The sequence below is a fragment of the Mesorhizobium dulcispinae genome (assembly GCF_033977345.1).
GTDB classification, from domain to species: domain Bacteria; phylum Pseudomonadota; class Alphaproteobacteria; order Rhizobiales; family Rhizobiaceae; genus Mesorhizobium; species Mesorhizobium dulcispinae.
Window position 1 is genome coordinate 1 of sequence record NZ_JAVIIY010000003.1, and the last position, 57133, is coordinate 57133.

Sequence of the window (57133 nt, forward strand, 5' to 3'; positions counted from 1 at the left end):
ATCCCAAGCCCCCTCGAACGGAGTATGCGGAGCTGAGGAAAACTCTTGAAACGAGCTGGCCTGCTGGGCGCCTGCGAAGGCCGAGGACGAGCTAGGCTGCGCAAGGTCTTTTTGAATGAGGTCTCGCAGCTGGTTCCAAGACGGGTCGGCTGGAGGCAGGGGGAAAGGCGACAAGGAAGCGGTTTGCGCCGCCGCTTTGTGTGCGCGGCCTTCATCCTGGCGCCAACCCGCCTGCCCGTTGGCGGCCAAGCGCAGGACCTCGTTTGCTGCGGACATCTGTCGAAATCTCTGAAAGAAGCTCCACGCGCTGCGGAACCCACGTGATTCGTTCTTCTTGTACTCTTCAACCGCACGGTTCAGCACCGCAGGTTCAATCCGGGCAACACCCTTACCAAAGTTCTCAGTGAGCCAATCATTGAAACGCAGCAAAACAGGTCGATAATTCCTAATCGTTCTCCCGTAATATCCTTTACTGGCGGCTTCGTTACAGGCAGCCTCAATCACTCTGGTGTCTTCGGTGACAGGACGATGGTCTTTGGTGACAGGACGATGGTCTTTAACTGTCACCCGCTGTTCGGCCTTGGTCTGCCGGAGCCTTCTCAACGCTGGTGTTATACGCCAGGCCTCGCGGCCCGCATAGGCTTTCGCCAGCGCGTCCAACTCCGGACTTTCAAGCCGGTCGGCGATTTGCGTCCGGTGGTTCTGCGCAAGCCATTTGCTGAACTTACGCAGCGCCACGATGTCGGTCTTCACCGTGTGTGAGTTTATTTTGTCGGCGGTAGCTTTTGCCTCGTAGGTGGCAAAGAGTTCCTCATCGTCCCTGCTACTAGGTTTCCGAGCGACGGTCATCCGCTCTCCGGCAGATGCTTGCCGGATTCTAATCAACGCAAGGTTGATGTGACGGAGTAGTATGGGATCGCTGCCCGCGAAGTCCCTAGCCAGGCTGTCCAATTGCCGATCCTGAATCCTGCCACTGATTTGGCTCTGGTGGTTCTTTGCAAGCCATGCGCTGAACTTACGCAGCGCCGCTAAGTCGGTCTTCACCGCGGTTACGTTGCCGGCTGTGGCCTTTGTGTGGTAGTCGGCGAAGACCTCGTCATCCTGCGTGACCGGTCGAGCGCCCCGAGCAACGGTCACCCGCTTTCCGGCAGATGCTTGCCGGAGTCTGGTCAACGCAAAGTTGATTTGACGCAGTAGTAGGGGATCGTTGCCCGCGTAGTCCCTAGCCAGGCTGTCCAATTGCTGATCCTGAATCCTGCCGCGGATTTGGCTCTGGTGGTTCTTTGCAAGCCATGCGCTGAACTTACGCAGCGTCGCCAAGTCGGTCTTCACCGTGGTTTCGCTCACTTTGTCGGTTGTGGCTTTTGTGTGGTAGTCAGCGAAGACCTCGTCATCCTCCGTGCTAGGTCGATTCCGGCCAACTATCACCTGCCCTTCGGCCTGGGCCTGTCGGAGCCTGCCCAATGCTGAGTTGATTTGACCAAGTAATTTGGTATCGCCGGCCGCGCAGAGCTTCACTAGGCTGTCCAGTTGCCGATCGTGAATCCGGCCGGCGATTTGGCTCTGGTGGTCCTTGGCAAGGCGCACACTGAACTTCCGCAACGCCGCTATGTCTTTCGAAATCCTGTTCTGGCTGATTTGATTTCCCTTGGCCGTAGCCAGCCTGCGGTAGGTGTTAAAAAGCAGCTCGTCTGGGTGGCGGCGTTCTCGCTTACGCAGCAGCGCAGTTCGCTGCAGGAGGACAGCTTGGTAGCGCGCCTCGGTCGGCTCTGTGGGAGGTTCGCTGATTGGACCGCCCGGTTGATTGGCCGGAGGCTGCCCTAAACCTGCCCGGGGAGCGCGAGGTAGGGGGCTGTGGGGAGCGCTTCTCAAAGGGACGCTTGGGAGGTTGACCGGCGGTGGCAGGGAAGCCAAATCTTGCAGGCAAGCACCTCCAATCGCTGGGTCGCCTGCAGACACCGACACAGCATGGCCGCCGGACTGCGGAAGCTCCTCCTGATCGACGTTTGGGGCAGGCGAGTTGGTCACGCCATCAATTCCCTGCCAAAACTTCGCCGAAGCGAAACTTTCAGCCGGTAAGCGGGCACCGCGATCGGCGGCTGCAAGAATCTCCTCGTGGTAGACACTTGGCGCAGGCGAGTGGGGCGGTGGACCCGAGGTTGGATTGACCTGCCGAGGCACGCTTCCTTGTAACTCGTTCAGGCGCTGCTCAAAACTCCTCTGCTCGACCTGATGCTGTTGCAACCCTGGCTCATCTCTTCGGACGGGATCTGAGGCGGGGGACGCACCGATATTGTCGAAGAGATCCATCCTACTTCCTTTGCAAGTTCCGAGCACTTCAAGCGGTTCTATCTCTACGGTGCTTGGCTTTCGACAATCTGACGGAGGCAGCAATGCAGTGGAAGCCATCGTCATTCGGGCGCACGAGTTTTGAGATGGACCGTGGCGGGACTTTTCATGAAACGAGAGGAGTCAATTTCTCATTTCGCCCGACACCTCCGGTTCGATCGGAGACATTTGCGCATGTTGGTTTTGGAGACAATTGCAAGATGCGCCGGCTGTCGCTGGCCCACGGAGGTCGATCGGTCGATCATGGCGATCTGCCGACGGCAGCTACGCCAGGAACCAGCGCTGTGCAATTTGTACCGCAACTGTCTCGGCCTCTGCCCAGAGTACCGCGTTCCGTAACGGCTCGCCATCTCCGCATAGGTTCTGTTGAGACCGGGGTCGCAGCGATCGGAGTTGGTTACGGCGGCCTTGAGATTGTCGCGCTTTTGTGTCCCGAACGGTTATGTGCCCTGAGAGGCATAATATAACCAGAGACCAGGAACTTCGGCACGCCACCCAGAAGAGGTTCGTGTGCACGCCGATCCGGTCGGGCAGGCTCTCGCTCGGGCAACGGTTCGGAAGACAGTGTAGTTTGAGGCGTCCATCGCTGCTACGAGCAGCGAGAGGCGGTGGCGCGGTGGATCTTGAGGTGACCGAGCATGCGCTCGATCCGGTTCACTGTTTGGCCGGATCGATTTTTCCGCAGGTAGACAGGTGATCAGAAAGCAGCGAATGGCGCCTATCAACACACACGCAAGGCAAGTGGCACATGACTTGTGACGGCGGACCGAGCGCGCTGAGTAGTAACGGTAGTCCCGATGGTAGCGAACATTGCGATAATTCTCCAAAACATGCGAGGTCGGCCGGACACATAGACGGTTCTGGATTGCCCATGGCCCATAGCGGCACAGTAGCCTGCGCAATAACAGAAACCGATTTTGTATACTCGTCTAGACTAACCCAGCGGCATGGAGTGCTCTAGCAACTGGCTCGAAATACTGCATAGGAACAGGTTTTCCTAACTTGGTTGTTTGGATGAGCTGACGCGCTAGGCCATCATCGTCGACAATACTTAGACGTAGCGCCTGCGCCGCTCCGAAGATAGGTGAAACGGCCTCGCCCTCGCCGCGGCAAACCAAGACCGGCACCCCAGTCTCGCCCCTCACGTAACGCAGACCGACCAATATCGCCCGCCCTCTCAAGATCAATGTGGCGTGATGCACGCCAAGCGGAGGTTCGCTAGCCATCTCTTGACGTAGGCGACGTTGTTCATGCTTCAACTCTGGCGTACCTTCTTGTTCCTTCCTTTCGCGCTTGACCTCGGTCTCAGTCATTCGCATGTCGCGCAAAAACAACCAGCGTTGGAGCAGGAGATCGATCAAGCCGCCGACCAGAAGTGCACCGGCACCAATCCCGACCAGCAGTTTCACCTCCGTAAAGACGAAGCCGAGGCACGAAATGCCGCAGACCGGCAGATAGACCATCGTTTTCCACATGCCCAGAATAGAAAAAAGAAAGATAGCGCCGAGGACTAATAGCTTCACCAGCGCCTTGCCAAGGTCGGTTAAGGAGCGCACCGTCACAATGCGCTTCAGTCCCTGAAAAGGATTGATTTTTTCAAACTTGGGCGCCATCGGCTCGAACGAGAAGAGTAGTCCACCGTTAGAGATGAATGCGGCCGAGACCGCCGCGGCGGCTACAGTTCCAAGCAGCGGGCCGACTGTCGTCACGGTGAGTTCGGTCAGGAGAATTAGCGCTTGCCCGACAGCGATATTGAAAGGCAGATCCTGCAGCTTGTCGGTCAATAATACCGCTTCGATGCATTTGTCTTCGATCGCGCTAGCTCTTAACCACAGATAGCCGAGACCGGCGCAGGTGCCGACGGCGCGGACGAAATCGGTGTTGCGCGCAATCTGCCCCTTCTTGCGTGCTTCGCTTAGCTTCTTGTGAGTGCCCGGGTGTTTCTTCTCTTCGCTCGTGCTCATTTCAGCATCTTTTCGAACGCCTCGAGCCCGCCTTTGGCCTGTGCGATATCTGACGCCATGGCGTCGATGAGATACGCAGTGTACGTGACCATAATGATCGGAAAGCCGATATTTTTGATTGTCGGGGAAAGACGGTTCGACTTGAGTTGCGGGGCAAAGCGGGTAAGGATCATTATCGAAATGTCAACTAGCAACAGAAAGGCCACGACAGGCCCGGAGACTAGTAAACTCGTCACCATAATCCGGTCGAGGAGGGCGATTAATTCCATTGCCCCTTGTGAGGTCAGCGTGGGGTAAAATTGATATACGGGCCAGATTGAGTAGCTGCCATAAAGGCCGCCGATCATGATCTCCAGACCTTCCGATGCGACGAAGATCGTGATCGCTGTGATTCCGAGAAAAAGTCCCATCGCGGATGCCTGAGTGTTCGTCGCGGGGTCTACCGGACCGACTTGGCTGGTGATGCCGCGCTGGGTGTCGACAAGCTCACCGGCCGCCTGGAGGCTCCATATCGGGATTCCGAGCGGAATCCCAAGTAGCAGCCCGACAAAAATCTCCTTCAAACCGAGCAGTGTCACTTGGATGAAACGGGTATCAGTATCGAGCAGCTGTAACCCGTCTCTGATGGGTGCCAAGCACGGTAGCCCGAACGCGACAGCAAGGCATGTTCTGATCAGCCCGCCAATTTGAGACCGCGTAAATACTGGCAGGACCAGCATAATGCCGACAGCGCGAGCCGCAGCAAGACCGGCGGCGATGATGAGTTCGATGGCCGCATGGATGAGCATTTGGGCGTCGGTGGGTGACCAACCAGACATCATGAAGGCTAGTAACTCGGTATAATCGCGGGAAACTGGGAGAACACGTAATCGGCTTGCTCGATGAGCGGAGCGCTTAGCACAGGAGCAAACAGAACAATGATCGCAACAACGACCAATAGTTTCACTGTCAGGTGCAAGGTTTCGTCCTGAATCTGTGTTGCCGCCTGGATAATGCCGATGCCCAGGCCGACAACCACAGCGGCAATGAGTGGCGGCAGAACCCAAATCATGAAAACGATTAAGGTTTGGCTCATTTGGGCTACAATGCTGGCCTCATCCATGCTCAACCTCCCGGTGTTGTATAACTCAACACAAGTCCGTGCATTAGTCGGGACCAACCATCAATAGTAACAAATAGAAATAGTTTGAAAGGGACAGCTATCATTGTGGGTGATACCATTGACATGCCCATCGCCATCAAAATCGTGGTTACGATGAGATCGATGCAGATAAACGGAAGATAAAGAAGAAAGCCAATTTCGAAGGCACGCTTGAGTTCTGAAATTAGAAAGGATGGTACGAGAATGGCGAAATCATCAGGTGTCGTCCTGGTGCGCATTTCCTCTGGCCAGACTTGTTTGGTCGACGATAGGAAAAATCGACGCTGCTCTTCGCTTGTGAACTTCTTGAGATAGCCACGCAAAGGCTCTCGTCCCTCTTCAGCAGCGGTAACCCAGTCGTCGAAGGTCTTATAGTGGAGTTTCGGGTCCGTGACGCGCGCATAGGTCTGCTCGATAACAGGCGCGCTAACGAAAACGGTGAGAATTAATGCCGTCGCGTAAAGAACTATATTGGGGGGTATCGTCTGCGTCCCGAGCGCGTTGCGGACGAGGAAGAGAACCACAGATATCTTTATAAAGGCCGTGGTTGTGACGACTGTGAGCAGCAGCAGACCCAGCCCAGCCGTAACCGCAAGAAGCGCCAGAATCCCGGGTTGGATCTCACTCATTGCATGCCAACCCGCCACGTAGCCTGATTCCAAGCTCGTCGCCGATGCGCACGATGTCGCCACGGCCGATACGCCGGCCGTTGGCAACTATATCGATCGGACCGTCGACCGGCCGACCAAGTTCGAAGATATGCCCTTCGCCGGCACTCCTCAGTTCCCCTAGCGGCATCAGCCAGCGGCCGCATTCAAAAACCAGAGTGATTTCGATATCGTCGAGCTCGGCATCCGATGGCCCTTGCTGCAATTCCGGTTCTGTCATGATGTGCGCACTCTCCAAGGGGCATGGTTGCGGGCGGAAAGGCCCCCGCTGGATCAGGCGGTCGTCCGCAACATCTGCCACGGCCCAGAGCCGGCCCGCAGAGAGGATGATCTGATCGCGGTGGAACGGTAATACGTCTGGTATCAAAGCATCACCGGCAGATGTTTTGCGAATAAGCGCCGCCGGAACGCAAAGCGAGCCGATCTTTCCTGCAACCAGGACCGGGAGCTCTGCGGGTAATTCGCACGGTTGTGGCGGCAACTGTCGAAGCAGATCTCCCAGGGCGTGGAACGCGAACGGCACCGGGCCATCGAGAGGCGAGAATAGGCACAGACGAGCTTTGCCGTTGATCGGGCCGCAGGCGACGTCATATTCGAGATAGGGAGGTGGCATGGTGGCTTCGCGCAGCTGAGCCAGTAGCACGTCCTGCCGTGTCTGAGCCTCGAGTCGAGCGATAAGCGGCTCAAGTGCGAGTTCGAGAACCAGTGAACCGGTTGGCTCGGGAGGCAAGCCAATGCCGCTCTGCACGGTCGAGATGAGCCTCTCTATCAGTGCACGGGAGATCGACAAGACGATCGTCTCATCTCCGAGCCGCCAAATGCACTCGAGCATCGGAATGGGAAGCGATTCCGGCTGCCAGACAAGCCGTCCTATTCGCACCGATAGCGGCTCGTCGCCAAGTCGGCACTGAAAAGGCTTGCGGGGGTGTGCGCACTCGTTGAGCCACGAGACGACGTCGTGGGACAGACTTAGCTTTGGCTTCAGTGAATCGTGTGTGCTCAAAGTGTTTTCGGCTCTACAAGACGGCACCATTGCGACACGACAAGAATGCTAGCGGTCATCAGATTGACTTGCCCGCCACATCGGTGAGCGAGACACTCGGGTACCGAAGCAGGATCTCATCCTCGGCCTCCGTCTCGGCTGCGGTCTGAGAGTGGATATCGACGCCGCGCCGGACGTCGTCCTCAATTTGTTGCCACTTGTGCCTTGCCGCCGAACAGCTGATCCAGTGCGACCTTGCCTCAGACGCCGCTGTCTCGGTCTGTTCCTGAGCGATGCAGGCGTTATCAAGCGTCTTGCGCCTCGAGGCGACCTCAGCCTCAAGGCGCTCTATGTGGAGATGGCCTTGGTCGAGCGTCTGGATGGACAAGGCATCAAGCGATGCAAACCGTTGGTAAAGCTCCATTTCCGCCCTTGCGCAGTGTTGTTGTGCGATTGCAAGCTCGCGGGAAGCATGCTGTGCGGCCTCGGCCGCTAGGTGGGCCTTAGCTTCCTTTTTGGACAGCTCACGAAGGGCGCTACGCTCTCGCATATCCTTCAAAAGCCGCAAGCTCGTAGCGTGGAGACAATTCATGCGGTCAGCTGCAACATCCATGCGAAGGTTTCCTCAAAGTCGCTCGCCTCGTCTTCTCCCTGACGCAAAAATTCCTGCAGGTCGCCGATCGAGTCGATAGCCCTGTCAGTAAGCGGATCGTTGCCTTGCTTGTATTCGCCGACCTTGACCAAAAACTCGGACTCGGCATAGCGCGAGAGGAGATCACGGAACGTCGATGCCGCCTTGCGATGTGCCATAGACACGACCGCATCCATTACGCGGCTGCGACTTTGCAGCACATCGATCGCGGGGAAATGGGATCGCGCAGCGATCGTGCGTGAGAGGACGACATGGCCATCGAGAATGCCGCGCGATTCTTCTGCGATGGGATCCCCCACGCCGTCACCTTCGACAAGCACTGTATAGAAGGCCGTAATTGAGCCACGCTCGCCCATGCCCGCGCGCTCCAGCAGGCCTGGCAGCATGGCAAACACGGAAGGCGGAAAGCCTCGCCGGGTCGGCGGCTCGCCCGCAGCAAGTCCGATTTCGCGCATGGCCCGGCAAAAGCGCGTCAAGGAATCCATCATCAGAACGACGCGTTGTCCTTGTTCGCGAAAATGTTCGGCAAGTGCGCTTGCCATGTGAGCACATTGCGCCCGCTCCATTGCCGAGCGGTCGGATGTTTCGACCACAACGATCGTACGACGAAGAGCGGCTTCCCCAAGGTGTCGCTCAACGAATTCGCGCACTTCCCGCCCGCGCTCGCCAATGAGGGCAACTATGTTAACGTCGGCGGCCGCGCCCTTTATGATCTGCGATAGTAACGTTGACTTGCCGCAACCAGGCTCTCCATAGATCCCGATCCGCTGGCCTTCGCCGCATGTCAGGAGACCATCCAAGGCGCGGATGCCAAGTGGGAATGGTCGCTCGATCATGCGCCTTGTCATGGGGTTGGGCGCCTTGCCCCGAAGCGGGCGCGTTTGGCCGGCTTTGAGAGCGCCTTTGCCGTCGAGGGGACGGCCAAAGCTGTCGATCACGCGGCCAAGCAAATCGGGGCCGACTGGCACTTCATGCATTCGACCGCTAGCAACCACTTCTGCGCGACTGGACAGGCCCACCATGTCACCGATCGGGGTGAGCAGCACGCCATTTTGAAGGAAACCGATCACCTCGGCTTCGAGAGAGCGTCCGGTGCGCGGATCCTGCAACAGACAAAGTTCCCCAATTCGAGCATCCGGCAACACGGCATGGAGCACCGTACCGACGGCCCTAGTTAGGCGTCCGCGCACGACACGCGTGTCGATATGCTTTGCGGTCGATCTCAGAGACGAGAGCGCCGCATCCATTGTCCTGTCTACAGCCGGACTGCCGCGTTGTGGTAGCAGTTCGGTCATAGCTCGCCTTGTTCAGCATGCAATCCAAAGCCGAGGCGCAGCGCCCGCAATTGCGCATCAAGTCCAAGATCGACATTGCCATAGTCGCTCCACAGCACGCATTGCTGCGGCGACAGCGCCGGATCCGGATCAACTCGAACTTTCGGCCGGCCTTCCCGTCCATCGTACGCAGCGAACTCGCCTGCGACGGCATCGGCTTGCGTGGGACACACCTTAAGGCGGACTTCCGCGCCGCCTTTCCGTTCGATCGCGTGGCGAACGGCGCTCACCAACAGCTCACCGGGGTCAAAAGCGCCCAGCAGGTCGCTTACGATCTGCATGACGAGTTGTGGCAATTGCTGCTCCAGGGCTGCCCTTTGGCGTGCCGCTTCAGAGACGGACTGCGCAATTAGCCGTGCCATTTCCTCAGCGCCACGATTCATCCCCTCACTACGTCCGCGCTCCCGTTCCCGCTGATAAGCTATGCGGGCCCAGCGGCGAACCCGCAGCAGATACCGTTCCGCCGCCGCGCGCGCCTCAAAGGCATTGTGCCAGATTTCGAGCTCACTGGCCGGGACCAGCGGCCCGACGGGGCGCATCCGCGGAGCGACCGGCGCTACGATATCGTCGAGCGTCATATCGCCGGGACCTCCGTCCTCAGATACGACAGCACAAGCGAAAACAATTGGTCTGCGGCATCGCGGTGTTCGGTCGCAGGATTCTCGGCCGCGGTCCCGACGGGCAAGCGTAGGAACACCCGGTGGCGGTCGAGCAAAGAATGCTCATCGAGCCAAACCCCAAGACAGGCTAATCCATCGTGTTCAATCCGTTGGGCGAGTTTTTCCGGATCCGCGATCAAGCTGGTTGAGATCGCCTGCGCCTGGTGTCGGATGCCAAACGTATGCGCTTCAGCGCCGATACGTTCGATCAGAACGGCAAGTTCAGACTTGGAAACCAGCTTCAGCAGCGAACGGGCATGCCAGATACTACCGGCAAACACAGCAGCTTGGCGCGGATCATGCCCATGCAGAAGGTCCGGCCCCCAGCCGCTTCCATTCAGGTCCATTCCATCGTCGAGGAGTAATTTTGCCAGTCTTGGCTGCAGTCTTTGGTTGTTCTGCAACCGCACCAACGTCGCAGCCGACAAAGCCGGGTCAAGGCGTGCAGCAAGGCGGGTCGGATGAGTTGAAGCGGCAAGCTCGCCCAGGACCGTAAAAGGCAATTTGAAGGAGTCATCGTGTTTGAAGGTTTGCATCCGTATTTGCACTGGGAATACCTCCTATGTGGCATCGCCGATGGTGTTTTTACGAGCGGCCCCGATTGCTGAAACACCCGAGCGCCCCTCGATCCTGGCTCGTTGCGATGGCTGCCTCCGCCCATAGACAAGAGAACTGGCCAAGTAGGACAGCACCGCGAATACTGCCACGGCGAGACCCACAATGACCGCCAGAAGTGGCACCGGAATTGATTTAGCTGCCTGGGTCAAGGCAGGCCGTTGCTCAACTGCCGGCCGTTCCGCCGGCACGAATACGACCTCTACCTTGTCGTAGGATAAGCCTTGGATGCTGTTTGCAACGAGCATCTTTATCTGCGGCAGCAGAGCCGAGACATTTATGTTGGCATCGTGGCGGACGAATACCGAGGCCGAGGATGGTGTGGCGCGCTCCCGCAACAGGTCGTTGTCAGGCAAAACAACATGGACACGTGCTGAGAAAACGCCATCGATTTCGCTAATGGTATGCGACAATTCTTCGTTTAACGCATAGACGTAACGGGCGCGCTCCTCGGTCGGCGAGGCAATCAGGCCCGATCCTTGGAATATTTCGCCGAGATTCTTGAAAACCTGACGCGGCAGCCCCTTCGCATTCAACAGGTTGATTGAGAAGGCAACCTGCTCATTTTCGACCTGGATCGTGCTGGTCCCATCCTTGGCGGCGACGCGGACCGCATCCACGCCGTTGTCAAGCAAAAGCGCGAGCATCTCATTGGCATCGCGTTCCTGCAATTTTGTGTAGAGATCGTCCTTGCAACCGCTCAGAACCAAGAGCAGCGGCAAAACATAATGACACGATCGCCGACCAGCCGGGCGGCGATCAATGCCTTCGCCGTGCGGTGACGCGATCATGCGCCTCGTTCATCCTTGTTTTATTAGCGTATTCACGGATGACGTAGCGCCGCTGATACTCTTGGTGACAAGGGAAACCTCAGTGACGGCGCTGTATACTTCCCGCAGACCGGCAATCATCGCTTCGAAATTCTCCCTTCCTGGCGGAGCGCCTGACATGCGCATTCCCGACCCTGCTTGGGAAGGAGACTGCTCCACCGGCCCGAGTAGGACGTCCTTCACAAGGGGTACCTCTTGGTCGGGCGTGGCAGGTGCCACGGCGTTGTCCCTATACAGCGATGAAAGGGTCTGGAGCACGCGGTCGCCCAATGGGCTCGTCTCGCTTGTCGCGCGCGGAACCTCCAGGACTGGAGCAACAGGCCCCGCCCCCGCCGTCGCCGACGGGCCATCGTTTTTAATCGAGGCGACCGCCTCTACAAGTGCGCACTCAAACTGGGCCTGCTCGCCGCATGCTGACGTTGGCCCTACCCTAGACAGGTTGTCCGCAAAATTGGCAGAGATGGACGTAACACCAATTGTCATGCAAAGACTCAGTTGTTCTGTTTGAAGTGTGATGAGTTGATCGCTCATCACCCGCTATCGAGCTTCTCTCCTAGGGAGGCGAACTGACGACAAGCTGACGAACTGGCCACGAAGCGTCATTTAAAGGCCACGTTCGGCGTCCAGGTCAGCACGAATTTCAGCCTTCGATTGGGGACAAGATGCCGAGAAAGTTAATCCAGTCTACCATTCTCCACATTGGGATGAGAGTTCTCTTTCTCGGTGTTCTTCTCTCCACCGGCATTCATGCGACGCTGGCGGCCCCGCTGTCGCTGCCGTCAACGCCTTATAGGTATACAGTTCTGGATCAGGACCTGTCTGCCGCTTTGCGAGAATTCGGCAACAACCTCAATGTCGACGTCGACGTCAGCTCCGAGGTAAAGGGGCGCATCCGCGGGCGTATGCCGAGTATGTCGCCGCGCGCGTTTCTGGACCGCTTGACCGATCTCTACGATCTCCAATGGTATTATGATGGGCTTGTGCTCCACGTAACTGCTGCGAAAGAAGCGCAGACTCGTATGCTGGTTTTGACTTCGGTCCGCTTCGAGGTGTTCAAGGCGGCCCTTGATGAGCTTGGAATTTCCGACGAGCGCTACGTAGTGAGACCGGCACCGGGAAAGGGCCTGGTCATGGTTTCCGGCCCACCCCGCTTCATTGTGCTTGTGGAGCAGACGTACAACGGTCTCGTAGCCGAGGCACAGGCGCGACCTCACGACACCGGGACGCCTCCAAAGGAGACGGAACTGATGTTGTTTCGTGGCTCCTCGACCGTGGTCGTTCGCGATGGGCGACCGGAAGGTCCGTTCTCTTCCGAAGTGCCGCATCAGGACAGCGTCGTCCGTGAGCCTGCACAGAGCCAGAGATGACAATTGAGGATACACCGCAGCTTCCCGCATGAAGCAACACGGCGGCCATACGCTAGCAATCGCGCGTCCTTCCGCACTCGTCAGCTGTTCGACAGCTGAAGCTTGTAATCGGTGTTGTCGCTGACGAGGAACTAAGAATCGGCAGCATTGATAGCCACGCGTTAGTCATGCGGCCGGCGTTCGTCGGGAACGACAGTGGCACCAGGTGACGCAATTGTGGCGGCTTTTGATCTCAACTGTGAGGATGCACGATGTCGCTTAACCTTTTGGCAGCAAATAGCTCCACCCCCGCCCCCTCCCCACAGGCCTGCTCGGGCCCGGAACCTTCTCCACAAATTGTCGCCCAGACCGGGCAAGGCGCGTTTCTGCCCTTCCAGGCGATGCTGTCCAGTTGCTCGCCGCAGGAAAACGCTCCCGATTCCTTCGCGCAACTGGGCCTGCCGCCAGCGAATTTGAAGTCGGCCATGGACGAATTCCAGCAGCACCCGCTGGACGAACTGTCGCCAGATGTGAAGTCATCGCTGCAAGCCTTGCGACAGCACCCGCTCGAGCTCATGCCACCCGCTCTGAGGGAGGCATTGAAATCAATGGATCAAGCCCTCCCTGCAGTCGCTTCGCCTCCCATCGCGCCACCTCCCATCGCGCCGGCGCCGATAGCGGGCACGCGGATCACGTGGTGTGGCGGCAAGCTGACTGAGCCAGAGCTGCAGATTGTAGCGGTGCTGAACCGCCATAAGGACAAATGCCCGCTCAGTTGGGATTCGCTGAGCGAGCTAGCCAATGATCCGTCCACGCCGCCGGATCTTAAGGCTGCAATCGAAAGCTTGCAGCAGGACCCGGAGCTCTTTTATGCCATCGGCTCGCAGGGTGATGGCCGCTGCGGCGGCAAGATCAAGGCAAAGGATTTGTCCGGGTTCTCAGACCTTCACCCACAAGTCGCCGCCTTCCAGGACCAGCAGGCACGAAGCTACGAGCAGAACTACATCCCATCCGACGGATCTGGAAATGGTCAGCCGACGGTCATGACCTTGAACGATGCAGTGCGCGAGCTTTACCGGTACTCCGACAACCTACCCGAGAACCTGAGCTTGGCTGATTTCCGGCAGATCGTTGACGGCACAGCAAAAACCGGCAAATGCCCGCCCCAAGTCACTGCGGCCGCCCAATACTTCCTCACCCACCCGGATTCCTGGAAGCAGTTATACGGTGGCTCGATCGATAAGGTCCACAAATACGACTTCCTGCAAGTCGCTTCATCGTCGATGAGCCTCACGCAACCCGAGCTGAACACGCTCGATATGATTAACCGCAATCAGCAAGCCTTTTTTGGTAGCGGTGTCCTGACCCGGGACAAACTGGCGAAGATGGCGGACGACAAGAGTCTCAGTCCAAAGGTACGACAAGCGGCGTCGCAGCTGCTGTCAGATCCCTTATTGTTCGGTTTGCTGAACAATTCAATTACGGGCTATAAGACCCATCATCGGTTCTTCGATTTTGGCGGCGGACATACTGTCGATTCCGGCAACATCAGCAACCGGGACTTCGCCAAATTTTATGACGATATGACCGTTGCGAACCGCACGGTTCAGCAGGCGAAGGCCCATGTTCCCAAGACCGCGGCAGATCAGGACGCGGTCGCGGATATGAAGATGGGTGTGGCGGACCAGCCCGATACCAAGTCTGCCAAGAAGAATGGCGGGGCTTTTATGCACACCATCGACGGCGTGCTCAAAGTGGGTTCCAAAGTTTTTGATTGGGCCGCGACGGCTGTGGGCCTCCTCAGCTTCGTTCCGGGCCTGGGTCAAATCGCCGATGCCGTTTCAATGGCGCTCGAGGGGGCGTCGCAAGCAGGGAAACTCATTCATACCGCTATTAGTGGAGGCAACATTAAGAAGGCATTGGCCGAAGCAGGGCTCGATATCGCTGCTCAGGCTGTAGGCCTTGTCGCTGGCCCCGAGGTCAAACTCGCGATTCGCAACGGGCTCGCGAAGGCGGCGCTGGAAGAGGCCTTTACGGCCGGCGTCAACCTACCGGTCGAAGCCGCCAAATCCTACGCGGAGAATTATCTAACCGATCTGAAGGCAAGCCTTGAGGCTGGCCCCATGCAAGCGGCAGGCGTTCCCGACTTTGTAGGTATGGCGACGCTGGCTCAACGCGTGGCCTGACAAAGCAATCCGCGTCTCCTTCGGCGCGGATTGGCCTATCCTGCCAATCAGCGGCTGTACAAACTTTGTCGCTTGATTGGTGGGCTAGGTGGCGACAGGGTGAACCCTTGGACGTGACAGATCGTGCATTGCATCGTCGGCGCGCCATCCAAAAACGATTTTCGTGAATCCTTCGGACAACAGTTCCGCGGGTCGATCGCCGACGCAGAGCGTAGCTCTACTCGATCCGGTGCCTGAGAGTGGCCTGGCAGGAAGGCGAAGTCTGTCCGACTGCGATAGCGCCCCCCAATGAATGCGCGGCTGACTTTAGACTGATCTTCCCACGACCATTGCCATTTGCAGGCGTGGGTTGACGAGGAGGAGTTGTCGAACAACGCGCGAACTCCTCGAGCGTCAGAGCCGGAGCACCATAGCTATCCCGATCACCTTCTGCACGTGGTACAGGCGGATCGAAAATGTGACACAGGACAGGAGGTATTTCACGGCGGCGGCGTGAGAAGTCGATCAGTAATTCCAACGAATGCTTCATCCCAGGGCAACCCAGGCAACATTCTGACAACGCTCTGAAGGGCTTTTGGGGAGAGGTTCCTCAAGTCCGATCGTCTAAATTTAATCGCCGCCCGGCATAGCCCGTTGCGTAATGCCTCCATCGATACCGTTGGCACCCAGCGACCATTCCTGCCCTTGCGCAACCGCCGTCATGCGTTGCCTGGCGGCGTATGTGCCATGGCCCCAATTGCTGTTACTTTCCCTGTTCTGCGCTGCTGGTCTTGCCCGTCTCGAAGGTCCTGTATTTGGCAACCGGGATAGCCGCGCGATCACCGAGACTTGGCCTGACAGCGTTGTTGTCGATCAAGTCGCGCGGATCGTTGACCATGACCGCCAAATTGCGACGAGTCGAACAGCCAAGCGTCCGGTCGAAGGAACTGTCATTGGCTAAAGGACCGGAAAATGGCGGACAGTCAGGAGGGAGGCTGTCGTAGACAATCGCCTCTATTCGCGCTGCAGAACGGTGGTGCTGTTCAAAGAGGCGGATGTTGTAGCCGTCAACTCCCATCTCCATCACCTGACTGGCGATCTGTGCGCCGAGCCAGGGCGGGCCGCTGATAAAAAGATGGACGGCATCGCTCCGGCCACGGCTGGCGCTCGCAATGAAATTACGCAAACGCTGCCGTTCGACAGCGCGAAGGCTCTGCAAGAACAAGACCTTGTTCTCCTGCCGGACAATGATTTCGGTCGATGACTCAACCGGCGAGGAGCTTGTGCAGCCACTCACGCTTGCGCTCAGAGCGACCAGGAGGCTTGTGATCCGCATCATCATGGGCGTTACTATTCGATGATGAAGCCGTCCAGGGCGCCTGAGCCGCCGGGAGCGTGGTCTTGCGGCGGATTTTCCGATGAATTCATCGGAGTGGCCTCCACGTCGGAAGCTGAGCCGAGGCGATCGGTGGGTGCGCTCATCTGCTTGGGATTTGATCCAGGCCTCACGATGTAAGGTGTGACTATGATAACCAGTTCCGTCTCCTGCTTTTGAAATGATGACGAACGGAACAGCGCGCCGAGGATCGGCAAGTCGCCCAGCCAAGGGAAGGCGCGAATATCAGTATTGACGCTACGCCTGATCAGCCCACCGATTGCAAAACTTTGACCGCTGCCGAGCTCAACGGCGGTCTCGGCACGCCGCGTGGAGATGGCAGGCACGGAAATACCGTTGATTTGGACGGCACCTTGCGTCGATAGTTCACTGGCTTCCGACTTCACGCGAATATTGATCTGCTCGTTGTTGAGAACGGTTGGCACGAACTCCAGGCCGACGCCGAAGTGACGGAATTCAACCGAGACTTGCCCACTCCCCTGCACGACCGGAATGGGAAATTCACCGCCGGCCAGGAAGTTGGCGGATTCACCGGACATCGCGGTGAGATTCGGCTCAGCTAAGACAGAAGCGACATGCTCCTTTGCAAGCGCGTCGAGAACCGCGCCAAGGCTGACATTGCCATCATTGTACGCGACGCCGGCCGTACCGCCGCCGCTCGCCGCACCAGAACCGGCACCTTTGCCGCTGGCCAAACCCACTGTCAGATTGCCGATCTTGCCGAAAGCGGACAGGTTGATACCGAGTTCCTTCATGGCGCTACGGGAGACCTCAGCTACGCGCACACTCAGATTGACCTGCAACGACCCAGCGACTTGAATCTCATTGACGACCTGCGCACCGTCACCGAGAAATTGCTCAGTGACTTTCGTTGCGGTGTCGACGACTTGGGCATTGGGCGCTGTCCCGCTAAGGATCGCGCCGCGCGGCGTATAGCTGACGTGGATTGGATAGTCGCCGACCCGCGTCCTCAACATGGCGCGCAGATCCTCGATCGGTTCAGTGACAACAATATGCAATTGCGCGAGAGCCTCCCCGTTGGCGTCCAAAGCGAATAGGCTGGTCCGCCCGGATTTCTTGCCAAAGACGAAGACAGTCTTATTCGAGGGTGCCTGAAAATCTGCGATCGTCGGATCGGCAATAAAGATGCTGGCGGCTGGCGCGGACAAATGAATTGTCTTGCCAAGCGAAGAGGAAAGCTTCAGCGTGCCGTTGATGCTATTGGCAGCGGCACGCGGTTCGCCTTCGTACCGCTTGTTTTGGGCCGTAGCAGAAAATGGGAAGAACAGAATGAGCGCGCAAAAAAGATAGGCCGAGCAAGGACAAACCATACTTCTCAAACCGCCAATGACGGTCGACGGACGATTGGTGGCAGGATGGCCATTAGGAAGGACTTTCAAGGCAATCTTCGCTTTCAAATGCGACCAGCTTAGGCAGATGGTGCGTCAGTCAATTCAAGGATGTAGCCAATGCCACGCGCTGTGTTGATTCGCAGCGTTGCCCCTGACTGACTCAGATTTTTGCGCAAGCGATAGATGCCGACTTCGAGCGCGTTGGCCGAAACTTCATCGTCGAACGCATAGAGGCTATCTTCTAGCTGCGCGCGTGGAACAGTGCGACCTGCGCGGTTGAGTAGATGCTCGAGAATACACAGTTCGCGGCGTGCTATTTTTACTACCTGGCCCTCAACGAAAACTTGTCGGCCGATCGGATCGAATTGCAGGTTGCCAAATGCAAGGGTGGGGTCGGTAATTTGTGTTGAACGCCGCAGAATGGCTCGCATTCTGGCGATGAGCTCTTCGGTGCAGAAGGGCTTACGCAGGAAATCGTCCGCACCACCGTTGAAAATCGCGATACGTTTTTCGAGATCGTCGACACTGCTCATGATGAGGGCAGGAACCGAATGCCCGTTGCTCCTTAACTGTGCCAGCCAGGGCAAGCTATCACCGTCCGGCATGACCAACTCCAACAGGAGAATGTGATAGCTCGCGCAACAAAATGCAGTGGATGCCTCGTCCAGGGTACGAGCCACATCAACGGCGAAACCGCAATCCTCGAGCGCCCCCTGTATTGTGCGTGTAAGGTGGGCATGATGATCAATGAGCAGCGTTCGCATTTCATCACCAATCAAGCACGTCAAAACATGGGTCCCGAATAGTGCGCGGTTTGTCGTGGCAATCGGGTAGAGGGTAGTCAACGCCCTCTTGTCCGAAGATCTGGTCTCTCCTTGCGCCGTAAATGACCTCACCGGACGGGATGGACTCGTGGCCGCCGCGACCGTCGATCCAGTCAACGCCCTGAGGCTGCTCGATCAGATCGTCGCTCTCACTGCTGAAGAAGGTATCGGGTCCGGTCATGCCGCGAAGAGCGTTTGCCATCGGACATACTCCTGATAATGGCCCCCGTGGCACTTTTAACCTTTACTTTGGATTCTTGAAAATCGATTGCTTGGATATTGTTCATCCACGTTTCGGATGGATCACATTTCGCCCTTCCACTTTGCACTTTGTGTGATCTCATGAATTCCATGTAGCTATAACTTCGAATTTTGAGGCTAACCAGGGCAGACGCGACCTGTGAAGCACTGGATCAAAATAAGCCTGCCGCCAGTCCCCTTTCAATCGGCGAGTCCCTGCCGGGTTCGCGGATTGACACGCATTTGTAACCGGCCATATTGACGGCCCAATTCTCGATCGGGGGTTCGGGTCCTGAAGGCCGCAGAATCTGCGACCGAGCAGTAGCTTCATGAGGTGGTCCTGGCCACGAGCCGGTTGAGTTTCTCAGCGCAAGAGTCACCCGAACGCGAACTCGGCCTACCTGAACGCACTGCGCGCCTTCGAGGCCAGACAGAGACTATATTGTCGTGTTCGAGGTGTGGCGCCAAAGGTGGACACTTCGGATTGGCAGCGCCGACGCAGTCGGTGATCGGCGACCGCTGATATGGCTGCAAGGGGCCAAAATTCCCGGCCGGGTTTCGGCTGGGATTCGCGATAGACGGAACCAGCGCCCGCGACCAGGAGGGATTAGTTGAAGGCGGGGGATGGTGGTGACGATCTCCTCCAGAACCTTCGCCTTAATCTCGTCGGGTGTGAGGTCGGGGCCGCACGGAATCAGATCGTGCTTCTTGAGCCACCAGATCGGTAGCTGCTCGGCGTCGCAGTAAGCCAGGTTCGCCTTGATCTGCGATCCCAACCGTGGCGCATCGTTCGTCTGCGGTGTGATCGCTCACCGGATGTTGGTGAACGCTGCCGCTCCCCAGTTTGCCGATGCGGTGCTCGTCATAACTGCCGCCATCGACGTCGAGCGTCGCACCGTTGACCGAGGCCTGCGATGGGCTCATCACGAGGCGACAAGTTCGAAAACCTCGGCCGGCAAGGCCATCTCGCCGATCGGAATGTCCGCCACCGCGGTTTGCTTGCCGTGCGCCGCGACAAAATCGTCAGCCATGTCGGTTCGCACCCAGCCGGCGCGATTGCAACGGCCGTTACGCCATCAGTGCCGAAGGAGCAGCAATGGACTTCGTCAGATTGAAGGGCGCTGCCTTGCTCGCGCCGTAGGGCATTGGCATCCCCGAGACGGACGGCGCGGCTCGCCATATTGACGGTGCGTCGCCCGCCGTTGTCTTGAAGTGCTGGATTGCTTCCTTCCGAGATCGGCGGCGGCAAAAAAGCTGAAACTCCTTGTGCCAAGCCGACTGTCAGCGGCGCCAATGCGCCGGCCGCGCTTCGGCGCTTAGCTTGTGCGACCTTCGTAAGCGATGGGACGGGCTCCTTCCGCGGCAAATTTTCGACGATTACCGCGCCGATATCGCCGGATTCCGCCATAACGAGAACAGTCTAGGTCGCCAATCAGCTTGCCCATCCTTGTCTCACTTACGTCAACTGATCGACCTGGGGTCCCCAAGTGTCGGAGAGCACAAAGCCAACAGGGAATGGTTCGTCGTCCGCAATCCGCAACTCCGAACGGCCGAAGACATAACCACGACCTGTGACGCGCGGCAGCACGGCCTTGCGGCCGCCGATTTCCGCTTCGCCTATCGCCTCGGCCGTGAACTCGCCGCCGATGATGGACCGTGAGATGCGGGCATCGCCGACTTTCACCAGGCCGCGTGCAAAAAGCGCCGCGAGGTTGGCGGAACTTCCGGTGCCGCATGGCGAGCGGTCCACCCGGCCCGGCGGCAGCGTCGTGCAGGTACGCACCGCGCCATCGGGCTCGTGATCGCGGAACATGACGTAGGCAATCTCGTCGACACCCGAGAGCGTGGGATGGCTCACCGTCACCTGCTCCGCGAGCAGGCGCTTGAGCTCGATACCGGCTTCGGCGAGCCCGCGCGCGTTGGATGGCTTGATGGCAAGCCCGATCTGGCCCACGTCAACCAGAGCATAGTAGACGCCGCCGAACGCGACATCGACCTTGACCTTGCCCCATTGCGGCGTGTCGATTGCTTGGTCAAGCAGCTCCGCGAAGCTCGGAACGTTGTCGAGGCTGACGGACAGACAGCGTCCGTTATCGCAGCGCGCCCGCGCCACGATGAGGCCAGCAGGCGTGTCCAGCCGCACGACCGTCTCGGGCTCGTGCATGGCGACGCATCCGCTTTCGAGAATCGCCGTGACGACGCAAATGCAGTTGCTGCCAGACATGGGATGAGCCTTGTCTGCCTGCAACACGATGAAGCCGGCATCCGCATCGGCTCGAGTCGGCGCGACCAGTAGGTTCACCGACATGGCCACATTCGCGCGCGGTTCTCTGGTGACGATGCGACGCAGGCTGTCATCCACGGCGTTGATGTGGTTCATCTTGTCGAGCATGGTACTGCCCGGGATTTCCGGCGCGCCGCCGGTCAGCACATGACCAAGCTCGCCCTGGCAATGGACGAGCAAAAGTTCGAGGGATTTTTCGAAGCGCATGTGCCGGCTCCTACCAGGCCCAGGGGTCAGTGACGTATTTCGTTATGACCTGAGTGTTGCCGCCCTTCACGGCTTGAACCCATTTGCCATCGATATAGAGTTGGCTACGCATGGTCCTTCCCTTCCTGTGAGCATTGCGGCGCTTTCTAGAAGCGGTTGACGCGATAGGGATTCATGTCGATGGGCGGCTTGGCGCCTTTTATGAGATCGGCCATCAGTCGGCCGGTGGTCGCCGCATACGTCAGTCCCAAATGCCCGTGCCCGGTTGCATAGAAAACATTGCGATGCTTCGCGGAAGGTCCCATGACTGGTACCGTGTCGGGCAAAGCAGGGCGGTGCCCCATCCATTCGCTGGCCTCGTCGACCGTCAGGTCCGGCAAGGCTTCCTTCGCCCGCTTCACCAGCACCTTGGCACGGCGATAGTCTGGCGGAGCTTCGAGGCCCGCCATTTCCACAGTGCCGCCGACGCGTATGCCACCGGCCGTAGGCGTCACCATGAAGGCTTTGGCTGGCCAGATGATCGAGTGGCGCATCGAAATGCCCGGGGCCATGATCTGCGTGGAATAGCCGCGCTCGGTTTCGAGGGGAATCGGTTCGCCCAGCTTGGCGGACAAACCGGCAGTGTAGGCCCCGGCGGCAAGCACGACGCGGTCGGCCTCGAGGCATCGTCCGTCCTTGAGCCGCAGCGCGGAGATCCCTGTCTCACTTTGCCCGAAGGCCACTACATCGCCTCGCACGATCGTGCCGCTGAGCGCCTGGAACGCCTCGAGCAGCGCTACCACGAGCTTGTACGGATCCGATATCGAACGGTTGTCGGGGAAAAGGACTGCCTTGCCGATCTTGTTCGCAAGTGCCGGTTCCAGTTCGCGGATTGCATAGCCATGGAGCACCTGGTGGCGCAAACCGAAGCGCTCGAGGATCTTAATATGCTCGCGGTCGGCGCGAAATTCCGCCTCGTCGGCATAAAGGCTAAGGCAACCCTCGGCACTCAGCATGTGCTGCAGCCCGGTCTCGCTCAGAAGCGCTGCCAGGTCTTCGTGTACGCGCCCGCAGAGCGCGGCACCGGCGGCTTCCAGTTCGCGCAGCTTCGACGGCCAGCTGGCTGCGAGAAAGCGCAGGAACCACGGTACCAGCCTCGGCATGTAGGCGGGGCGGATTCGCATCGGGCCTTCCCGATCGAGCAGCCATTTCGGCATTTGCGCCCAGACGCTGGGTCGCGATGCCGGCATGAACTCGGTCACCGCGATGCTCGCCATGTTGCCGAAGGATGCACCCCTGCCCGGCTGATTTCGATCAATCAGAACGACGCTCTCGCCGCGTCGCTGCAACGTGTAGGCTATCGTGGTGCCGATTATGCCGGCGCCAACGACCACGGTCTTTGAGTTCGGTTGTTGCGATCGAGCCATGCTAGATCAACCCAGGACGGGAGCCATCGCGTTTGCGAAGGCTACCTTTTCTTCCTCGTTCAATGGCAGCAGCGGTCCGCGACCATTACCGACCGGGGTTCCTGTCAACTCACAACCATACTTCACCTTTTGCACGAACTTCCCGCTCTCCAGGCTCGACATGGCTCCGTAGATCACCTGCATCTTGTCGCGAGCACCGATCCAGTCACCGGATTCGATCGTTTTCACGAGGTCCACACAGGCCTTAGCCATGCAATTCGCGGGCCCGCAAATCCATGAGGTCGCGCCCCAGAGATAGAAGTCGAGCGTCTGGTCGTCCGAACCGTTGGTGACCTGGTAGCGGTCGCCAAAGCGCGAGCGGATGTCGATGGCGCGCAGCAAGTTGCCGCTGGACTCCTTGATGCCGATAATGCGCGGCTCGTCGACGAATGCGTCCAGCACCTCAAGCCCTACTTCGACGCCCACCTTGGGCGGATAATTGTAGACGACGATTTCAACGTCTACGGCATCCAGCACCGCGCGATAGTGCGAGATGAGCTCGTTCGGCGCCGGCGTTGCATAGTATGGCGCCGAAAGCAGCACGGTGCCGTAGCCAAGCGCGCGCGCGCGTCTGGTGTGCTCGATTACTTCCCAGGTTGACCCAGCATTCGTTCCGGCAATCAGAAGTTCGTCCTTGTTGGCGAACTCGGCCACGAACTTCAGGACTGAAGCACGCTCGTCCGCCGTCATTGCGTTGTATTCGCCTGTCGAGCCGCAAGGCACCCAACCCGATACTCCGTCGGCGCGCAGCTTGGTCAGAAGCTTCTCGAACGCCTTGAAATCGATCTTTCCTGCGGCATCAAATGGCGTAACCAGGGCCGGCATCACACCTTTTAGCTTCATAATCTTCTCCTTTGTCTTTGTGGATCGCGCGGTTCAGACCGCTAGTTTCTGGAGGATGCGCCTCTCGATAACAGTCACCGCCCTGGTCAGTGGAAACGCGATGACAAAGTAGATCAGAGCGACGACCGTCAGGACCTCGACCGGACGCGCCGTGTTGTTGGAAATGTTCGAGCCGATGAACATCAGGTCGGCCATGCCAACCGCCGACACGAGTGCGCTTTCCTTGAAGAGGCTCACGCAATTCGACAGCAAGGTGGGGATGGCGCGCAGCAAGGCCTGGGGAAGCACGACGCTCGTGATCTGCGTCCACCGTGACAAGCCGAGTGCCACGCAAGCATCGTACTGCTCCCGTCCGATCGATTTAAGGGACGCCCGGAATGTCTCGCTGGTGATTGCCCCCATATAGAGCGTGAGAGCGATGACCCCGGACGCGAAATTCGAGAGTTCGATGCCGAGCAGCAACGGCAGGCAGAAGAAAATCCAGAAAAGCTGAATCAGGACCGGAGTGCCTCGGAAGAACTCGACATAGACGCTCGACAAATTGCGAAGCAGAAGATTTGTGGATGTCCTCGCCAGCCCGACCGCAAAGCCGATTGCGCAGCCCAGGACGATGCAGATCAAAGTGAGTTCCAGCGTAGTGAGAAGGCCCTGCAAAAGCGCGTCGCGGAACCGCAGGACGACGGTGAAATCGAGAGAGTCCATGGCCACTTCCTACCCGGCAACCGCCAAGCGGCGACGCTCGAGATAATCGACGAGCTGGGTCACCGGGAACGAGACGGCGAAATAAATCAGCGCAGCCACGGAGAAGGTCTCGATTGGACGATATGTTTGGGTCGCGAGAGATTTCGCCTGATACATCAGGTCCTGGACAGCCACGATCGCGACGAGCGCGCTCTGCTGGAAGATCACGATGCCGTTGGTCAGCAAAACGGGGATAGAGGCACGAAAGGCAGTCGGCAGGACGATGTAGAGGATACGCTGAACAGGGCTCAGTCCAAGCGCGATGCCGGCGTCGAGCTGTTCGCGTGGAACTGCCTGGATGGAAGCACGGTAGGCTTCGGCGTTGAACGCGGCGAGGTTGAACCCCAGCGCCAATATGCCCATGGTGATGGAGCCCAGGAACACGTTGAACAGCATCGGCACGCAGTAAAAGAACCAGATGATCTGAACGAGCGCAGGCGTGCAGCGGAAAAACTCCACGAAAAGGGTCACGGGCAGCCGCACCAGACGCCAGGGGCTCATCAAGAGCAACGCCAGCACAAAGCCCAGGGTGAGGCCGATTGCATTCGCGGCTAGCGTAAGCTGGAGAGTCACCGCGAGACCGTCGAAAAGTGGACCAAGATTGCGCGTGACGGACTGGAAATCGAAACTGTAATTCATCGCGCCGCCTCATTGCCGAATGTGGAAGACGCGGTCGATGAAGTCCCGGGTTCTCTCCTCCTTCGGAGAGCCGAGCACCTGCTCGGGCGGACCGTCCTCGACGATCACGCCCCCCGCACAGAACAACACCCGTGAGGCGATGTTTTTGGCAAACCACATGTCGTGCGTGACAATCATCATCGGCATGTCTTGTTTTGCGAGTTGAAGAATGACCTGCTCGACCTCGCCGACGAGTTCCGGATCAAGGGCCGAAGTCACCTCGTCGAAAAGCATCAGCGTGGGATCAAGCATGAGCGCGCGAGCAATGGCGACACGCTGCTTCTGGCCCCCCGACAGCTGGGAGGGATAGGCGGTCAGTTTTTCGCCAAGACCGAACCGGGTAAGCAGCGCGGCCGCTCTTTCGGATGCCTTGGCCTTCTTCTCGCGGCGGACCTTGCACGGGGCAAGGATCAGGTTTTGCATCACGTTCAAATGAGGAAACAGCGTGTAGTGCTGGAAGACCATCCCGATCGAGCGTCGCACCGCGATGTCGATAACGGTGCGCGCCGGGGTCGCACCCGCCCGAATGTATGGCTTGCCGGCGAGAGTGACCGATCCACCGTTGAGGGTTTCCAAGCCCATCATGACCCTGAGCAGCGTGCTTTTGCCGCCGCCGCTGGGACCGATCACAACCAGCCTCTCGCCCGGCTTCATGGTCAGATCGATGCCCTTGAGAACTTTGAGGGCTCCATAGCTCTTTTGGAGCCCGCTCACGCTGACAAGTGGAGCAGCCGGCTGATCGCGCATGGCGGACACCCTGATTTTGTTCGGGTTTCGTGAATAGCAATGAGGGCCGGACAATCACGTCGCGGCCCTCTTGGCGAAGCCTATTTCGCGCCCTTGAGCACTTCGTCGTTTGCTTTCTTGATCAGTTCGTCCACCTGGCCCGTCGCGACCCTCTCTTCGAGGAAGATGTTGACAACGTCCACATCGGAGAACGACAGGCTGTGCGGCAGGCCGAAGGCAACGCCTTGCTTGGCCAGCGCCGGCGTCGGATTCAGCGCGACAGCCCAATCCGGATTGGCCTGCGTGAACAGCGCGTTCGTATCTGAAGCATCCACGAGGATGTCAGCACGGTGCGATTTCAACGCCAGGCGAGTCTCGTCGTTTCCTGGAAGCCGTAGCACTTGAGCCTGCTTGATCGCCGCAGAGATAGCCTTGTCCTGCGCAGTACCGGACATGACTGCCAGCGTGATGCCGGGCTTGTCTATATCGGCGACCGACTTGGCGTCCGCAGCGATCTTGGAGTTGCTCTTATTGTAGACCAACGAGATCTGGTATTCCATCGCGGGAATGGAGAAGTTCACGGCCATGGCACGCGGCGGCGTGCGATTGAGCGCCAACGAGAGGTCCCACTTCCCCGCCTGAAGTCCGGCGACGATGTTGTCCCAGGTTGTGTCGACGAACTGAGGCTTGACCTTAAGGACGTCGGCGAACTCGCGGCAGAGATCGGCAAAGAACCCCGAATACTCGCCAGTTGCCGGATCGCGCATGACGTAAGGAGGCGCCACGGCAGCCCCGCATCGCAGCACGCCCGCCTTTTGAATGGCCTCCCAATATCCCTCGGCTGATTGAGCACGGACCGTGGTCGAGATCGTCGCGGCAATCGCAACCGCCGACAGCACCTTCAGGCTGGCGGCAAGAAATCTAGGCAGCATTGAAAGTCTCCTCTCCTCGAGCGCCCTCAGGCGCCTTTTACGCGCAAGTCGGCTTTGGCCGATCGTTTTTGTGTCGGCAGCGTGCCGACATGATTTATATTGTCGGCACCATGCCGACATGTCAACGGAAAAGTACAACGTGTCGACACGCCACAAGATTTGAGGCAATATGAATCGCGGCGCATGTCGAGCCGGCGCACAAGGCGCGTGCCCTAATGCATCAGGAGAGCGAGATGGACGCGGGAACGGAGCCAAAAAGGACTAAGGGGACGGGTTGGAAAAGCGTCTACGACACGCTTCGCGGGGAAATCCTATCGCTGGAGCTTCAACCGGGTACGCTCCTGGACGAGACGACGCTGTCGGAGCGGTTCGACATGTCGCGCTCACCCGTGCGCGAAGCGCTCATCCGGCTCGCGGGCGAAGAGCTTGTGGTGACGCTGGCGAACAGAAGCACCATTGTCGCCCCTATCGAGATCGCAACCTTTCCGAAATACGTCGAGGCGCTCGACGTCGCGCAGCGGATGAACACTCGTCTCGCGGCTGAGCTTCGCACTGAAGGTGACCTCAAGAACATCGCTCGCCGCGAGCGCGAGTTCGAGGCAGCAGTCAAATCCGGCAATCATCTGGCCATGTCCGAAACCAACAAACAGTTTCACATGGCTATCGCGCATGCCGGCCGGAATCCCTACTTAGCCTCCTTCTACGAACGATTGCTCGATCAAGGTAGGCGTATGCTCCATTTGCATTTTGAGTTCCTGGAGCGAACCCACGATGGATATCTGCTTACCGATGAGCACCATCTCATGTTCAACGCAATCAAAGCGAAGGACGTGGAGCAGGCAGACATTCTGGCGCACGCCCACACGCGCCAGTTCCAGGCCAACTTCATCAACTTCATGCGCGAGAACTATACGACCGATGTCACTCTTGGGCCTCTTGCGTCCAGGTGAACAGCCGAGATCAGGCGCAAAGCGGTCACTCGCGGCTGTGTAACAAACTGCGTAACAGGCGAAGGGAAAAGAGAAATGTTTTCAATGGCATAATGCGAGAATCGAAAGACGCTCGGTCCGCCAAAGCAATCACCGGAAGGGCAGATCCGACGCGCCCGGATACTCCAAGGAGCGTCTTAGCTTGCCGCGATTCGCTTCTTGGCCAAGACACAACCGAACGGTTGCGGCTTTTGTAGCCACCATCATTGATGGCTGGATGAGGCCGAAACCTGCCCTTCCGCTTTCCAAGGCAATGCCCATCGAGTGGCCCCTGTGGAGAGATTCGGCTTGCCTGCTGACTTAACAAGCACACACGAAATGGCCTTGATTTAAAGCTAATTGTCTGCAGCTTAGTGGACGCGATGCGAATGAGAACCCAAGGTGCTCTGCTATGCATGGTAGTCGACCTCAACCGGGACGACCTTCTGACGCCTTGTCAGTTACGCCGGTACTGGACGCGACCGATTTTTTTGCTTTCAGTAAGAGATTGGCATCCGACCGGACTGACCTAAACCGGAAGCTGAGACTGCTTGCTTCCAAATATAAAGCTTTTGTTAAGGGCCCGCTAGAACCCACCATCGCCGAACAACACAATCACATGTTCGGACTGTCGATTGCTGACCTCCCAGTTCACAGGTCGCGCTCTGGCCTTATTATCACTGAGATACTTCTCGGCACGCTGATGTTAGACATCGATAAAGCGAAAATGGAGTCAGCAGTAAGCAAAATCGCTTGCATCAGTTCTTGGGCCGACCTCGTTTTCAAAGAGTGGAAGATGGCACCTCCCGGCGCAGGCGTGGGCCCTGGTCGTTGGTGGGTACTACCCGTATTGTACGAATTCATCGGGCACCCGACCTCCACAGTCCGCAGTGTCGTTATCGGTCTTGAAGCCATGGGCATGGTCGAGAGTAAAAAAGCCCATGGTCGTCCGAATGCCAAAACTCGGGCCAAGGCGGTCCGTATAACCCGCCGCGGCGAAGACCTCTTTCGACAATTGGAAGCGCCTTTTAGTTCTGCCGAGGAGTGCTGAAATGTCGATGATTTTTTATCGTGCTCTCTTCGTGACGGCAATTTTCAATCAGTGCTTCGGAGCTTCCTGTCTGATTGAGAAGCGTGTCTCCCTTGCTATTGCGGTTTCAGCGGCGAAAATTCAAGTCGCAGGGCTTGAGCAAGAGTCAAAGAAGCAACTAGATAAAAACAAAGATCTTTTGACTTGAAAGCACGAACCTCAGTCCGTGCTTCGGTTGTTTGGAGTACGATTACGCTGAACCACTTGGTGTAGAACCCAAGGTGGGGTCAGTTGCCAGTTTCGTTAGAGAAATGGCCTAAAACGTCGAGGACCCCGAAATTTCGACTTCCCATTCTCCCGACGGATGCCCCCAAGGAGCTTCTTTGTTCGTTGTAACACTGATTTCCGTCACACCGCCGAAGCCAGGGTTCGCATACTTGAACCAGCGCTCGTTCCCGTGACCGCCCGGAACGGGTGATGGGCAAAACACGTGATAGTCCTTTCTCCCTACAACCTGCCCCCCCGACATGAACGCGACATGCATTACAACCCACATTGGTCTCCATGGTCGGCCATTGCTAACTTTAGCCGTAAGGGTGCCGCTGTTATTTAACCAGACGTCTACAAATTGATTTCTGTCGTCATTAAAAAAGCCGTGGATACCGCTGGTATCGGCGGCATACGCTTGAAAAGGATCTAGAAAAACGGCTACCGCGGCGCCCGCTATGGCAGCAAACAGGGTCCTTCGCGTCGCGCCCTCGAGAAGCTTGTTGGTCATGTGGATACCTCGTGATGGCTGCTTATTGAGTCCTACGACGTTGGTGTCGCAATCCCAGCCCATCTGTTAACTCGTAACGAGCAAGCTCCAATCTACATGCTCGTTAAGTTTGAACGATTAGCCGCTGTCCCGTCCGGAGGCCGTATGTTGCAAAGTCACACCATGGCCTGGGAGAGGACATCGCTTTTCGGCCCGCAGGACCCAGTGCAAAAAGGGGCGCATGATCCGCGACGTATGCGAGGCCGTTGTCATGGAATCTGAAGCCAAATGAACGCTAGTTGGGCGATCACGATTCGCGGTTCGCTAGCGGCAGCGTCCGCTTCGGAAAATTTCAAAATTGGCGAACGGGTGCCCGTTTCGATTGAGTTTTTGACTGAAGAAGAGAGATGCTCGGGCACACCGAAGCCGTTCTCGAGGTTCTCGGACTTTGGCGAGCAACTTTCTGACAATCAGATTCAGCTGCCACAGCAGGTCTACTGCTTCAGTCCTCTGACGTCGGACATCACGACCGCTTCGTCCATCTCCGCCTCGAGCACCTCCGGTATCACCGCACGGATCACTTCACGCAAGCCATCCGGGCTCGACAACAGAATGTCTTTGACCGCTGCGCTGGCTGTCTTATATTTACTTTCAGTCTTGGTCATGGTGGCGTTCCTTCCAGGGAATCGGTGACGTTGAACATCACCAGCCTGCCATGACCGCCCCCTCTCAGCGAATTTGCAGAACTCTCAGAACACTACCAGGTCCTGCGAGTTCGGCGAGGAAGCGGTAGGCGGCCGACTGCCGCCTACGACAGCATAAACCACGCGTCATTCCCGTTCACTGCAAGGGATCCGGGCGGGGCATCGGCACCTTCTGCTCCCCGGAGCAAGAGTCTCCGTGATCGGGCTTCTGGGATCGAACTCCTCCTGCTCGTGCACGAGACCACTCGCGGTCAGGAAGTCCGCCAAGTCGGCGATCGCGCTCGCGTGCCTGTCGCTGACAGGACCGGCCAGGCCCGGTACGGGTTTCCCGAACCGCCGGAGCAGTTCAGTGTCCATCATATGGGGGCTCAGCGGAATTCCGACGCCAGCAAGATGTCTTTCGAGATGCTGAAATATGCGGAGGCCTCCAGCGTCCATATCTCCCCAGTGAAACGTCGGCATCTGCGCCTGGGCCGCCAGCCCTGTGATCGTCGCGAGCGTCGGTCGCGAGGGAAAGCCACCGGAATAAATGACGAGAGCCCGCTCGGATCGCGCGACCTCTCGGATGTGCCGGACGAATGAGGTGAAATTCTCGATCGTCAGCACGTAGTCAGGCTTCGTCAGGAGACCGATCCCGCCAGCGCAGTCGGTGGGTACTCCGACATAAGGCATCGTCGGAAAGGGTCGCCCGTTTAGCGATACGTCACCATGCAGCAGGATTGGTTGCGGCAAGCGACTGATACCGGCGCTGGCAAGCAGTTCCTCAGGATTGAGAAGAGTCTGCTCCTCCATGTCGCCGAAGATCTTCCTCATTGCCGCGGCGACTTGCCGGACATTCTTCTCCAGCGACTTACTGTCGCCGACCGTCAGCCGCGAGAATGTCCGGAAGTCCTGCTCCCCCTGCGGATCGCCCGACATGCGACCGCGGACTGCGATGGCGAGGTCGATCACGTCTGCAAGCGTTCGCCCTTCCCCCTTCCGGATTCCGATGTGGGACACGCCCCGCGACCAGGCTGCGACGACGTCGTCGATCAAGCTGGTGGCGCCGGCGGGCAGCCCCGGCTGCGACCGCAGTTCTGAAACAGCTTGGTACGCTAGTTCGCCAGCCGGTCGCCGTTCGACCTTTCGGTAGAGGACTCCGGCATCCTTCAGCCTTGCGCTGGTTACCCGACGCTCCGTCTTCGGGCCGGTTCGGATCAGCTCGATCCCGCCCGCCCGCTCTAGCGCCGTGAGTTCCTCATCGAAGGTGTCTCGCAAGTCCATGTTGGCGAAGCCGTCATCGTCGATCGCGGCGATCAGGTTTCGCGCGGCGGGATTGCGTTCATGTCGCGCGAGCAGATTGTCAATGAGGGAAATGATGGTCGAAAACCCGCGTCGGCTCATTCGGCGGCACTCGCTTTGAGGCCGAGACGCTCCGCAAGGTCTTCGTCCGTCGCGTGCTGTGGATTGGCAGCGCGCATCTCCTCGCGGACACGGTCCTTGATTCGGATGGATTCGGCGAGGGACACATCGCCGCTGCGGAATACGTCGATTATATAGTCCAGGTTCTCGTAGACGACCGCGCGTTTCTCGGTGGGCGCGGCGATGACGACCTGAAGGCCGATCGCGCGGTAAAAGTCGAGCAGTGTCCGCTGGTTGGGGCCATCCATCTTGCTGAATGCCTCATCGAACACGGCAAGACCCATTCCGAGATTGTTTGGAGCGTTCGCCTGGCGGACGCCGTGGTAGGCGCTGGCAAGAGCCGCTCCGATGACGACGTAGAAAGGCACTTGACGTTCAGCACCGCTGGCCACGCCACGTCGTCGGTCGAAGCTCGTTGTCCGCCCGGTTGCGATATCGCGCATCCTGAGATCGTAGGTGAAATAGCTGCGGTAGTCCTGAAAGACCGTAAAGTCGAAGGACTCGTCAGCGAGGAGCTGTTCTATCTGCCTGAGCGCCCGCGCGTGCCGCTCGTCGCGAGGCTCGGCCCGGCCGAACAGAGCATCTAGCACGCGCTCGTCGGCCTCGCTGTCCTTAGCGAGATGATAAAGGTCGTCGAACTCCGGTTTAACGAGCTCCGCCAGGCGATAGATCTCGCCGTGAAGGGGGCGTGTACGGAGCGCTGCCGACAGCTTCTCCATCTCCGAATGAAGTTGCCCGAAGCGGCTGTTCAGCTCATGAATGAAGGTTGTCTTGAAAAGACGTGAAACCCGATCCGCCGCCTCGTCCGCTTGCTCGCGGTACCGGATGAGCTCGTTATCTTCCAGCATCGCAATGCCGTCCGACACCCATGGCTTCACAGTGCCGATGATCGGTACGTCCGCATAGCCCTCGAGCGCGTCGGGGAAGTCGATCGCATACCTCCCAAGAGATGTCCTGATCTCGTGACCGAGTTCCCGATACCCCTGCTTCGCTTCGTCCGCAGCCTTCTGCATGTCAGAAGCAATCCTGGCCGGATTTTTAGCCGGATGCGCTCTATATCGCTCGCGGAGCGATTGTATTTGTGCTGTGGAGGTCACGACACTGCGGAACTGCCGGCGGCGAAGGGCAAGACATAGACAAGAACCGACGCTTTGGTCGCCGGCGCCTAGCCTCGCCTTGACCTGCTCGATCTGCGTTTTGAGCGTCTCGCGGCTACCGATCAGTTCATCGCGATTTAAGTTGAGGCTCTTCAATAAGGCCTGCGACCGCGTTTCGGCGTCGAGTAGTTCGGGATCGACGTGGGCCGATATCCGATCCAGCCTGTGCCGCGCGTCGATGCGCCTGTCGGCAAGATCCCCCAGCGCGAATGCAAGCGCCTCCAACCTGTCCTTTTCGGCGACCAGCCTGCTGCAATCCTCGAGCCGCCGGATCGCATCCTCGAAGAAGCGCTTCTTCTCGAGATGAATCCTCAGAAGCTGCGAGCGCTGTTCGATCCGCTCTCGCAGCGTGGCCTCCATCAGCGGCGCCGCAGCCCGGCCAATCTTGAGGCCGTCCGGCCGGCGCATCTCGGTGATTAGGCCGTCGTAATAAGCTCCGTCAGCCATGATGGCGCGACCACCGGACAGAAGTTCGTCCTGGCTCTGCGCAAGCCGGACATTGCCTATCCTGAAGACAACGAACGCCATGGCCAGCCTGTCGTCACTGTGGATCATCGAGGCCAACGTGCCGCCTTCAGGAACGGTGGTCCTTGACTGGAGCTTGCGGGTGTTGGCTACGCGGCATCCCGGATAGGCGTCGCGTCCATGCCGCAGGATCTCGGTGGCAAGGTAGGCATGTTCCGGATCGACAATAATGGCTTCGCGGTCGCGGGTTAGCAGCGCCTCAAGCGCATTGCGCCACCGTTCGTCTACGACGTCGGCGACCTCACACAGTGTGCGCGGCGTCATGCCCTCGCGGCGCAGGGCCTCCATAAGTTTCGAGGTCGCTGCGCTAAGGGTGATCTGTCCCTGCCTGGCACTAGCAAGTTGTTTGCTATCCTCGGCTGCCTCGGCCTCAAGCTGCTTGACCCAGACGATGGCCTCATCTCGCTGATCGGTCGCCTTTTCCATCCGGGCGATCGCCGCTTCGGAGACCGCTTCCAGCAGATCGTCCATCTTCGCCGGATCGCGTGGCCAATCGGGCGGCGCGAGCCCGCGGCTGGCCTCCTCGACGCGCTCGAGCGCGCGGAACAATTCGCCCGGGTTTATGACGCTCAGCTTGTCGCGCAACTCCAGGAGTTGGATCGCGCGCGCCGCGCTGAGGTGTCGAGCCAGCAGACGTTCCATGATGCCGGCATGGTCCCGCTCCAGCCCCTTGATCTCCTGCTCGACGATGGCGCGCTGCCCCTGCGCGCCGGTCGCGGCAAGCTGTCGCCGGACGGATGCGAGCGCCTCGTTTTCGTGCTCTATCTCCTCCTCCACCCGCGCGAACTCCTCCATGACTGCATGAAGTTCGTGCGACTTCGACCTTTGTTCACTGATATTCGCCAACAGCCGGGAGAATCCTTCGACCAGCATGGCGGTCTTCTCGATCGCGCGGCAGGTGAGCTCCTCGGCGAGAAGCCGGTCGAACTCCTCCACTTGAGCGCGAATCGCGCGAAGCGCCTCCAGCCTTCTGTTGAGATCGGCGATCGTCTTCTGGATCTCGCGGTAGCGGCGGATGGAGTCGCGCAGCTCGGCAATGTCGATCGGCTTGGGTTCGAGTAGGTAGCGATGCACGAACTGCTCGACAGACGAGATGTCCGTGAAGGAGAGCGCGGCCACGAAAGTGCGGACGAACCGCTCGGGATCCGACGTGCGACGACCCGTGAACAGCGCACGCATGTATTCGCGGATGAACGTCTTAGCGTCGTCCAGCGTGAGGAGCTGACCACCCGCTTCGCCGCAGGCCTGGTCGAGCCGCCGGCGGACGACGGGCCACGCGGTCGGCCGGGACGCATCTTCGCTGGTATCCAGCAGCATCGAGCTATCGACGCCAATACCCTCGGCGACAAAGCGCCCCGCAACCTCCGTCTGCTGGCCGCGTGCGGCCTCGATGGACAGCCCGATACTCACCGGCTTCCGTCGCCTCTCCGGATCCTCGAAGACAAGCGCGATGTGGCTCCTCGCCTGGGGTCTGAGGAACGTATCTTCGTTGAGCTGGCCGAGGCAGTACCCTCCTAGCGTGCGGTCCGAGCGGCCGCCGCTCTCGCCCGCCGAACGGTTGAACCGGTATAGACGGGACGAACCGCCCGCCATGATCGCCTGTATCAGATCGATGATCGTGGACTTGCCGGATCGGTTCTGTCCGAGGATGGCCGCATCGCCGGCAAGATCGAGGTCGGCCTGCACCATCATGTGCCAGTTCACGAGGACGATACGCCGCAGTTCCATCATGCCTGGCCTCCCGCCGTGGCCTCATCGTCCGCATCGGGCCTCGAGGCGACCGGACGCGACAGGATCTGCTCGAGCGACGCAACGAAGTCGTCGCCGGCGACGCTCGTGACGAGCGCGCGAATGTCGAGATCCATATCCTGCGCGTCTACGTCGAACTCATCGAGGCGAACGATCGCCTTGCGTTCGAGCATCCGGAGCACGTCGCGGAACTCGTTCGGCGCAAGCGCCGCACGCCGGGTGCCGGCGACTATGCCCTGATAGGCCGCATACGCCTCGTTGAGGGTCGTGCGGACAGTTCCGTTGGTGTAGATTTCGCCGAGTTGGAGCGCCTCTTCCCATAGCCGTCGCATGACGAGTAGGGCGATCGTCTCATCGATGCGCATCCGCGGCAGCGACGTGCGCTCCGGATCGGGCAGGATCCCAGCCCAGCCTTCGGTCTCCCGATGGACGAGACGGTAGCCGGCGACGTCAAAGTAAGCCGAGACGAGTTTCGCGAGTTCCGGACGGTGCAGCGTTTCGAGCAGCGTCGCGGCCCCACGGTCCTCCACGTGGGCGAACTGGTTCCGCATCAGATGTGCGATGAGCTGCGTGACCCGCAGGAAGCCGCGGGGGTTCGAGCTTTCGAGGGCGTTGAACTCAAGCAGCATACCCGACCTCGAGGGTGATGCTGTCGTCGAGGCGCTTCACGTGAAAGCCGCCGCAATCCAGCCACTCGTTCGACACTGTCTCACCGCAGGCTACGAGTTCGAATCGGCCTTCGAGCGCCTTCGCGAGCCGCGAGTCCGCGTCGGCACCGAGGCCGCCGGCGACCATCAATCGGATGGCTTCGAAAGCCAGGAAATCATCGACGGTTTCGATCCTCATGGAGGCCGCTGTGGTCTCGCCAAAGGGCGGTACCCGTCGTTCGAGGAAACGGCTGACCTTTGCCGGCGAGACAGTCAGGCGATCCAAGTACTCCCGCTCGAGATGACGCCTAAACTCGCGTATCGGATCGGGCGGCGGAAGGGCCAGGTCGGCGTCGGCGATTTCCGGCCGGGCACCGCGCGGCTTCGCGAGAAGCTCGGGCGCGACAACGGTCATGCGAGGCTCAATCAATCCTCGCACCGTAAGATCGTCAACGCCCCGCGAAAGAGCGTCGTCGAGACTCTGGATCACGTGCTCGCTGCGCTGAAGGAAATTGGTCCGGCGCCCCGCATATCGGACCACGTTGCGCAGTCGCGTTTCGAGCCTGGACCGATGCTGCTGGATCGCCTCGAAGGATTCCTCGATCCGCTCGAACACGCGGCGGATTCGGAACAGGTCCTCTTGTACGAGGTCGCGCGCCGCTTGCCCATCGGGAACGAGCCGGGCTTCAAGATACGCGTCGGCAACCGCTGCCAAGTCAATCTCGGAATCTTCCAACTCGTCGAGGGAGGTGAGAATAGTTCGCCGATGTCGATATGGATGCGCCGTGGTCGAGATGGACGTGTAGTCGCGCAGGAGCACCCGCTCGACGAAGTCCTCGAAATAGTGCCGCAGCCGCTCGGCAAGCGTCTCCGAGGAAAGCACTTGCCGATCAACTTCCCGCAGGGCCGCGAGCACGCTTCTTAGGTACCGTCCGAAACGCGCCGAGTCTTGGGCGGCCTTGTTGAGGCCGAGAGCGTTCTCGGCCGGCTTCTCGCGCACCGCACGGATCGCGTTCCTCACCTCCACCACCAGGCCGCCGAGTTGCTCGGCCCCGCCATCCTTCAGGGAGCACAGGAATTCGGCGAGACGCATCGCGCCGGACGGCATCTCCACGGTTGTCTTGAGGCCATAGCTCGCCTCGTCCAGCCAGCCCGTCTGCAGCATCCGGTTGTAGATGTGCCGGGACCGGCTGATCGCGGTCCCGGTGGCCTGATCGTCTACACCTGCGACGCGTCGACGCCTGACTCGTCGGCCGGTCCGCGTGACGAGGCGGTCGAGATCGACGGCGGCTTCGTCCTCGGCCCAAAGGCCGGGCTCCCGCGTAATGCAGTTGTAAATCACGCCGACTACCTCCGCCTCCGTCGGGAATAGAAGGTCGGACCGGTAAAGGTCGTCGTAGACGGCGAGGATCGCACGCTCATAGAGCAGCCGGTTGCCGCCAGAGAACACCGTAAAGATGTCCGGGCCGAGTTGACCGAAAATTTGCGGACGCGAAGCATCCGACACTGAAGATACTACGGAACTTGCCAAGATTCCCCCCCAATGAGGAAATTGGCGGGAGCTGGTCTGAAGGTCAAGCGATTAAGGACGACGCCTGCCCTGTTAGGCACCGAAAGATAGCTCAACCGGCTTCGGACAACATATTTCTAAGCGGCTCCTTTACGTGAGCGCCCACCCAAGGCTTTTTATGGGGAGCTTTGGTTGCCCCTAACGTCACTGCCGGGATAAACTTCTCAGAGAGATTTGACTGCCAGCCGCTCGTTTGGTTTGCGCCAGAAGTCTCGCAAAGACCTTAACAGCTCTTTGCGCCAAACCTCCTTCAAGATTTCTTGATCTGGCGAGGGTTTATTCGCTCGCGTCTAAGAAATCATATCCAAAATTTCAGGTATTTTTAAAAAGATCGACTGTTTGGATCACGTTCGATATCAGAGAGAACGTCCCCGCTAGCAGAGCCATCAGTTCTAATGATAATTCATACATCCATACAAGCTAACAGATTGCCCGAAATGACGCAACAATTAGCGGCGATCGCTGCTTCGGCCGCCCTCCTACTAAACGAAATTCAAAAATAGCTCAGTTGCGACGGCCGCTTTGCGCCTGACTATGGTCGTTTGCTGTCTGCGCGGCCGATCCCGAATGCGGTCGTTCGTTCCCCCGGGAGAGCTTCTACTCCTGCCACGACCGTGAGGGCAAATGCCCGGGTTATTCAAGTTGTCGGCAATTTCCTTGGCCGGCTGAGCGCTCAACGCGCCTCGATCCTCAGTGCGGTCAGCGTTTCGGGGGTAATGGTGCCGGTTACCTTTAGCCCGTAGTCTGTCTGCATACGCTGAAGCCCTGCCCTCACTTCGGGATTCATCTCGCCGTCTATCTCCCCACTGTAGTAGCCGAACGCGAGCAAAGCGAACTCGACTTGTTGCACGATTTCCTTGAATCGGTAAGCGTTGCCTGGAAGCGTCTTAAGCGGTGTGGGCGCAGGCGCGACAGCGGGCGCCTGGTAGGTCGGTGCCGGCGCCGCTGGCGCACTGTAGAGCGGGGCGGGATCGCTGGGTGCCGGCGGGATGTAGGTGTAACCGCCCGTCGACGACCGATGGCTCGAATGCGAGACGTGACTGCTGTGCGAGCTGTGGCTGCTATGTCCGGCCAAGGTGTATATGTGGTCAAGCTTGAAGATATCGAACAGCGATCTTCTCTTGCCGAGGTCGCCATCCAATGTTGGCTTGATTAGATAAGCCTGTGCATTGACCGGCAGGAACCCCGCCGCGAGCAGAGATGGAATCGCGAAAAGCCGCTTCTTCATTGGAGAGCTCCGAACTTGGTGTATCCGTGATTGCGCGGATGCCACTCGAAAAATCCGCCGCACTGCGGCTTCAAAGCGCATCCGTAGCATTCTTCCCGATACGCACGTTTCCAGTCGGAGATCGTGGCGGGCGCCAGATGGTGGTATGGTTCCGGTACGGTGCAAAGCGGGAAATTATAAAGCCGGGCGTTGATGCCGCGGGTTCTGACGAAATCGATGGATTGTCCGACTACGTCGAAGCCGTCTGAACTGTCGTAGAACAGGATTTTCCAATTCATGCGGCCAAAGCCGATGTTCTCCATCTGCATGAGTGCCCATATCCGAATGAACGGAAGAGCAGTCGCAATAAATCTTGCCAGCTGAGGCAGCCCATAAGCATTCGGGCGCATCAAAACGGTGCGAAGTTCGATCGACGCACCGAGGCGGCATAGGAGAGCGAGGTTCTCCATGAGCTGCGTGTGCGCGCCTGTCTTGCCAACGATCTCGTCGTGTACGGCCGGGTCGCTCGAATACAGGGGAATCCCCCAAAGCACCCTACCCTGATCGATACGGTTCATCGGCCCCCAATCGTCCTGATCGAAATGCTGGCCATTCGTCAGCACATGGAAAGAAAGATCCGGGCGTGCCTCAAGCACCTTCTCCAGAAACCCGAAGAGTTGGGCCTTGAAAAGCGTTGGCTCCCCGCCGGAAATGCCGATCGTTGCGCCTTCCGGAGCAAGCAACGCCGCAGCCTCGAAATATGGGAACAGGTCCACATGGTGCTGCTTAGGGGGCTGCGAGCACATCAGGCAAACCTGGTCACATCGCTCGGTCACCAGAAAGGTGTTGTGCTGCGAGGAGCTGCGGATGAGGCGATCCGCGGTTCCGCGCCTGGGATTAACCAACAACACGTCCCCGTCTATCTTGGAAGGATCAATCCCCAGGACTCGGATCGAGCCGCCCTCGCCTACGTAGTCAGCTCCTTCCGAGCTGACGCGCTCCAAGGTCACGTCGAAGGGGTTCAATTGCTCAGCCCTTTGCTGCCAGGCCCCCGCTTCAAACGAGCGCATACGCACGACAAAGGGCCGATCAGCGTTTGCCTCGACCTTGATGCGCAGTGGAATCATGAATGCACCGGGGCCATGCTGTCGTCCCACGTATTCACGCCGAGCCACGCGGCTACCGAGGCACGGGCCGGCGCGTCCTTGCGGTAGAGCACCTCGAACACTTTGTCGAAGAGTGACAAATGCCGGCCGCAGAACCACGTGTCGGGCCTGGGAAGGTCGATCCGGCCGTAGCGGGAAATGTCATCGATGACGTCGGTGCCGCAGAACGGCTGATAGGCGCAATGGATGCAATCCGGATCGAAGTGATTGAATGCTCCGGAATCGAGAAGGTTGACCGTTGCCCGGTCGATCCCCGTCCTGACGTCGCCAATGCTTAGATCTATGCGGCCGATCCTGGACAGCATCCGGGCTTCGTCTGTCGGATAGAAGCGGCCGTCATGATCTATGACTATATAGTCGGAGGCGAAGAAGTTGGGGTTGCGTATGTCCACGTGATTGTCGGCATCCAAGCGGAGCACACGCTTCAGGCACTGGCTGAAATAGTACTCCTCCATGAAGCGGCCGGTCCGGTGATTGCGAGCGATCAACAGGTCGATGAATTCGGAATGGAGACGATTCCAGCGCGCCAGCACGTTGTTGCCCTGATCGAGCTTCCGGGCAAATCCCTGGTGGTTTATCGGGCGCAGGTAGACGGATCGAATTCCGTATCGCTCATAGTTGTCGAGAAGTCCTTCAAGGTCGGGCGGGTTGGCAATGTCGACCGTCGGCAGCGTCGAAATCTTCCCCTCGGGATAGCGAGAAACAGCTGTCTCGAGGTTTCGGAAAAAAGTGTCAGTAACCTTGTTGTCGTGGGTGCGCTGACGCTCATGTGTCATCCGATCTCCATCCAGCGAGGTGCTGATGAGGGTGTCTTCGGCGTCCAGGAAAGCCCATGCGCGTGCGTCCAACGTTTGCAGGTTCGTGCAGACGATGAACTGCGGTCGCGCAAATTTTTCCCGGCAAAAGTTCCGAACAGCTTCAAGCAGGTCGATCCGCAGCAAGGGCTCGCCACCCTGAAATTCGATCTTGATGTCCGGGCCTTGCAAGCCGTCGACGAAGGAAAGGACGCCTTCGAGGGTTTCGTGTGACCAGTCGAAGCCACCGGCATTCTCAGGCGCGCGCGAGACTTGGCAGTAGCCGCAGGTGAGATTGCACCTGAGCGTCGGAACCAGAATGACGTAGTTCATTTCTTGCGGTTTGGACTGCCGCCGCGCCCACCTGTAGGCGAACGATGTCCAGTGAACATCCAGCTCTCGGTCGAAGCCATGACCTCCTTCTTTGAGGAACGCCAGATCGGCGGCAGACAGCTCGTCGGCGGCATACCGGTCCAGAAAGCCGTGATCGGCTTTGAAGAAACCGCCAGCGTCGTCGCAAAAGAGCATCGAACCGTCCGACGTCTCGCGAAACTTCAGCGGCCAGAAGTTCATCGGCCAGTTACCGCCCTAAAGAGCGCCTGACGCATCGACAGAGTTTCCGCATAGATTTTCTCGCGGTAGAGGGTATGGAGAACAGCCCTGCGAAGCTGATCCTCGGCAAGACTGCCCGACGAACCTATGGATATCGCGCCGTCAATCGTTGCGAGACGGCAGGTAGGATAGAGAGATTGGAGCCGAAGCATCGCCGAATCGACGTATTTGTCGAACTGTGGTGGAACCTGCACCACGACTTCGAATTGAGCAGCGTTCGGTAATTTTGTCATAGCCCACCCCCCAGCGCGATAATGCGCGGTGAGGTCCGAACAATCAATGAGATATTTGGCTTGGCATTAACGGAATCCACGACGTTCAGAGGATTTCGTCATTGAGAAAGCGATCTCGACAATGTACCTGCACAGACTGCACAAATGGGGGTGTGCTGTAACTGATGGACCTCAAAGGGAAGCACCATGACCGAATCCGCTGAGCAGCAAGACAACAGCGATCTGATAGCACTCGCCGCCGACATAGTTTCCGCATACGTGTCTAACAATCCGGTACCGGTGCCGGAACTCCCGAAGCTGATCGGGGATATTTACGCTGCCTTACAGTGGGTTGGTACGTCTGAGACGGAGACCGCCACTAAGCAGGAGCCGGCGATTTCGATAAAGAGGTCGGTGACACCGGATTATATCGTCTGCCTTGAGGACGGAAAGAAATTCAAGTCGCTGCGGCGCCATCTGAATGTCCACTACAATTTCACGCCGGATGACTATAGGCAGAAATGGAAATTACCTGCCGATTATCCAATGGTGGCACCCAACTACGCTGCCGCCCGCTCTGCACTGGCGAAAGCAGCCGGTCTTGGCCGAAAGCCGTCAGAGCCGATCGCAGAGCCCAAGCAGAAGCGGGCAACTCGTACCGCCGCCGCGACAACCAAGTCAGCGGTAGCAAAGTCGCGAGCAAAAAAATCGCGAACGTAGCGGTTGCCCTCTGATCGAGACTAATGTCGAGCTTCTCTGCGGCCGCGTCGCCGAGCACCCGGCTGCAGGGTGCGCTTGCCTCGTTTTTGTGGCCAGCTATCTGGCTCTATCTAATATAACGGGCAGCGCACAAATGGCGACGCCTGGAGTAGCCGTGGATGCAGCCGGGCGTTCTCGCCCGTGGCGACGCTGTAAACTCATCGCCGCCCGGCTGGGTCGCGCCCAGACGACCCTGAGCGCTGCGCAGTTCGCTTTTCCATGGATGAACAGCGCCCAGCCGCGGCTATTCTTGTCCGCAGATTGGATCCGATTTCTGCTTGTAGACGGGATTCCAGTGCAAATTGATAGTGCAATGGTAGTTATATTCAGCATGGTCCCTTAACAAGCCAGTTCGTCTCCTTTCCTCTGACGGCTTAATATCGGTGACGTCATGTGGTTTGTCGCCCAGGCTGCGACTGTTGAGAACTGCGTTGATAAAATCGGTGCAATACGCCTCGGGATTATAACCGCCTCCGCGCCAGCCGGTGGCCCCAGTCAGTTTTGCTTCATCTTCCCAGTGATCAAGCCCAAAAGCCTGATTCGAACATACCTTCCAGTGCGGCGCCTTGGTGCAGACTTGATTGATGGCGAGTGTTGCCATCTGCGTCCCGCATTGACGTACGTTGATGAGCTCGCCAGCCAACTGTTCCTGAAGGACGTTTTCGAAGTCGTTCGTTTGAATATCGACTCCCACATCCCCGCCGAGTTGCCCAAGTGCCTTTGCGATCAGTCCCTTGGCGGCAGCTGTCAAATCGCCTTTGCCCGTGATCAGGGTGGACTTTCCCGTTTGCTTGACTTCACCGCAAATGCGCTCTGCAAAATCACCCGCCTCCGCAAGGCATTGTGCTTCGGCCAAACAAGGACAAGTGATCGCTATAAATGTAGTCAATACCGTTAGCCGGTTCATCGCCCAACCCCTCCACCGGAGTTGAATATCCCGAATGCCTATTACTGTATCATGACACTTCAAGCTATGAACCGCAGCCGCGCTTTCGATGCAAATAGTCCCCACGGCAGCTTCGATGCCTTCTGCGCGTTTGAAACCCCAGAACCCAGCCGTGGAAGGCTTACAGGCAACAGTGTCGGCGAGCATCAGGATTGCCCTGAGCGGCGGCCGGAATCTCAGTATTTGGTGCGAGCCACCTGTTAAGCTCGGCCGGGGCGAATACCGACCAAAAATCTTCTTCAGACACACAGCGTCCCCGAGGACAAGTTGGGGCCGAGAACCAAAGGAGGGTATGTCATCCGGTTCATGATCAAAGCGATCTCTTCACGAGCCAAGCGCGGAACAAGCGAGTCAATGCGATGGAAATCATAGATGGGAAGGATGGATCGGGGCTCCCCGATCAAAATGCCAATCCTCAGGCCGATTTCTCCAATAATTCGCTGTTGGTTGCGGTATACTGATTGTGTGTCATGGCAAAGCAAAGCTACTTTGCGCCCTGCTCGACTTGCAGCGTTGGCTGCCCAGCGTGCGAGCTCTGCTCCGCCCGTAAGATCAAAGATCCGGTCTTCGATGCACAGCAGCTTCGCTGACGTGCACAACAGAACCGACCTTAGGCTCTGGTTCAGAAATATCGTTGGGCTTGCAGGTTTTGAGCTCAACGCACCGCTTTTTCTATACGTACTTTGCGTGTCCTTTCGCTCCACAGCCGAGCGGCGCACGAGCAAAGCTTGCGCGCCGGTTTGGCAGTCAGGCCAATCATCCGCGCCGCACGTCGCTGGTTCCCATAGGAATGCGCATCTGCGGCCGAGAAGCTGAAGACCGCGGCCGAACAGCGCCACGGGGTCGCGATCGTCGCGCGGGTTGGGCTCACATTCAACGTGCACAAAGATCACATCGAAATGCGCTGCCTGCGTTCGAGCTCCGATCGGCGGATTGCTTGGTGACAACCCTTATCTAGCTGGTTGGTGGCGAGACCATCGCTCTTTGCTGCTCTCGGTTGCTCCGAGCTCGCGTGGATCGGCTGAATTCGTCCGGACAACGTCTACCCTGAACCCAAAGTCCCGAGCAAGATGACAGCTGTCGGCATTGAGCCGGCTCATCATTCCTTTGCTGTTCGGCTCAACCAACTGAGCAGTTTGTCCAGCGATTATAAGTTGAATGCAATCGAATAGTTATTATGTACATTGACTCAAAGTAAGCTCAATAATACGGTTCCATCGCTTTGGTACGAACGTAGCAAGAGCTGCTTCGATTGCATCTTGCTCGAATAGAGTTGTATAGCATAATGCTTTATTTAGAGGGAGCGCTTGCTGAAGTCAGGCGGACGGCTTGGTTTCCCAATAAGCATGCGCAATTATAGTTAGCCGACTTGAAAATTACCGCCGACCAAACAGTTTGCTGCGTTGTCACAATGTCGTGAATGTTTGCTAGGCAAAATCATCAGCGGGGAGAGGGGCAATGAGCATAGAGCTGATCGTTCATCCTGGTGTCGACAGCGCGCTGTTGGCGTGGCGCAGCCCGTTCATCGATCAGTGCAGAGGCTTTGCGCTGCGCCGGAAAATCAAACGTGCGCCTGGAAGCGCTCATAGTCCAAACACGGTAGCGCCCGCTGACTCCGACGGTTTCGTTGAGGAAATCGTAGCAAGCTGGGTCGGATTTGCCGGAGGACCTGAGGTTCCCGAAGGAACGCGCAAACCCACAACGGAGTGGCCAATTCAGAAGTATCTTTGGGCCGATTTTGCTGTGAACCCAGGCGACGTCGTTGGCTATCGTGTGTCAGCAATGATCGGACAGGCTGACAAGTTACAGGAATCCAAGGAATTTGTTTCCGCCTGGAGCGAGAATGCAGAGATCGGCGCCGAAACCGACGGGCGCGCAAGCTGCTTCTTCAACCGCGGCATCGTTGCCAGCCAATGGCTCGCCCGGGCCTTGCCTGAGCAAGCACCGACGACGAAGCTAAAGAAGGCAATTGCGGATCCCCACGACCAGATTCGCCGCTTCCTGGCCGGGCCGATCCGCGACAAGCTTGTATCGCTGCTTCAGTCCGCCAAAGCAGGCAAAGCGCACGTCTACGCCGCCCTCTTCGAACTTGACGACCCGGAGCTCATCCCCCTCCTTCAGGACCTCAAAAAGCGGGCCCACATCGTGCTCGGCAACGGAAGCGTGAAGAAAAAAGGCGAGGATGAAAACGAAGCGGCGCGATCGGCTCTGTCGGGTTGCGACGTCAGAAACCGCATGAGCGCTCCCCGTGCGCTCGCGCACAATAAGTTCCTGGTCATCTGCGATGCCGACAAGACGCCTCAGTCAGTGTGGACCGGCAGCACGAACTGGACCATGACCGGCCTTTGCACGCAGGCAAACAATGCCCTGCTGATCGAAAATCCAGCGGTCGCCCAATTCTATTTCGACCAATGGAAAGTACTCGCCGGAGATGGCGATGAGTCGCCCACTTCGCTCTACGAGAGCAATTCAAAGCCGCGAACAACACCGAAGTCGAAGGGAGCCACCGTCTGGTTCACACCAATGCACGACGGATCCGATCTTGAACAGGGCGGAGAGCTGATCAAGTCAGCCCGGCAAGGTATCCTTTTTGCGATGTTCAACCCTGGCCCGAGAGGCACCCTCCTCAACGACATCATTGAGCTTGCCTCTCCTTCGAGCCCGTCGTTCAAACCGGACCTCTACATTCAGGGAGTGCTTAATCAGAATCCGGGCACAGCCAAGAACCCCGTCGTGCTGTTCAATCGCGGCGAGCGGATCGATGCAAATTCCGATGTAGTGCTGCCCGCCGAGATACCCGGTCGCTTTGCCTACTGGGCGAAAGAGACCCTGAAGCTCCCGACAGCCCATGCCATGGTGCACAGTAAGGTGATCGTGATCGATCCCTACGGCGACAACTCGGTCGTGATTACCGGCTCCCACAACCTTGGGCCAAAGGCAAGCGGCGTGAACGACGAAAACATGGTGATCGTCACGGGTAACAGCGCCTTGGCAAGTCAGTATGCCGGCAAGATCATGGAGATCTACGCCCAATACCGTTGGCGGCAGTCTGTACAGCAGCAGAACGGCAAGCCGAAATGGACTGGCCTTGCCGATAACGGCGACTGGCAAATCAAGTCACCGGCAGGACCGTACGACCAGCGGCGCATCCGGGAACTCGACTTCTGGTTTGGGGCTCCCCCAACCTAGCTTGAGCCCTTGGCACCATTTCGCCTGAAGGCGACCTGCAGCCTGCAAATGGCTCCCTAGCGGCCTAGTAGCCCGAAGTGAGGCCACCTTGGCGCCGCATTCAAAAGAAAGAGCATCCGTCCCATGTCCCTCAGCTACGGTTTCGTGAAAGCAAAAATTAACGGCGCGCCGGTTCTCAAGGCAAAGCCCCTCAGTCACGAAACTCAGTATCATTTGCATGTGCCCCTGAATGTTGCCGGGGCGGCGTGGGACGTTGCGATAGTCCAGGCGCTCCAGGCGACGCAAGCGGGCCGGTGTGATTTAATCGACAAGAACGCGCTTCCGGCGCTGGACTTCACGCGGTCCGACGTTCTGGCGGAAACCGGCCGTGGCGCCTGAGCGATCCGATGGACGGGAGCCTGCATCCCGAGCCGGTAGCATCGTGAGCCGCCTCTTGCAGCAAGCAGGTCAAGCTGCGTGGGATGTCTATGTGTTCGGGCGGTTCTACTCAGAGGGCGCCGGCATCCATGACACCCATATGAACCAGGGATCGACGGGAAAGCAGTTCGCCTACCGCGAAGGGACGATCACAACGACCAATGACATCTGGCAAGATGGCGCTGTCTTTTTCGCAAGTTCGGACGACCGGTGGACTGCCTACTTCTCCGCCTTTGAACATCAATTGGTGCCGACCGACCTGCTCGGAAATCCGACTCCGGAACGCAAACCTGTGGGGTAGAAGCATGGTTGACAAACTGATCATGATCATCCGGCATGCGGAAAAGCCCCTTCCTGGCAACCCGGCACTCGGCGTCGACGAATTCGGCCAGGAGGATGACAAGTCGCTGACGGTTCGTGGCTGGCAACGTGCCGGCGCGCTGGCCAGCCTGTTCTTTTCTCCGCCGGCATCACTACGGGTTCCGAAGGCGATCGTGGCCTCTGGCGTTATCAAAAAGGATGGGACAGGCAGTCGAAGCCGGCGGCCGCTTCAGACGGTCACGCCGCTTGCGCAACGCCTGCTGATCGAGCCGGATACACGCAACTCAAAGGGGCAGGAGAGCGAGGCAGCTGAGGATATCATCAAGCAGTCTGCCCCCGTTCTTGTCTGCTGGCAGCACGAATCGATACCTGCCCTAGCGCGCTCGATCGTCGGGTCCGCTCAAATCACACCCGATGGCTGGGATGACGAAGACTACTCCAGCATATGGTTGCTCAGTCTGTCGGACGAGAGCCAGAAGTGGTCCTTTGAAGCGGCCCAAGAGTTTCTTCTTCCGGGAGATCATCCATGACGAAGGAAGCTCACCCAAAGCCGGCGGAGCCAGATCCCGCAGGCACGAAAAGCTGTCCCAAGTGCGGCAGCACAATTCCCCAGCTTGCCGTGGTTTGTCCTGTCTGCAGATCCGACATCGGCGAGAAGACGGCCGGAGAAATACGCCGGGATCGACTTCTAAAGGTCGCCGTGTTTTTGAAAGACTGGATCAGTTTCCCAGCTGCAGCCTTCACGGCAATCGCGGCTTTCATACTGGCCGCTGAAACCAATGTTTTGCAGATACTTAGGCTGGATACAGCCAGCGTAACCATGCAATTTTTGCGACAGGATTTGATCAACGTGGGGGCTGACGACACGTCGGCATCGCGCCAAGGCGACGAGATCTTCGTTCATGTGCCGTTTCTGCGTTCCGTTCTTGTGAACGAAGGAGCATCCGTCGCCACCGTGCGACCTGAGTTTATGTGCTCCCAGATGGACAGCAATTCCAAGACAATTACCGGACATTTCTATTTCATAGACATCCAGACTCAGAAGAAGGTTCTGGACGACATTGAGGTCGATCCGAAGAAGCCTTCATTTGTAAACGTGGCGCTGCGGGATATGGGGTCGAAGGATGACGGTTACGGCGCCACGAAAGAGCCAAATACTTGCATGCTGAATTACTCAGACAAGTACGGAGCCAAGATCGCAACGATAGCGTACACTGCTGGCGACACCTCTCCGATGGAGATAGGCGGGGTCGACGACACTAGAGTGGCCAGAAGGGATATGTACTGTGCCGGCATGGCGAAAGGTTTGAGCCTGGGAGGAGAGCCCATAGACTGCCTCAGCGACAGAAACCTGATCGCAATCGAACCGGTCTACCTGTGGGAGCATGCACTGGAACGTGCTCTTAAGCAGTCGGGTGAGTTCCGGCAGTTTACGCAAGGAACTGCGACGCGCATTCCTGGGCTCATTCTACAGGACTGCGCTGAGGGAAGTTGCGAGCAGAATGTCCAGGAGATGACGAATGCGCTCCGTCATTTCACGCCGAATGTGACGGTTTGGCTGTGCCCACCAGCAAAGACGGAATTGAGCAGATGTACGAAAACCGAATTTCCCGTTGCTGCGCCCTAACGAGATGCGCGTAGCGAAGCGTGCGAATTTCATCGGGTCAACTAGAGGCTGACCATTAACCTAAAGGTTGGAAAAAAGGTTGATGTACGGCGCATAGAAGTAGCGCCTGTTACGGGCCTGCCCAGTGATCTCCACTAGCATGCCGGCCTCAACAAATTTGTCAATTAAAGCGCTTGCATTTGGAAAACTGATTCCGAGCACGTCGCGAACGTTATTTATGCTAACAGTCGGGCGGCGGTATAAGTGCTCCAAGACCTTGTTCGCTTTGCCAGCGGAATTTCCGAATTGATCAGATATTATTGACCTATGGCCCTCTCGGAGGCTTACTATTTCGCGGGCCGTTTCCGTAGCCTGTTCTGCGACGTCCCCCACACCTTTCAGAAAGAATTTTATCCACCCCTCCCAATCTCCTTCAACGCGCGTCTTTTGGAGGCGATCATAATACTCCTGCCGATTCTGCTTGAAGTAGTGGGAAAGGTAGAGGACCGGCCGCATCAATAGCCGTCGTTCGAAAAGAAAAAACGCTATGAGCAATCGGCCGACCCTTCCATTCCCGTCGAGAAATGGATGTATCGTTTCAAATTGGGCGTGGCTTAAACCGATTTTGATGAGCGGCGGAATGTGATCTTCAGCGTGAAGGAATTTCTCGAGGTCGCTTAACGCCTCAGCAGCAACCTCATGGGGCGGCGGAATGAAACTAGCAGAATTCAAATTGCTTCCGCCGGGTCCGATCCAGTTCTGGCTTTGCCGAAGCTCCCCTGGCTGGAGCTTGTGACCGCGGACCCCATGCAAGAGCTTCTCGTGGATTTCCTTAATCAAGCGAACCGACAAAGGCAGTTCGTCAAGGCGAGCAATGCCATGGTTCATCGCGGAAAGGTAGTTGACTACTTCGTCAACATCCTTGGGCATCTGTTGGTCATAAATGTCGGCTTCGGCCTTCAGGAGATCATTGATAGAAGCTTGTGTGCCTTCTATCTGACTGGATAGGACCGCCTCCTTTCTGACGTACATCATCACGAACAGATCAGGGTTCGGAAGCGTTTGTATGGAGCCGTCCAGTCGGCCCAAAGCTCGATCGGCCCTGGAGAGGAGATTCTGAAGCTCGGCGTCGATGGTGAGTTGGGGATTGGGCGGCAACGGAGAAGGTATGAAAGCTCGGTAGCCTGCGGGCTGTCTCACATACCGTCCGCTTCTTCCCTCCGCAGCCATCCCGGCTCTCCTTATTAATGATAAACGTTAACAAGGAGCATAATATGCATCTTGCCAACGTCAACCGTTAATATGAGCTGCAAAATTTCCACTTACTAATGCCCGCCAACAATGTGAGGCTGGTTGCGCGACCTTGTTATCGCGTGGGGATGATACCGCGGCTGCCAATTTCCATATTAACGTCTAACGAGAGCAGGACGTGAAAGCGGAGGCTCCAAAGCCGCCAAATTGTCATTGGAGCCGCCTCCGAAATTTTGTCTGGAGCTTCGCGCAACTGGAGACTTTTCGGCTCTAGAAATCCTGACGCCCGTCCGGGCCCGGTTCCGGCTCGCTCCTTGTCGTCTGCCCGCTTGAGGTCTGGCCACAGTGGTCGAGGCGGGCGGTTGTTTGTGACAGTCTTATGACGCACGATGGGGTGGGTCGCCTCGATTGCCGTGAGCGACGCCGAGAGCATCATGCAGGAAACGGAACTGAAGCTCGAGCTTTTGCAATCGGGTGCGCGGTCGCTCCTGAAGAAGAATCCGTTCGGATCCCCGCCCATCATTCTTCAGCAGACATCCATCTATTTCGACACTCCCGGATGGGATCTGTCCAAGCGCGGCCTGTCGCTTCGCATCCGGCAATCGGGAAATGAACGCATACAAACCGTCAAAGCCGGTGATGGTGTCGCAGCCGGATCGTTCACACGCGAGGAGTGGGAACGGCCGGTCGCCGGCGACACACCGATACTTGATGATCCGCAGATCCGAGATCTGCTCGCAGATGCTGGCCCAAAGCTCGCCGCGTTGTTCGAGGTCCATGTCAAACGGCATCTTTGGAATGTGTCGGATCAGGACGCCACGATCGAAGTCGCGTTGGATCTTGGCAAGGTCGTTGCAGCCGATCGCGAGGCGCCACTCTGCGAGATCGAGTTCGAAAAGAAGGCGGGCTCGCCGAAAGCGCTGTTCGCGCTCGCCAGGAAAGTCGACCTCATCACACCGACGCATGTCGGAGTGCTGAGCAAAGCTGAACGGGGCTATCATCTGCTAGGCACAGCTCCCGGCGCTGTGAAAGCGGCTTCGACCCCGCTCACGTCCGAGATGAGCGCGGCAACGGCTTTCGCGCACATCGCGGCGGCCTGTCTCAAACAGTTTCGTCTCAATGAAACGGTGCTGGGCTGGTCCCGCGATGCCGAGGCCCTGCATCAGGCTCGCGTGTCGCTGCGCCGGCTGCGCTCGCTTTGCTCGATCTGCAAGTCGCTGTTCCATGACAGCCGTTTTGACCACCTGCGGGAAGAATTGAAATGGCTCGCCTCGGAATTTGGCGATGCTCGCAATATCGACGTGATGATCGACCGTGCTTCGAGCGAGGCTCTTTCAAGCCGTCTTCACAATGCGCGCGACGATGCCTATGCGGCAGTCGAAGCATCGCTTTCCTCGGTGCGCGCCCGCTCCTTGATGATCGATGCCACCGAGTGGATCTCCATCAGGGACTGGCGGACCGACCAATCGAGCGACACGCTGCACGAGCAGTCGGCAAGGGATTTCGCCTCCGGTGTATTTGATAAATTTTGGAAAAAGGTGGTGAAGGGCGGCAACAATCTCATCGATGCCGATGACGAGACCCGCCATAAATTGCGCATCGCCGCAAAGAAGCTACGCTATGCGGCTGAGTTCTTCGAGCCGCTCTACAAGAGCAAGGCGGAAGCCAAACGCCATCGACGGTTCATCGAGGCGATGGAAGACCTGCAGGACCAGCTCGGCAGTCTCAACGATCTCGCCACCGCCCCTGATATGCTGGCAGCGCTGTGGCTTTCGGACGTGGCTAGTGCAAAGGACCTCTATAGCGCCGAGGACAAGTCCAAGCTTCTCAAGGACGCCGCGGAGGCACACGACGCCTTGGTCAACACAAGACGCTTCTGGCGCTGAGGCATGCAGAAGGAGCGACGAGGCTGTCTCCAAGCGGCCGGTCTTCGCCAGCTAGGAGGGATTAGCTGCCGAACTCTGAAGCAGCGACTTTGATCGCGACTCGTCACATAGCTGTGACAAACTGCGTAACAGGCGCCGGGACGAGTTCGACCGAAGGCGTGGTTGGCCGGGCTTGGAGGTCTTTGGACCAGGAGCAGAACCCTCTCTAGACCGCGATGCAGTGGATATAACCGGGCTTGATCCGCCCCGACTGCGCGGCGAGAACGACCTACGACATGCATCTTTGCACGACTTCCGGGAGGAAGCCAGCTTGACTTGAATGAGCAAACGCGGCGCCGATTTCCTTCGAAAATGGTTGGCGAACAACATTCCTACGGCCAGGGGTTCGGACATTTTGTCGGTCGCCGAGCTAACGCAGCAGCTATTTGCTGACGCAAGGTCTCTCAAGATATCCAGTACGCAAATCGACGAAGAGCTTGGCAGCGTTTATGAGGCGATACTCATTGCGATTAAAAAATAGAACGCCCCTAGTGGGGACGCTGCTTCACCGTGAGAGACGCTTTCTGTTCGCCCTGATTTTCCCGCCGTAAAATTGATCGAGCTTGTCGGGGCGGATGTTCCCATGGTGAGCATCGTTCCGGCGCGGCCGGCTGCCTCGATTTTTTCACTGACCATCAGCAGGGACTCGCGTTCCGCTGTCTTGCTGCCTTGCGCGATCCGCAGACCCCGGAGCCAGATGACTTGTTGCGCCTCCATCATCGTAAGGCACAGATCCACCCAAGGGTTGAACATTGCAGCACTCCTGATCGGCGCAGGAGAACGGCAGCCTTAGTTGTCCGGTTCCCTGGTAAGCGGGAGGACGGAGTAGGAATTTGCCTAAATAAGGATTGTTGGCGCGTAGCCGTCGGCTTCCGGCGACGATCGTCTGGCTCGCCTGGCGGGCCAGGTAGCTGTGTGACAAGTTGCGTGACACGCGGCGCGAAAAGCTACATGTTTTCAATGCCAAAGACGCTTGGTCCGCCAAACCATGGCCGAGGCAACCTGGCCACTGCTAGCAAGACAAATCCGATCGCCCGAATACTCCCAGCCAGTGAGCCTCTCCATCTGCCGCGATTCTCTCCTTTGGCAAGACACCACGCGCATGGTGGACCCAGCGCGAGCGCAGCAGCGCCAGTTCCTCGACCGCGGAGATCAGCGGATCGGTCTTCTGCTCCACGTCATCGAGCAGCGAAAACAGATAAGACGGTCAAGGCCTCCGTAGCCACCATCACGAATGGCTGGAATGGGGCCGTGTATGGACGGCTCTCCGTTAGCAAGGGGTTCTTTGAGCTTTGCCTTCATTGGTTGGTGCGGCCATGTATCCGACCTGTAGGGTGCGGCCTTTCATATGCCGCTGGCCATAATGCCATTCGCGCGGCTCAGGTCCCGATCGAAAGCTCGCACTCGAAGTGCACGGCCCCAGAGGGTTTTCCCGATCCGGCGGTTTCAACCGGCTTTGTGCATTAGCTCCTGTCCGCCCTTTCCAACCTCGTCGGCGATCGCTCGCCTTGTCTCGTTCTATGCGATGACCGGCTCCCTGTAGCGCTCGCCGCTTGTCATCAATGCCCAGACCATCCGGGCGGCCTGTTGGCCAACGCGACCGCTGCAACCTTGGCTGTTCGCCGCGCCATCAACTGCACGAGCCATGGCCTCCTGGTCCCGTTCCGTTCGGCGTAGCGGATGACCGCCATTGCGCCGACCACGAGCAGCTGTCGCAAGTAGCGATTGCCGGCCTTGGAGATGCTGCCGAGCTTCTCCTTCCCCCCGCTGGAGTTCTGCTTCGGCACAAGCCCGATCCAGGCCGATAGACAGCGCCCCGACTTGAACGCATGCGCATCGGCGACTGTCGCCACGAATGCACTCGCCAGCAGCGGACCGATTTCTAGGGCCAAGAGGAAACTGAGTTGAGGGTGTCAACAATCTCTGCAAAGTGATCAGCCGAATCCCGAGCCTTTGCAAGATGAGCGCCGCGAACGCCATCACTAGAATTACAGTAGAAGATGGGCTTCTTGGCATCCATAGAGTATGGGATAAGGCTGTGAAGATTTGGGATCAAGCCTAGTTTATAATCATCGTCACGCCAAATCTGCACTTGATCCAGAGGGCCAAGTTTGTCGATGATGTTTGCACGGATCGCAGGTTCGAGTTCGTTCCCGTAAATTTGCCAACCTTCAGTCATTCCAGCTGCATTTGTACGGATGTTATGCTGTTGAACGACGTAGCCAAGGTAGCTCGGTTTCCCCTTCGGGATAGAGAGACTGGGGTCCTGCCATGCGACATTAGTTTGATCCCACTCTTTCCGCCATCCGACGAGCTTGTTGCCGAGGTTTTCGGTTCCTTGGATGGAAAAAAGATCGGGAGCCACAGGCGTGATGAAGTAATCCGCCGAGGCTAGGACTGCTCGGTTCAGCGCGCCAAGGTTGGGGCCGAGGTCCAACAACACCAAGTCTGCGCCGACTTTCTCACTAGCCCATTGGATGTATCGATGGATTGCAGATTGAGCTCGCACCGCTGGCTCATTGCCACCTCGTGCAGCACTCCAAGTGTCGCCCAATGTGTCTTCAAAATCGCTGAGTCGAAGATCTCCCGGCACGAGATACAGCTTGCCCTGAGCGTTTGGAACCGAACTCGGCTGTCTCTGGCGAATGTCGCCAATGCCTCGTGCGACACGTTCAATGGCTCGGTAGATACTGTTTCCGTCCGTGCTCCATGATTGTCGAATGGCAGTGTCGCTCAGGCAGTATGCACTGAGATTGCATTGACTATCGCAATCGACCATCAGCACGGTGAGCCCGCGCGCGGCGAGAAGATGCGCAACGTGATACATGTAGGTCGTCTTTCCGACGCCGCCTTTGTTATTGAAAATCGCAATGCTCTTGGTCATTTCAAATTCCTGTTGTTCAGAAGATCACCATAAGTGGCCGACGGCCGGTTAGCTACAGATATGAAATTTATCTTCCTCGAATTGCGGGACAGATATGGGAATGTCCTCAAGCCTCCGCATAGAGCCAGTCAAGGCTGTGGAGATTAGGAATGCCAGCTAGGCGTTGATTCTCACCGTTCTCCTCGATTCGGATGCTTAGCTTAAGAGCCGTCCCAACCGCTTTCCACCCCAAGACGGAAACCGCAGCCCAGCCATTGCACTTGCGTAAGCGGCCATCCCTGCAGCGTAGACGGCCGCTCGATGTCAGATTTCCGTCCGCTCCGCCAGCAGCAGTGCGTCCTCCACATCGACACCAAGGTATCGGACCGTATTCTCGATCTTAGAGTGACCGAGCAATATCTGGATGGCTCGGATGTTGCCGGTTGCCTTATCGATCATCGACGCCTTCGTGCGGCGGAGCGAATGAGTGCCGTACTCTTCTTTGCGCAGGCCGATCGCGGTCACCCACTCGTCAACTAACCGAGCATACTGCCTGGTGCTCATGTGGCGCGCGTAATCGATCCGGCTCGGAAAGACATAATCCTCAACGGTGCCGCGTCGCCGCTCCAGCCAAGCCAGCAGACTCGTTCGCACATCGCTGGTAATCTCGAACTGGACCGGCCGCCCCGTCTTGCTGCACGACGATCGCGCGGGTCCTGATCTCGGGACCGGCGACCACGTCGCGAATCCTGATCTTGACTAAGTCGCAGCCGCAAAGCTTGCTGTCGATCGCCAGATCGAACAGGGCTCGATCTCGAGTACGTCTCTCGCGATCAAGGTAGAAGCGAATTGGCCCAGATTTGCTTTTGCGCAAGCGGGCGCTTCGTACCTACCTGTTTGCCCGCGTCTCAATCCGGAGAGCATTCAGCATGTGCTTCAGGAGATCGGCGAACGCGGCTTTGACGACCAAGTATAGCGGGCGCTCTTACCGGCCGGACCCTCGATGTCTAGGTTCGGGGCCGCTACCTGTCGGTTTGCTTCGAAGTGGTCGACCGCCAAGGCGGACATTGCGTTCATTCGGCCTTGGTTGGTAGCCGTCTGCGCCGAACGGCAACCCCCGACCGCACATGTTTGAGGAGTGATCCGCGAAACGTCCGCAGTGTTACGCTAGCTTGGCCTCGGGCTCGGCCAGAAGGCGACGCGCCGCCGGATTGTGCCGCGGCGGCTCGACCCGGACGCCGTCCTTCGACGCCCCGACCAGCTCAACGACAGTGCAGGGTAGCCCGGCGGCATCGAACTTGCGCGCGATGAATTCGCCTTCGTCGCGCTTATGGCTCGACATCAGCAGCTGGTAGCCTTTAAGCTCGACAAGATTGCGCATCACGTCGACAAAGGCAGCTGCGTGGATAATGTCATTGTGCTGTAGCGGGTCGTCAAGCAGCAACGCGCGCCACCGCGACCAGCGATAGGCAGTGCTCGCTGCGCAGAGAATGCTGAAGCCGTTCGCAGCCATTTGTCCCTCGCTCAATACAAGCTGCGGTGGCAAAGTGGTCTTGTATTGGGCATTCTCGATCGGATCTGCATAGCGGAGTTGCATCGCGAGTGCCGTGCGCTCGACGGTATGTTGGGCATTAAACTGGACGGTCTCACCAGGGGTGCTTAGCAGTGCACGATTGAACGCATCTATCAGATCGTTGAGCGGCAACAAAAACTGGGTCGAGAAGCTCTCTGCCTCTGCCTTAAGCTGTTCGCCATAGGCCACCACCGCATCACGGGTGGCAGCTGTGAGCTGCAGCGCCCCACGTGCCGCCTGCAGCTGCTGCTGTAATTCCTGTTCCCGGAAGACGGGATTGTCTGCGGCCCCTTGTCCGCCTTGGTCGTTCATCAGAGCGCGCAAAGCATGCAGCTCGCCCTGGGCCAGCCAGGCTTCATAGCCACGTGACAGTGCATTAGCTTCCTCGAAATGCGCGGCAAGGGCCAAGGCCCGATCGCCAAGCGCGGCTTCCCGAGTATCGATTGCCTGCGCCGCGGGCTCGCCGCCCATCTTTGCCTGCTGCCAGGCGGTGATCGCCGCCGACCGGGCGCCCTCGGCGTCGCGAATTCCCGCAGCGATACGGTCGCGCTCAGCCTCGGCAGCGGTCAGCCGCTCGCGTGCCGCCGTTTCGGCATTGCCGGCGACAGCACGCTTTACAGTCAAATCCTCCAAGGTCGCGCGCGCCGCATCGAGTAGCTCGCTCTGCGTGTCAACGGCGGCGTCAGCGGCCTCGACGCTCCACGGCCGGGCGTAGATGGCAAGGCTGTCCTCAATTGCACGCAACGCTGTCTCGCACCGCGCGCGTCGCTGCGTCGCGGCCGCCAGACGCTCGTCGAGCGACGCCAGTGTTGCGGTCAGTGCATCAACGCGCGCTTGCGCGGTGCTTACATCGGCGGGGCTACCGCCCAGATCACGGATATGCGCCGCGCGAATTCGGGCCGCTTGGGCCAGTCGGTCTGCAATCAGCGACACGAAGTCGCTATCGGCGCTCACACCTAGGCCTTCGGCAATACCACGACGTTCGCCCGCAGCGGCTGCCTCGGCTGCCTCGGCAGCGCTGGTCGCAGTCGCCGCCGCGAAGATCGCGGCTTGCGCCTGCGCCAGCACCTGGCTCGCCGCCGTCGCGCGATCGCGCAGCGCGTCAAGCTCGCGCACATCGTCGGCAAGTTCGACATCCTGGGCGGCGAGCGCATTGTGTGCGCGCGTCTGGAGTTCGCCCGGCAGAAACTTGCTCGTGCAGACCGGGCAATTGGTATCGTCGTGCCCGATATGTGCGGCAAGGCCGGACAAGAGTTCGGCGATCAGAGACGCGTCGCGCCGCCGTGCCGCAAGCTTGGCCTCGGCCGCGCCTTCGGCGTTGCGCGCTTCTTGGGCGGCGCGCTCAAGTCCCGGCAACTGACCGCGCGCGCGATCTGCAGCCGCACCGGCTGCTGTGGCCGCAGAGCGCCCA

The 57133-nt window shown here is 58.4% G+C and carries 49 protein-coding genes and 5 pseudogenes (1 of these 54 cut by a window edge); 12 read left to right on the forward strand and 42 right to left on the reverse strand.

Going from position 1 to position 57133, the window contains the following annotated elements; genetic code table 11:
* The 13 genes and pseudogenes from RFN30_RS07910 to RFN30_RS07970 form a co-directional block, all read right to left on the reverse strand.
* The coding region (locus tag RFN30_RS07910; RefSeq protein WP_320261561.1) for a hypothetical protein at positions 1-2310 on the reverse strand (2310 nt) is incomplete at its 3' end.
* A 306-nt stretch (positions 2311-2616) separates the two neighbouring features.
* A pseudogene (locus RFN30_RS07915) lies at positions 2617-2954 on the reverse strand (hypothetical protein); the annotation flags it as partial.
* A gap of 324 nt (positions 2955-3278) precedes the next feature.
* The gene (locus tag RFN30_RS07920; protein ID WP_320228529.1) at positions 3279-4313 is read right to left on the reverse strand and encodes an EscU/YscU/HrcU family type III secretion system export apparatus switch protein; all 1035 of its coding nucleotides are present in this window, start codon (positions 4311-4313) and stop codon (positions 3279-3281) included.
* Positions 4310-5131: a type III secretion system export apparatus subunit SctT gene (sctT, locus tag RFN30_RS07925; protein ID WP_320223469.1), complete on the reverse strand. Its 822-nt coding sequence runs from the start codon at positions 5129-5131 to the stop codon at positions 4310-4312. The genes RFN30_RS07920 and sctT overlap by 4 nt, the downstream gene beginning before the upstream one ends.
* Positions 5132-5139: 8 nt before the next feature.
* Positions 5140-5415 carry an EscS/YscS/HrcS family type III secretion system export apparatus protein gene (locus tag RFN30_RS07930; protein ID WP_320216873.1) on the reverse strand — a complete coding sequence of 92 codons (276 nt, stop codon included), beginning with the start codon at positions 5413-5415 and terminating at the stop codon, positions 5140-5142.
* 2 nt (positions 5416-5417) lie between these two features.
* Complete coding sequence (gene sctR / locus RFN30_RS07935) at positions 5418-6083, reverse strand: type III secretion system export apparatus subunit SctR (protein WP_320261562.1); 666 nt, start codon at positions 6081-6083, stop codon at positions 5418-5420.
* Positions 6076-7125 (reverse strand): type III secretion system cytoplasmic ring protein SctQ, encoded by a 1050-nt coding sequence (gene sctQ / locus RFN30_RS07940; protein WP_320261563.1) that lies wholly within the window; start codon positions 7123-7125, stop codon positions 6076-6078. The genes sctR and sctQ overlap by 8 nt, the downstream gene beginning before the upstream one ends.
* 58 nt (positions 7126-7183) lie before the next feature.
* Complete coding sequence (locus tag RFN30_RS07945; protein ID WP_320261564.1) at positions 7184-7717, reverse strand: hypothetical protein; 534 nt, start codon at positions 7715-7717, stop codon at positions 7184-7186.
* Entirely contained in the window at positions 7693-9051 is a 1359-nt protein-coding gene (sctN, locus tag RFN30_RS07950; RefSeq protein ID WP_320223462.1) for a type III secretion system ATPase SctN, read from the reverse strand. Before sctN ends, RFN30_RS07945 begins: the two co-directional genes overlap by 25 nt.
* Positions 9048-9668, reverse strand: coding sequence for a type III secretion system stator protein SctL (gene sctL / locus RFN30_RS07955; protein ID WP_320223461.1), 621 nt, complete (start codon positions 9666-9668; stop codon positions 9048-9050). The genes sctN and sctL overlap by 4 nt, the downstream gene beginning before the upstream one ends.
* On the reverse strand, positions 9665-10285 hold the full coding sequence (locus RFN30_RS07960) for a nodulation protein NolU (RefSeq protein WP_320223460.1): 621 nt from the start codon (positions 10283-10285) through the stop codon (positions 9665-9667). The genes sctL and RFN30_RS07960 overlap by 4 nt, the downstream gene beginning before the upstream one ends.
* Before the next feature lie 24 nt (positions 10286-10309).
* On the reverse strand, positions 10310-11155 hold the full coding sequence (sctJ, locus tag RFN30_RS07965; protein WP_320223459.1) for a type III secretion system inner membrane ring lipoprotein SctJ: 846 nt from the start codon (positions 11153-11155) through the stop codon (positions 10310-10312).
* A 9-nt stretch (positions 11156-11164) separates the two neighbouring features.
* Positions 11165-11725 carry a nodulation protein NolB gene (locus RFN30_RS07970; protein WP_320261565.1) on the reverse strand — a complete coding sequence of 187 codons (561 nt, stop codon included), beginning with the start codon at positions 11723-11725 and terminating at the stop codon, positions 11165-11167.
* A gap of 131 nt (positions 11726-11856) precedes the next feature.
* Here RFN30_RS07970 and RFN30_RS07975 point away from each other — a divergent pair, with 131 nt between their 5' ends.
* Both RFN30_RS07975 and RFN30_RS07980 read left to right on the forward strand, forming a co-directional pair.
* Entirely contained in the window at positions 11857-12561 is a 705-nt protein-coding gene (locus RFN30_RS07975; protein ID WP_320261566.1) for a nodulation protein NolW, read from the forward strand.
* Positions 12562-12812: 251 nt separating this feature from the next.
* Positions 12813-14726 (forward strand): HrpF/NolX family T3SS translocon protein, encoded by a 1914-nt coding sequence (locus RFN30_RS07980; RefSeq protein ID WP_320251067.1) that lies wholly within the window; start codon positions 12813-12815, stop codon positions 14724-14726.
* 742 nt (positions 14727-15468) lie between these two features.
* Here RFN30_RS07980 and RFN30_RS07985 read toward each other — a convergent pair.
* From RFN30_RS07985 to RFN30_RS08040, 12 genes and pseudogenes are all read right to left on the reverse strand, one after another.
* Positions 15469-16047 (reverse strand): CpaD family pilus assembly lipoprotein, encoded by a 579-nt coding sequence (locus RFN30_RS07985; protein ID WP_320223456.1) that lies wholly within the window; start codon positions 16045-16047, stop codon positions 15469-15471.
* 8 nt (positions 16048-16055) lie between these two features.
* Positions 16056-17501, reverse strand: coding sequence for a type II and III secretion system protein family protein (locus tag RFN30_RS07990; RefSeq protein WP_320262064.1), 1446 nt, complete (start codon positions 17499-17501; stop codon positions 16056-16058).
* A gap of 29 nt (positions 17502-17530) precedes the next feature.
* A complete protein-coding gene (locus RFN30_RS07995; protein ID WP_320261567.1) occupies positions 17531-18217 on the reverse strand; it encodes a winged helix-turn-helix domain-containing protein in 687 nt (228 codons plus the stop codon).
* 4 nt (positions 18218-18221) lie between these two features.
* Positions 18222-18479 (reverse strand): hypothetical protein, encoded by a 258-nt coding sequence (locus RFN30_RS08000; protein ID WP_320261568.1) that lies wholly within the window; start codon positions 18477-18479, stop codon positions 18222-18224.
* 902 nt (positions 18480-19381) lie between these two features.
* Positions 19382-19798: pseudogene (locus RFN30_RS08005) on the reverse strand (SDR family NAD(P)-dependent oxidoreductase); the annotation flags it as partial.
* Between the two features lie 175 nt (positions 19799-19973).
* Complete coding sequence (locus RFN30_RS08010) at positions 19974-21008, reverse strand: proline racemase family protein (RefSeq protein WP_320236364.1); 1035 nt, start codon at positions 21006-21008, stop codon at positions 19974-19976.
* A gap of 146 nt (positions 21009-21154) precedes the next feature.
* On the reverse strand, positions 21155-22414 hold the full coding sequence (locus RFN30_RS08015; RefSeq protein ID WP_320261569.1) for an NAD(P)/FAD-dependent oxidoreductase: 1260 nt from the start codon (positions 22412-22414) through the stop codon (positions 21155-21157).
* 6 nt (positions 22415-22420) lie between these two features.
* A complete protein-coding gene (locus tag RFN30_RS08020; RefSeq protein ID WP_320261570.1) occupies positions 22421-23296 on the reverse strand; it encodes a dihydrodipicolinate synthase family protein in 876 nt (291 codons plus the stop codon).
* A 33-nt stretch (positions 23297-23329) separates the two neighbouring features.
* Positions 23330-23998, reverse strand: coding sequence for an amino acid ABC transporter permease (locus RFN30_RS08025; protein ID WP_320261571.1), 669 nt, complete (start codon positions 23996-23998; stop codon positions 23330-23332).
* 9 nt (positions 23999-24007) lie between these two features.
* Complete coding sequence (locus RFN30_RS08030; protein ID WP_320261572.1) at positions 24008-24676, reverse strand: amino acid ABC transporter permease; 669 nt, start codon at positions 24674-24676, stop codon at positions 24008-24010.
* A gap of 9 nt (positions 24677-24685) precedes the next feature.
* Positions 24686-25462 carry an amino acid ABC transporter ATP-binding protein gene (locus RFN30_RS08035; RefSeq protein WP_320261573.1) on the reverse strand — a complete coding sequence of 259 codons (777 nt, stop codon included), beginning with the start codon at positions 25460-25462 and terminating at the stop codon, positions 24686-24688.
* Positions 25463-25542: 80 nt separating this feature from the next.
* A complete protein-coding gene (locus RFN30_RS08040) occupies positions 25543-26373 on the reverse strand; it encodes a substrate-binding periplasmic protein (RefSeq protein ID WP_320261574.1) in 831 nt (276 codons plus the stop codon).
* Positions 26374-26606: 233 nt separating this feature from the next.
* Here RFN30_RS08040 and RFN30_RS08045 point away from each other — a divergent pair, with 233 nt between their 5' ends.
* The 3 genes from RFN30_RS08045 to RFN30_RS08055 all read left to right on the forward strand — a co-directional run bounded on the left by RFN30_RS08045 (position 26607) and on the right by RFN30_RS08055 (position 28579).
* On the forward strand, positions 26607-27323 hold the full coding sequence (locus RFN30_RS08045) for a GntR family transcriptional regulator (protein ID WP_320261575.1): 717 nt from the start codon (positions 26607-26609) through the stop codon (positions 27321-27323).
* Between the two features lie 472 nt (positions 27324-27795).
* Complete coding sequence (locus RFN30_RS08050; protein ID WP_320261576.1) at positions 27796-28392, forward strand: hypothetical protein; 597 nt, start codon at positions 27796-27798, stop codon at positions 28390-28392.
* Position 28393: 1 nt separating this feature from the next.
* Positions 28394-28579, forward strand: a complete 186-nt coding sequence (locus RFN30_RS08055) for a hypothetical protein (RefSeq protein ID WP_320261577.1) — start codon at positions 28394-28396, stop codon at positions 28577-28579.
* A 108-nt stretch (positions 28580-28687) separates the two neighbouring features.
* Here RFN30_RS08055 and RFN30_RS08060 read toward each other — a convergent pair whose 3' ends face one another.
* The 10 genes and pseudogenes from RFN30_RS08060 to RFN30_RS08105 all read right to left on the reverse strand — a co-directional run bounded on the left by RFN30_RS08060 (position 28688) and on the right by RFN30_RS08105 (position 40893).
* Complete coding sequence (locus RFN30_RS08060; protein ID WP_320261578.1) at positions 28688-29149, reverse strand: hypothetical protein; 462 nt, start codon at positions 29147-29149, stop codon at positions 28688-28690.
* A 506-nt stretch (positions 29150-29655) separates the two neighbouring features.
* Positions 29656-29793 (reverse strand): annotated as a pseudogene (locus RFN30_RS08065) (IS256 family transposase); the annotation flags it as partial.
* A 165-nt stretch (positions 29794-29958) separates the two neighbouring features.
* Complete coding sequence (locus RFN30_RS08070; RefSeq protein WP_320261579.1) at positions 29959-31215, reverse strand: Wadjet anti-phage system protein JetD domain-containing protein; 1257 nt, start codon at positions 31213-31215, stop codon at positions 29959-29961.
* A complete protein-coding gene (locus RFN30_RS08075) occupies positions 31212-34646 on the reverse strand; it encodes an SbcC/MukB-like Walker B domain-containing protein (RefSeq protein ID WP_320261580.1) in 3435 nt (1144 codons plus the stop codon). Before RFN30_RS08075 ends, RFN30_RS08070 begins: the two co-directional genes overlap by 4 nt.
* Positions 34643-35293 carry a DUF4194 domain-containing protein gene (locus RFN30_RS08080; RefSeq protein WP_320223448.1) on the reverse strand — a complete coding sequence of 217 codons (651 nt, stop codon included), beginning with the start codon at positions 35291-35293 and terminating at the stop codon, positions 34643-34645. The genes RFN30_RS08075 and RFN30_RS08080 overlap by 4 nt, the downstream gene beginning before the upstream one ends.
* Entirely contained in the window at positions 35283-36842 is a 1560-nt protein-coding gene (locus RFN30_RS08085) for a Wadjet anti-phage system protein JetA family protein (RefSeq protein ID WP_320228519.1), read from the reverse strand. The genes RFN30_RS08080 and RFN30_RS08085 overlap by 11 nt, the downstream gene beginning before the upstream one ends.
* Positions 36843-37554: 712 nt before the next feature.
* On the reverse strand, positions 37555-38109 hold the full coding sequence (gene hxsA, locus RFN30_RS08090) for a His-Xaa-Ser repeat protein HxsA (RefSeq protein WP_320261581.1): 555 nt from the start codon (positions 38107-38109) through the stop codon (positions 37555-37557).
* Entirely contained in the window at positions 38106-39215 is a 1110-nt protein-coding gene (hxsC, locus tag RFN30_RS08095; RefSeq protein ID WP_320261582.1) for a His-Xaa-Ser system radical SAM maturase HxsC, read from the reverse strand. Before hxsC ends, hxsA begins: the two co-directional genes overlap by 4 nt.
* A complete protein-coding gene (gene hxsB / locus RFN30_RS08100; protein WP_320261583.1) occupies positions 39212-40621 on the reverse strand; it encodes a His-Xaa-Ser system radical SAM maturase HxsB in 1410 nt (469 codons plus the stop codon). Before hxsB ends, hxsC begins: the two co-directional genes overlap by 4 nt.
* Positions 40618-40893, reverse strand: a complete 276-nt coding sequence (locus RFN30_RS08105; RefSeq protein ID WP_320261584.1) for a hypothetical protein — start codon at positions 40891-40893, stop codon at positions 40618-40620. Before RFN30_RS08105 ends, hxsB begins: the two co-directional genes overlap by 4 nt.
* A 186-nt stretch (positions 40894-41079) precedes the next feature.
* On the opposite strand from RFN30_RS08105, the gene RFN30_RS08110 reads away from it, so the two are divergent.
* Complete coding sequence (locus RFN30_RS08110) at positions 41080-41592, forward strand: Ros/MucR family transcriptional regulator (RefSeq protein ID WP_320223442.1); 513 nt, start codon at positions 41080-41082, stop codon at positions 41590-41592.
* Positions 41593-41875: 283 nt separating this feature from the next.
* Here the strand turns inward: RFN30_RS08110 and RFN30_RS08115 are convergent, their stop codons facing one another.
* Complete coding sequence (locus RFN30_RS08115) at positions 41876-42538, reverse strand: hypothetical protein (protein ID WP_320261585.1); 663 nt, start codon at positions 42536-42538, stop codon at positions 41876-41878.
* Between the two features lie 1497 nt (positions 42539-44035).
* On the opposite strand from RFN30_RS08115, the gene RFN30_RS08120 reads away from it, so the two are divergent.
* From RFN30_RS08120 to RFN30_RS08140, 5 genes are all read left to right on the forward strand, one after another.
* Positions 44036-45766, forward strand: a complete 1731-nt coding sequence (locus tag RFN30_RS08120) for a phospholipase D-like domain-containing protein (RefSeq protein WP_320261586.1) — start codon at positions 44036-44038, stop codon at positions 45764-45766.
* Between the two features lie 123 nt (positions 45767-45889).
* Positions 45890-46144, forward strand: coding sequence for a hypothetical protein (locus RFN30_RS08125; protein ID WP_320261587.1), 255 nt, complete (start codon positions 45890-45892; stop codon positions 46142-46144).
* Between the two features lie 43 nt (positions 46145-46187).
* Positions 46188-46484: a DUF2278 family protein gene (locus tag RFN30_RS08130; protein WP_320261588.1), complete on the forward strand. Its 297-nt coding sequence runs from the start codon at positions 46188-46190 to the stop codon at positions 46482-46484.
* A 4-nt stretch (positions 46485-46488) separates the two neighbouring features.
* Complete coding sequence (locus tag RFN30_RS08135; protein WP_320261589.1) at positions 46489-47034, forward strand: hypothetical protein; 546 nt, start codon at positions 46489-46491, stop codon at positions 47032-47034.
* On the forward strand, positions 47031-48131 hold the full coding sequence (locus RFN30_RS08140; RefSeq protein WP_320261590.1) for a hypothetical protein: 1101 nt from the start codon (positions 47031-47033) through the stop codon (positions 48129-48131). The genes RFN30_RS08135 and RFN30_RS08140 overlap by 4 nt, the downstream gene beginning before the upstream one ends.
* A 60-nt stretch (positions 48132-48191) precedes the next feature.
* Here RFN30_RS08140 and RFN30_RS08145 read toward each other — a convergent pair whose 3' ends face one another.
* On the reverse strand, positions 48192-49340 hold the full coding sequence (locus RFN30_RS08145) for a Fic family protein (protein WP_320261591.1): 1149 nt from the start codon (positions 49338-49340) through the stop codon (positions 48192-48194).
* A 455-nt stretch (positions 49341-49795) separates the two neighbouring features.
* Between RFN30_RS08145 and RFN30_RS08150 the strand changes: the two genes are divergently transcribed.
* The gene (locus tag RFN30_RS08150) at positions 49796-51247 is read left to right on the forward strand and encodes a CYTH and CHAD domain-containing protein (RefSeq protein WP_320261592.1); all 1452 of its coding nucleotides are present in this window, start codon (positions 49796-49798) and stop codon (positions 51245-51247) included.
* A gap of 486 nt (positions 51248-51733) precedes the next feature.
* On the opposite strand, the gene RFN30_RS08155 is transcribed toward RFN30_RS08150, so the two are convergent.
* From RFN30_RS08155 to RFN30_RS08175, 5 genes and pseudogenes are all read right to left on the reverse strand, one after another.
* On the reverse strand, positions 51734-52039 hold the full coding sequence (locus RFN30_RS08155) for a hypothetical protein (RefSeq protein ID WP_320261593.1): 306 nt from the start codon (positions 52037-52039) through the stop codon (positions 51734-51736).
* Positions 52040-52961: 922 nt separating this feature from the next.
* Positions 52962-53166, reverse strand: a pseudogene (locus RFN30_RS32380) (transposase); the annotation flags it as partial.
* 2 nt (positions 53167-53168) lie between these two features.
* Positions 53169-54170, reverse strand: coding sequence for a ParA family protein (locus RFN30_RS08165; RefSeq protein ID WP_320261594.1), 1002 nt, complete (start codon positions 54168-54170; stop codon positions 53169-53171).
* Between the two features lie 303 nt (positions 54171-54473).
* Positions 54474-55009 (reverse strand): annotated as a pseudogene (locus RFN30_RS08170) (tyrosine-type recombinase/integrase).
* Positions 55010-55311: 302 nt separating this feature from the next.
* Positions 55312-57133, reverse strand: the 3' portion of a protein-coding gene (locus RFN30_RS08175; RefSeq protein WP_320261595.1) for an AAA family ATPase. The gene runs 1265 nt beyond the window's last position; 1822 of the gene's 3087 nt are visible here — the last part of the coding sequence; its start codon lies off the right edge, out of view — the gene reads right to left on this strand; the stop codon is at positions 55312-55314.

What these genes read in the sequence shown, in the direction of transcription:
- RFN30_RS07920 (WP_320228529.1), bottom strand. Translation starts at nt 4,313, where the DNA reads ATGAGCACGAGCGAAGAGAAGAAACACCCGGGCACTCACAAGAAGCTA.
- sctT (WP_320223469.1), bottom strand. Translation starts at nt 5,131, where the DNA reads ATGTCTGGTTGGTCACCCACCGACGCCCAAATGCTCATCCATGCGGCC.
- RFN30_RS07930 (WP_320216873.1), bottom strand. Translation starts at nt 5,415, where the DNA reads ATGGATGAGGCCAGCATTGTAGCCCAAATGAGCCAAACCTTAATCGTT.
- sctR (WP_320261562.1), bottom strand. Translation starts at nt 6,083, where the DNA reads ATGAGTGAGATCCAACCCGGGATTCTGGCGCTTCTTGCGGTTACGGCT.
- RFN30_RS07945 (WP_320261564.1), bottom strand. Translation starts at nt 7,717, where the DNA reads ATGGATGTTGCAGCTGACCGCATGAATTGTCTCCACGCTACGAGCTTG.
- sctN (WP_320223462.1), bottom strand. Translation starts at nt 9,051, where the DNA reads ATGACCGAACTGCTACCACAACGCGGCAGTCCGGCTGTAGACAGGACA.
- sctL (WP_320223461.1), bottom strand. Translation starts at nt 9,668, where the DNA reads ATGACGCTCGACGATATCGTAGCGCCGGTCGCTCCGCGGATGCGCCCC.
- RFN30_RS07960 (WP_320223460.1), bottom strand. Translation starts at nt 10,285, where the DNA reads ATGCAAACCTTCAAACACGATGACTCCTTCAAATTGCCTTTTACGGTC.
- sctJ (WP_320223459.1), bottom strand. Translation starts at nt 11,155, where the DNA reads ATGATCGCGTCACCGCACGGCGAAGGCATTGATCGCCGCCCGGCTGGT.
- RFN30_RS07970 (WP_320261565.1), bottom strand. Translation starts at nt 11,725, where the DNA reads ATGAGCGATCAACTCATCACACTTCAAACAGAACAACTGAGTCTTTGC.
- RFN30_RS07975 (WP_320261566.1), top strand. Translation starts at nt 11,857, where the DNA reads ATGCCGAGAAAGTTAATCCAGTCTACCATTCTCCACATTGGGATGAGA.
- RFN30_RS07980 (WP_320251067.1), top strand. Translation starts at nt 12,813, where the DNA reads ATGTCGCTTAACCTTTTGGCAGCAAATAGCTCCACCCCCGCCCCCTCC.
- RFN30_RS07985 (WP_320223456.1), bottom strand. Translation starts at nt 16,047, where the DNA reads ATGATGATGCGGATCACAAGCCTCCTGGTCGCTCTGAGCGCAAGCGTG.
- RFN30_RS07995 (WP_320261567.1), bottom strand. Translation starts at nt 18,217, where the DNA reads ATGCGAACGCTGCTCATTGATCATCATGCCCACCTTACACGCACAATA.
- RFN30_RS08000 (WP_320261568.1), bottom strand. Translation starts at nt 18,479, where the DNA reads ATGGCAAACGCTCTTCGCGGCATGACCGGACCCGATACCTTCTTCAGC.
- RFN30_RS08010 (WP_320236364.1), bottom strand. Translation starts at nt 21,008, where the DNA reads ATGCGCTTCGAAAAATCCCTCGAACTTTTGCTCGTCCATTGCCAGGGC.
- RFN30_RS08015 (WP_320261569.1), bottom strand. Translation starts at nt 22,414, where the DNA reads ATGGCTCGATCGCAACAACCGAACTCAAAGACCGTGGTCGTTGGCGCC.
- RFN30_RS08020 (WP_320261570.1), bottom strand. Translation starts at nt 23,296, where the DNA reads ATGAAGCTAAAAGGTGTGATGCCGGCCCTGGTTACGCCATTTGATGCC.
- RFN30_RS08025 (WP_320261571.1), bottom strand. Translation starts at nt 23,998, where the DNA reads ATGGACTCTCTCGATTTCACCGTCGTCCTGCGGTTCCGCGACGCGCTT.
- RFN30_RS08030 (WP_320261572.1), bottom strand. Translation starts at nt 24,676, where the DNA reads ATGAATTACAGTTTCGATTTCCAGTCCGTCACGCGCAATCTTGGTCCA.
- RFN30_RS08035 (WP_320261573.1), bottom strand. Translation starts at nt 25,462, where the DNA reads ATGCGCGATCAGCCGGCTGCTCCACTTGTCAGCGTGAGCGGGCTCCAA.
- RFN30_RS08040 (WP_320261574.1), bottom strand. Translation starts at nt 26,373, where the DNA reads ATGCTGCCTAGATTTCTTGCCGCCAGCCTGAAGGTGCTGTCGGCGGTT.
- RFN30_RS08045 (WP_320261575.1), top strand. Translation starts at nt 26,607, where the DNA reads ATGGACGCGGGAACGGAGCCAAAAAGGACTAAGGGGACGGGTTGGAAA.
- RFN30_RS08055 (WP_320261577.1), top strand. Translation starts at nt 28,394, where the DNA reads ATGTCGATGATTTTTTATCGTGCTCTCTTCGTGACGGCAATTTTCAAT.
- RFN30_RS08060 (WP_320261578.1), bottom strand. Translation starts at nt 29,149, where the DNA reads ATGACCAACAAGCTTCTCGAGGGCGCGACGCGAAGGACCCTGTTTGCT.
- RFN30_RS08070 (WP_320261579.1), bottom strand. Translation starts at nt 31,215, where the DNA reads ATGAGCCGACGCGGGTTTTCGACCATCATTTCCCTCATTGACAATCTG.
- RFN30_RS08075 (WP_320261580.1), bottom strand. Translation starts at nt 34,646, where the DNA reads ATGATGGAACTGCGGCGTATCGTCCTCGTGAACTGGCACATGATGGTG.
- RFN30_RS08080 (WP_320223448.1), bottom strand. Translation starts at nt 35,293, where the DNA reads ATGCTGCTTGAGTTCAACGCCCTCGAAAGCTCGAACCCCCGCGGCTTC.
- hxsA (WP_320261581.1), bottom strand. Translation starts at nt 38,109, where the DNA reads ATGAAGAAGCGGCTTTTCGCGATTCCATCTCTGCTCGCGGCGGGGTTC.
- hxsC (WP_320261582.1), bottom strand. Translation starts at nt 39,215, where the DNA reads ATGATTCCACTGCGCATCAAGGTCGAGGCAAACGCTGATCGGCCCTTT.
- hxsB (WP_320261583.1), bottom strand. Translation starts at nt 40,621, where the DNA reads ATGAACTTCTGGCCGCTGAAGTTTCGCGAGACGTCGGACGGTTCGATG.
- RFN30_RS08105 (WP_320261584.1), bottom strand. Translation starts at nt 40,893, where the DNA reads ATGACAAAATTACCGAACGCTGCTCAATTCGAAGTCGTGGTGCAGGTT.
- RFN30_RS08110 (WP_320223442.1), top strand. Translation starts at nt 41,080, where the DNA reads ATGACCGAATCCGCTGAGCAGCAAGACAACAGCGATCTGATAGCACTC.
- RFN30_RS08115 (WP_320261585.1), bottom strand. Translation starts at nt 42,538, where the DNA reads ATGAACCGGCTAACGGTATTGACTACATTTATAGCGATCACTTGTCCT.
- RFN30_RS08120 (WP_320261586.1), top strand. Translation starts at nt 44,036, where the DNA reads ATGAGCATAGAGCTGATCGTTCATCCTGGTGTCGACAGCGCGCTGTTG.
- RFN30_RS08125 (WP_320261587.1), top strand. Translation starts at nt 45,890, where the DNA reads ATGTCCCTCAGCTACGGTTTCGTGAAAGCAAAAATTAACGGCGCGCCG.
- RFN30_RS08135 (WP_320261589.1), top strand. Translation starts at nt 46,489, where the DNA reads ATGGTTGACAAACTGATCATGATCATCCGGCATGCGGAAAAGCCCCTT.
- RFN30_RS08140 (WP_320261590.1), top strand. Translation starts at nt 47,031, where the DNA reads ATGACGAAGGAAGCTCACCCAAAGCCGGCGGAGCCAGATCCCGCAGGC.
- RFN30_RS08145 (WP_320261591.1), bottom strand. Translation starts at nt 49,340, where the DNA reads ATGGCTGCGGAGGGAAGAAGCGGACGGTATGTGAGACAGCCCGCAGGC.
- RFN30_RS08150 (WP_320261592.1), top strand. Translation starts at nt 49,796, where the DNA reads ATGCAGGAAACGGAACTGAAGCTCGAGCTTTTGCAATCGGGTGCGCGG.
- RFN30_RS08155 (WP_320261593.1), bottom strand. Translation starts at nt 52,039, where the DNA reads ATGTTCAACCCTTGGGTGGATCTGTGCCTTACGATGATGGAGGCGCAA.
- RFN30_RS08165 (WP_320261594.1), bottom strand. Translation starts at nt 54,170, where the DNA reads ATGACCAAGAGCATTGCGATTTTCAATAACAAAGGCGGCGTCGGAAAG.